Origin of the sequence: Ferruginibacter sp. HRS2-29, assembly GCF_024343615.1 — a bacterium.
GTDB lineage: Bacteria > Bacteroidota > Bacteroidia > Chitinophagales > Chitinophagaceae > Ferruginibacter.
This window is the reverse complement of the sequence record NZ_RJUB01000014.1, coordinates 1-52,972: the sequence shown is the minus strand read 5'-3', so window position 1 is coordinate 52,972 and position 52,972 is coordinate 1. Positions and strand designations below refer to the sequence as shown.

The window sequence follows — 52,972 nt, the reverse complement described above, 5'->3', positions numbered from 1 at the left end:
ACTGTGGGGATGATAGGGCTGCATTCTAACCAAACTGCCCGACAATATTTTTGGGGTGACTTATCAGTGACTCAATACGCTGGTGCGTCGCTTTCTTAAGATTTTTTTCACGGATCAATGCTTCTTTTTTGGTGGAGAATACTTCTACGTACACTAATTTCCAGGGAATCTTGTTTCGTGTATAAACTGATTCCCCGTTGTTATGTTGTATCAACCGCTGAGCCGGATTTTCAGTATACCCCTTATAAAAAGATTGGTCAACATCGCTGCGGAGTATATAAACGTAGTACATATTGCGAAGATGAAAAAAACAAAAAAGCCACCTCTTTTGAAGAGATGGCTTTTAGCGGACCGGACGGGACTCGAACCCGCGACCTCTGCCGTGACAGGGCAGCATTCTAACCAACTGAACTACCGATCCTTATCCCCTGAAATAGCTTTCTATTTTTTCGGGATTGCAAAGATAAGTATTTTTAGCTTTTTAAAACAAAACTTTTTAAAAAAATTTAGTTCAACTACTTTTACAAATTAACTTACACCCGATTAGCAGTAAAATTTTAATATGCCACAGTTAAAAAACCGACAGTTCCTTGATTTTGAAAAACCGATCAAAGACCTGTATGATCAGATCGAACAGCTCAAGTTAAGCCAGGAAAAAAATAAAAAGATCGATATGAGCAGCACCATCGAGGGGCTGGAAAAAACTATCATCGAAACCAAGCAACAACTCACAGAAACCCTCACCCCCTGGCAGCGTGTTCAGCTGAGCCGCCATCCCGACAGGCCATACACCCTTAAATATATTGAGAAAATGTGCACCAATTTCATTGAGCTGCACGGCGACCGCAATGTGAGGGATGATAAAGCCATGGTAGGCGGATTTGCACAGCTTGGCGATGAAACGGTCATGATCATCGGGCAGCAAAAAGGGAACAATACCAAAACAAGGCAGATGCGCAATTTTGGTATGGCCAACCCCGAAGGTTACAGGAAGGCGCTTCGCCTTATGAAACTCGCTGAAAAATTCAATAAACCGATCATCACACTGATCGATACCCCGGGAGCTTATCCCGGCCTGGAAGCGGAAGAACGTGGACAAGGCGAAGCTATCGCACGTAATATATATGAAATGATCAGCCTGAAAGTGCCCGTCATCTGTGTCATCATCGGCGAAGGTGCCAGCGGTGGCGCATTGGGCATAGGTGTTGGCGATAAAGTGGTGATGCTGGAAAATACATGGTATACCGTTATCTCTCCCGAAAGCTGCAGCAGCATCCTCTGGCGCACCTGGGATAAAAAAGAAACTGCCGCCGAACAACTGCGTCTGACCGGTACCGATATGTTGCAATTCGGGCTTGTAGACGATGTTATACCGGAGCCGATGGGTGGCGCACATTGGGACTACGACGGCGCTGCAAACATTTTGAAAAATTATCTTATCCCCGCCATACAGGAACTAAAACAAAAAACACCCGAACAAAGAGTAGAAGAAAGGATCAGCAAATTCGGCAAAATGGGCTTCTGGGATGAAGCCTAAGATCAATTACGAATGAAGAATGAAGAATGAAGAGTACGGGCTGTTACACTTTTAACTCATCACTTATAACTTATAACTAATTAGCATGTTAAAAATCGGGGTACTAGGTGTAGGGCATTTGGGCAAATTCCATTTGAACAACTGGAAAGAAATAGAAGATGTTACACTGGTGGGTTTTTTCGATCCCGATGACCATAATGCGATTCCTGTACAGGAAAAATATGGCCTTAAGAGATATCCCGATCCAGCATCACTGATGGATGAATGTGATGCTGTAGATATCGTAGCCCCTACCCCCCATCACTATAACCTTTGCTCACTGGCGCTCCGGAAAGGCAAACATGTTTTTGTAGAAAAGCCCCTGGCCAATACCATGGAAGAAGCCCGTGCATTGGTAAAGCTGGCGAAAGAATCCAACCTGAAATTCCAGGTCGGGCATGTGGAACGTTTCAATCCTGCTTTTCTTTCATTAAAAGAATTCAGCCTGGAGCCAATGTTCATCGAAGTACACAGGTTGGCGCAATTCAATCCACGTGGTACCGACGTAAGCGTGATCCTGGATCTGATGATCCACGATATAGACATCATACTTCACCTGGTGAAAAGTAATGTCAGCCATATTTCCGCCAACGGCGTATCCGTCATGAGCGATACTCCTGACATTGCCAACGTACGCATCGAATTCGATAATGGATGCGTTGCAAACCTTACCAGCAGCCGCATCTCCATGAAAAAAATGCGCAAGATGCGTTTGTTTCAGAAGGATGCTTACATCGGTATTGATTTCCTCGATAAAAAAACAGAGATCATCAAACTGAATACCCCCGGCGATAAAAATGTTTTCACCTTCGACATCGATACCAATAATGGTAAAAAAACGATTGCTATTTCCAGCCCCGCTATTGAAGATGGCAATGCGATCAAAATGGAATTACAGGGATTTAAAGATGCTATCACCAACAACACCGAAACACCTGTAACCGTGATGGATGGCTTCGAAGCGATGGATGTAGCGCATAAGATATTGGATAAAATAAACAGTGCCCAACGATAAAACAGTTTAGAGATTAGGGATTAGAGTTTAGGCAAAAAACTTTCTTAACTTGTACCACCCTAAACTCTAAACCCTAATCTCTAAACGAATTGAAGCAACCCAGGATAAATATCAGTTGGTACGTATTTGCGGATATCGTCATCTGCCTGCTCACCTGGCTTTGTTTTTATTATCTGCGTACCGTTATTTACGAATACCCTTTTTCAGTCCCTGCCGGATTTTATCTCGGACTTTTCCTTTACACACTTGGCTGGCTGAGCCTGAATTTCATAACAGGTACGTATACCGGTCTCTACCAGAAATCGAGGATCACAGAGCTTTTCAAAACATTTGTCCTTACCACTATAGGTTGCCTGGGGCTGCTTTTCTTTTTTATCCTGAAAAATCCCCAAACGGACAATACGAGGTATTATGTGGAATTTTTCTGCCTGCTGATCCCCATATTTTTTTCTACCGCGATCATCCGTATGATCATACTTACCTGCGTTCACAAACAATTATTACAAAAAAAAGTATTCTTCAATACACTGCTCATCGGGTCAGGGAAAAAGATGATCGAGCTGCATGATAACTTATTGGAGAAAGGCGACAGCGCCGGATATCGTATCGCTTCCATCATTGATATGAATAGCAGCGACGCTTCTCACTTCCGAAACATCAGCGTTCACAGGGATATCAGTCTGCTCACCGATATCATACAGGAAGAATATATTGAAGAAGTGATCATTGCTGTAGAAAAAAACGACCGCGAACTTATCACCAGAATACTCCAGCTGCTCAGCGATAAGGAAGTGAACATAAAAATAACACCCGATACATTCGACATCATCAGTGGCGCCATACAGACGAATAACGTGATGGGTGTGCCCCTGATAGATCTGCACTCCGGACTGTTACCAGCCTGGCAGCAAAATATCAAGCGCTTCACCGATCTCTTCATCTCATTGCTGGCAGTGGTTTTACTCACCCCGCTTTTTATTTATACCATCATACGGCTAAAACTTAGTTCCAAAGGGCCGCTTTTCTTTTTGCAGGAAAGGATCGGTTATAAAGGCAAGCCTTTTATCATGTACAAGCTCCGCTCGATGCATGTGAATGCTGAAAAAAACGGCCCGCAGCTTAGCAGCGATCAGGACGACCGCATCACACGCTGGGGCAAAGTGATGCGCAAATGGCGGCTCGACGAATTGCCACAACTCTGGAACATCATCAAAGGAGAAATGAGCCTGGTTGGCCCGAGGCCGGAACGAAAATTTTACATCGACCAGATGGTGGCGCTCCACCCTGAATATAACTATCTCTTCAAAGTGAAGCCAGGCCTCACGAGCTGGGGAATGGTAAAATTCGGCTACGCTTCCAACATCAGCGAAATGCTGCAACGGATGCCTTACGATCTGCTTTACGTTGAAAATGTTTCCCTGGGACTGGATTTCAAGATCATGATCTATACGATCAGTATCATTTTTGCCGGAAAAGGAAAATAAAAGATGTCAGTTGTTAGTTGCCAGATGTCAGGACGTTGCTGGCTAAACTTTGCTTAATCCTTCGCAACGATCGCTCACAACTGACAACGAACATCTGGCTACTATTTTCGGCTTTTATCATTATTTTTGAACAAACACATTCCTTGAAAAAAATACTGCTGCTTTTCATACAACTTTTCATTGCCTTTTGTGCTTTTTGTCAGTCGGAAGATTACTGGCAGCAAAGGGCTGATTATACCATCAAAGTATCGCTCAACGATACTGCTCATACACTGGATGGCCAGCTTCGGCTTAAATATTTTAATAATTCACCGGATACCCTGACTTTCATCTGGATCCACTTGTGGCCAAATGCTTATAAAAATGACAAAACCGCCTTCAGCGATCAGCGCCTGGAAAACGGCCAGACGGATTTTTATTTCAGTGATGAAGAAAAACGTGGTTATATCAACCGGCTGGCTTTTAAAGCAGACGGTATTTCTGCCGAAGCGGAAGACCATCCTGCACACCAGGATATCATAAAACTCATTTTACCGCATCCTCTTGCCCCAGGCAAATCCACCGAAATTGAAACTCCTTTTCATGTAAAGCTGCCCTATAATTTTTCGCGTAGCGGATATGTCGGGCAATCATTCATGGCAACTCAATGGTATCCCAAACCCGCCGTCTACGACCATAAAGGCTGGCACGAAATGCCTTACCTCGACCAGGGCGAATTTTACAGTGAGTTTGGAAACTTTGATGTGCAGGTAACCGTCCCCGTTAGTTATAAGGTTGCTGCCACAGGCAAAAAGATCAATGAAACTTCAGATGGCAATAAAAGCACTTTTCATTTCACCCAGGATAATGTGCATGATTTTGCCTGGTTTGCAGATAAAGATTTTATCGTGCTGCACGACACATTGCACCTTGCTACAAAAACAATTGATGTATACGCTTATTACCTGAAACAACATGAAGCGATGTGGAAGAATAGTCTGCAATTCATCAAAAACGCCATCACCACCAAAAGCGAATGGCTGGGTGAATACCCGTATGATATCGTGACCGTGGTGGATAATCCCGGTGATGCTACCGGCGGCGGTATGGAGTATCCGACCATCACCACGGTAGAAACACCGGAAAATGAGCGTATGCTTGATTTTGTGATCAATCATGAAGTAGGCCACAATTGGTTCTACGGAATACTGGCCAGCAACGAACGCCAGCATCCATGGATGGATGAGGGTATGAATACGTATTATGACCACCGGTATGAGCAGCAGCAGTACAGTAACAACAGCGTGTTGACAACGGACTCACGCTTTTTGCAAAAAATAATGCCCGATAACCTGGAGCAGAATATCTTCGAAACCGTTGCCCGGCTTAAAAAAGACCAGCCGATTGAAACCCCGTCCGCCTCCTTCAACATGATGAATTACGGAATAGTGGCTTATGAAAAAACAGGCCAATGGATGAAGTTGCTCGAAGAACAATTGGGCAAACCGTTATTCGACAGTTGCATGAAAACTTATTATCAACGCTGGAAATTCAAACATCCCTATCCTGAAGATTTTAAAAAACTTGTAGAAGAAGTAAGCGGCCGAAATATGGATGCGCAGTTTGCTTTACTTTCGCAAAAGGGCAGTTTATTGAAAAAACAGAAAAAAGATCTTCGCCTCACTCCTTTCTTCAGCCTGAAAGATACAGACAAGCATAACTATATCGGTGTTGCTCCGGCATTGGGTTACAACTTCTATGATAAATTCATGCCCGGTGCCATCATACATAATTATTCGATGCCATTGAGCAGGCTCCACTTTGTGGCTGTACCACTTTATGCCACGGGGTCTGCCTCCTTTAACGGGATCGGAAGAGTTGGTTACACAGTATTTACCGGCAACAAAGGCCAGCGGCTGGAACTGGCAGGATCAGTCGCCAGGTTTACCGGCGATACTTTCAAAGACTCTACGGGCAAGACTAACTACCAGCCCTACACGAAAATTGTGCCTTCACTGAGATATACATTTGCCAACAAGGATCCGCGTAGCCATGTTACAAAATATATCCAGTTCAAAACTTTCCTGATCAACGAAACCGGATTGTCTTTTACGCGGGACACCACCAATGATGTGGATGTGATCACTTACCCGAAACAGAAACGCTATGTAAATCAGTTGAAACTTGTATTTGAAAATAACAGGGTTTTGTATCCTTATAAAATAGAATTACAAACGGACCAGGGAGAAGGATTTGTACGTACAGGCCTTACTGCAGAATACTTTTTCAACTTCGCCAAAGGCGGCGGATTGAACCTGAGATTTTTTGCCGGCAAATTCTTTTACACGGGCGACAAAACATTTACCACTCAATTCAAAACGGATCGTTATCACCTGAACCTCACTGGTGCCAATGGTTCTGAAGATTACACCTACAGCAACTATTTCTATGGGCGCAACGAATTTGAAGGAATTTCCACGCAACAGATCATGATCCGCGATGGCGCTTTCAAAGTACGTACGGACTTGTTGAGCAGCAAGATCGGCAAAACCGATAACTGGTTATCGGCGCTCAACATCAATACCGATATTCCGAAACAGATCAACCCGCTGAGCATTTTACCTATAAAAATTCCGCTGAAAGTATTTGCCGATGTGGGCACCTATGCCGAAGCATGGAAAAAAAATGCGGGCACCGGTAAATTCCTGTATGATGCAGGCTTACAGATATCATTGTTCAGAAATACTGTAAATGTATATTTCCCGATCCTCTATAGCAAAGTGTTTGATGATTATTTCAAATCAACGATCACCGAAAAACGTTTTTCCAAAAACATCGCCTTCAGCATCGATATTCAAAATATCAACCTGAAAAGGTATTTCCCTCAAATAACTTTATAACCCGATGCCTGTTGAATTTGTACCATACGACCAGGTCGACAGGCAGCAATGGGATGATTGCATCGTGCACGCAACCAACGGGCTCATCTATGCCCGGGCATTTTACCTCGATGAAATTGCCGGCAACTGGGATGCGTTGGTGCTCGACGATTATCATGCAGTAATGCCGCTTGTAAGGAGAAAAAAGTGGGGAATAGAATATTTATACCAGCCATCTTTTGTTCAGCAGCTGGGGGTTTTTTACAAAGAAAATATAGATCCAGGCACGTTGGAATGCTTTATGGAAATGGCTTTTGAACGATTCAGCTATGCTGATATCACCATTAATTATGCGATGGCCGACCTGTTCCTTCCAGCCGGGGTAACTGTTGAGGAACGTACCAATTTCATTCTTCCATTGATGCTTCCGTATGAACAACTCTACCGGCAATATCATCCTAATTTCACCAAAAGCCTCAGACGGCTGCAGAAACTGGAACTCAGATATGCTTCTTCTGATGATATTGAAAATACGATCTCGTTGTATGAATCGTTATATGCGGAGAAGATTGAAAGTGTTACCGGTAAAGACATCACAGGTTTTAAAAATATCTGTAAACTATTGCTGGCCGCCAACAACCTGGTAATCCGTGAAGCCCGCAGTACGACAGATGAATTGCTGGCGGTGGCTTTGTTACTGAAAGACGAAAAGAGATTGTACAATATTATTTCGTGCATTACAGCAGCAGGAAAAAAAACTGAAGCCAATTATTTTTTGTATGATAAGATAATTGAAGAATTTGCAGGAAGTGGGTTGATACTGGATCTCGAAGGATCAGATATAAAAGGTGTGGCAGACTTCTATAAGAAATTCAACCCTTTGAATCAGCCCTATCTTCACCTGAAGCAAAACGATCTGCACCCCGTGCTGAAACTTTTCAAAAAATAATTCCGCTAAATATTTATCAGGCGTTCCGCGAATTCCATGTCCAGGGGCTGGGTGATCTTGATGTTCCTTTCTTCCCCTTCTACCAAAGTCACCTTGAGGCCAAAGGCTTCTACCACGGTAGCTTCATCGGTAAATTTATCTTTATAATCGATGTTGAAGAATGCGGGTAATAAGATCTTACTGTGGAAAGTTTGTGGTGTCTGCACCAGTTTTACCCTATCGCGTTCAATCGCTTCATTGCCATCATTGCTGAGGATCCGTACGCTGTCGCGGCAATCTGTAACCGGAATGGCTGAACCGAATTCTATAGCAGCATCGTAACACCTGTGAATGAGTTCGGTACTGAGCAGGCAACGCACAGCATCATGCACAAATACCATACTTTCTTCGGTGATCAGTTGCAGGCCATTTTGTACAGAGTGAAAACGTGTTCGTCCACCTATCGTTATCTGTATGCGGGTGTAATCAAAAAAAGCATCAATCACTTCCTGCCCCGCTGCCACGTGCTCTTCCGGCAATACCAATATGATCTGGATATCTTCGTATGCTTTCAGGAAAGCATCAATGGTATAATACAATACAGGCTTGCCTTTCAACAATAAAAACTGTTTGGGCACTTTACTGTTCATCCTTACGCCGCTGCCGCCGGCCACTATCACTGCATATTTTTTCATGTAAAACTTCTGTATTTAACCAATCAATTTTGCCGCAATTTACAACCAGATCACAACTACATAAAAAAATAAAATACCCTTTCAGCCTGAGTTTGCCGAAGGCTGACAGAAATGTATAAATCTCTGATCATTAATCTTTATAGATCGCGATCTGATTTTCGCCCGCACTGTTTTTCATCCCGCGGTACATGCCGGCGCTGTTGAATACCATGGCTGTATTGCCATGGGCATCCGTACCGATCATACCTCCTTCGCCGTCCATCGCCACCAGTTTTTTCATTACCACTTCATTCATCGCTTCCTGCAGGCTGAGGCCTTTGTATTCCATCAGGCAGCTCACATCATGTGCTGCTACGGCACAGATAAATGGCTCGCCATGCCCTGTGCAACTGATGGCGCAGGTTTTATTGTTGGCATACGTACCGGCCCCAATAACCGGGCTATCGCCAATGCGGCCGTATTTTTTATTGGTCATGCCACCGGTACTTGTTGCTGCCGCAATATTTCCCTGCTGATCGCAAGCCACGGCGCCTACCGTTCCGAATTTTTTATCTTTCATCAATTCTTCCAGTCCCTGGTGTGTATGATCGAGTGAATAATTATCGCTGTCACGCATTGCCTTCCATTGGTCGTAGCGGAATTGCGAAAAGAAAAATTCATCCGGCTCGAGTTTGATGCCTTGTTTTATCGCAAAATCATTCGCCCCTTTTCCGCTAAGGAACACGTGATTGCTGTTATTCATCACTTCAGTAGCCAGTTCTATCGGGTTGCGCACGTTGCGGATCCCCGCTACAGCACCGGCATTCATCGAATGGCCATCCATGATGGCGGCATCCATTTCCTGTACCCCTTTTTTGGTAAAGACCGATCCCCGGCCGGCATTAAAAAGAAGATTGTCTTCCAGTATCACAATAGCCGCTTTAACCGCATTAGTGGCCGAACCACCTTCTTCCAGTACAGCATACCCGGCATCCAGCGCATCCTGCAATCCCTGCAAATAAGCTTTTTCCAGTTCGGGTGTCATGTCTTCTTTCAGGATCGTTCCGGCTCCGCCGTGAATAACAAGAGAAAATGGTTGCATATGAATGATGATGTATTTTTTGTAGCTCCAAAATTATCCAATTTACCGGCAAATAGCTTCGAAGATTTTTACAGAAAGATTGAAGAAGCCCTAACGATAAGGGATATTCGTTTGATGACAACAAATATGCGCTTACTGGAATTCGGGCAGCAGGTCTTTGCTTTCAGGTTCTGTTTCAGCGGGTTCTTCGGGCAAGATGTAGATAAAATCGCTGAAATGATAAACGGGAAAAATAAGGATCAGCATCATCAGGTTGTATACCGCCAATGGATACAGAATAGCTAATTCCCTGTATTGCCTGAAGTCGGCACTGAAAAACCATATCAATATGGTGGCATATAAAGCTACGTTGAGATAAAAATTGAGATAATATGCCGACCTGTCTCTGATGAACCATGCGAACATCAACATCGCCAGCACCATGCTGAAGGCACCTTGCACTGAGCCGGCTTTTGTAATGTTGAGTAATAATAAAATCCCCATCAGCGTAAAATACGTGGCTGATATGCCCAGCGTTCCTTCAGCGGCGAATTCATCGATATTGCCGACCCTTTTTAAAGCATTATCTGTTTTTTCCTCCTGCAACAAAACGATCCATGTAATGATGCCGATTACGGGCAGCAACAGCAACCAATAAGATACTTTGGAAGTAATGCCATGACCGATGAAATATTCAATCAGAAATTTACGTAGCCACCATGCGGCCATCAGTGCCACGCCGATAGAAAATAGCGAATTAAAAATGGACATCGCCTCAAACAATGAAGTCATCTTAAAACTAAAGGAACGAAACGGACTTGAATAGCGGCTGATGATATATGCCAGTCCGAATACGAGCAGGTACACCAAAGTTTTCAACACCCAAAATACGATCGTAGCGGATAATTTTTTATAACTATTTCCGGGATTCAGCAAACGGATGTTCCATACCGGGGCTTTGCCATCGGCAAAATTCTGCAGTTCGCTGTAATAAATGTATTTCGTTATTCCAAAACACATCATCACCAGCATGCCCGCATATTTCGGAAAGCCTGAACCCAATAATTTTCTTAAAAGATCAAATGAACCCGCGTTGGAATAAAATATTACAGAAGTCCCCCTGAAGATGATCAGTGCTGCCAGGATGAGCCATATCCTTTTTGCCGGTAATTTTTTATCCAGGAAAAAGAAAAGATTTATCAGGATGAATAATACCTGCAGGCCGACATATAAAAAACCGGAAGCTGTATAGTCTTTACTGAAATCAATGAAATTATCCCATATCACTGCGCTGCCAATGGTGCCAATGATGGATGCGCCGATGCACCACCATGCCTTGGTCCATTTGTTGAATGCAAGAGCAAGCGGTACAAAAACGATGAAGATATTGATGATCTCGTCTACGATGTAACTGATTTGCAGGTTTTCCTTTTTCGCTGACGAAGGCAACAAAAGAAATATTTCCTGCAGCCCAAGTGCCGCAACGATCAATAGGAACACCAGTGGTATCCTGTCGAGGTAAGATTTATTATTTTCCATCAGCAGTCAGTGCGAAATCCTTTCGCGGGAAATAAATTAATGGTTGGCAAGAAGCTGTTTGCATTCCTGCAGCAATTTTTTTTTGTCGATTGCCACCGTACCTACTTCTTCACAGACAAGCCCTCCGGCGATGTTGGCCATTTCTGCCATCAGCAACGGGTCCTGTGTAGCGGCATATACCAGCGAAGCCACGGCTATCACTGTATCGCCGGCTCCACTCACATCGGCGATGCTGCGGATATGCGTAGGAATAAGCGCTTTTTTGGTTTCATTTTGGTAATAAACACCCCGTTCAGACAAGGTGATGAAAGAAATATGATGCTGCAATTGTTCGTATAAGGAACGATGGATCGTATCGAGCAATTCTTCAGAAAGTTCATCGCCGATGATATTCAGCCCTTCTTTTACTTCGTGCAGATTGGGTTTGAAAATATCCACATTTTTATACGCGAAGAAATTTTTCCGTTTCGGATCTACAGCTGTCAGTATCTTATTCGCCTTGCACAATGCTATCACTTTTTCAATCACGGTGGTGGTCAGCACACCTTTATTATAATCTTCCAGAATAACTATGTTGGGTAATTCAGCTTTGATATATGCTTCAAAACTTGCGATCAGTTTTTCCTCGTCTTCTGCAGATAACATATTCGTGATCTCCGCGTCGAGGCGCATCATATGCTGATTGCGGCTGATAATACGGATCTTATTGGTGGTAAGGCGTTCATGGCTTTTGACCAAAAAATCAGTGTTGATCTTATTCTCCTGCAGCAATTCGTTCAGCTGGTTTCCATCGCCATCATTTCCCAATACACTGATCACGCTTACATTTGCACCAAGCCCTGCTATATTCAATGCTACATTACCTGCACCGCCAATGCGCTGCTCACGCCTGGTAACTGCCACTACCGGTACCGGCGCCTCCGGCGAAATGCGGTCTACCTTGCCCCACCAGTACGTATCGAGCATAAGGTCTCCTATCACCGCCACTTTTATATCGGAGAAGGAATTGAAAAGTTTATCGAAATCTAAAGAAGCCATCTTTTTTTATTACACAAATTTTTAAAATACTGACGACCGACCACGGACCACAGACCTCGGCCGAAAGCTTATCGGCAACGGCGAATTTCACGAATTAATTTCAGTCTGTAAAATTTTGATAGCCAGTAATAACTTCGAAGAATTCACTATTCACTATTCACTTTCTTGTTTGCTACTGCAAGATAATAGATCGGTATTCCTATCAGCACGATGATCAGGCCCCATTTTGCATAAAACGGTTTGAAATAAATCAGCAGCCCGCAGAAAGTGATTGCCATTATAATATAAATAGCGGGCAAAACCGGGTAGCCAAAGGCTTTGTAAGGCCTTTCCGCATCCGGCATTTTTTTTCTTAAAATAAAAATACCAAGGATGGTAAGTGCATAAAACAATACCACCACAAAAGAGATCATATCCAGCAGGTCACCATATTTGCCGCTAAGGCAGAGCAGGGATGCCACGATACATTGTATCCACAGGGCGAATTCGGGAACATTATTTTTGTTGAGTGCTGATGCTTTCCGGAAAAACAACCCGTCTTTCGCCATGGTATTGTATACCCTCGCGCCGGAAAGTATCAATCCGTTGTTACAGCCAAACGTGGAGATCATGATCATGATGGCGATCACTTTGGCACCGATGTCGCCGAATATCTGGTTGCTGGCTGCTACGGCTACCCTATCCTGTGGGGCGGAAGCCACTTCGCTTAAAGGCAGTACACTGATGTACATGAAATTTGCTGAAACATAAATGACGGTCACGATAAGCGTGCCCAGGAAAAGACTAAGTCCGATATTGCGTTTGGGGTTCTTCACTTCGCCGGCAATGAAGGTTACGTTGTTCCAGGCATCGCTGCTAAAGATAGAACCTACCATCGCTGCGGCTATCGCCCCAAGAATAGCACTGCCAAATACTCCGCTCACTACCTGCCCTTCGGCGTTGCGGGAAGTCATTTTCCATGCATCCGTCCAGTTGGCATTCCAGATATCCGCTTTTGCCGCGAGCAGAAAACCGAAGACGATGAGGCCAAAAAGCGACAGCAGTTTTACGACCGTAAAACTGGTCTGTATCAGTTTACCTTCTTTTATTCCGCGGGTATTGATATAAGTGAGAAAAATGATCAATCCTATTGACACAAACTGCGCCGGATATATTTTAAATATACCGATCTCTCCGATCATGTTCTCGGGTTTCACATCCAGCACCGGTATGAACGTGCCTGCAAATTTGCTGAAAGCCACACCTACGGCGGCTATCGTAGCGGTCTGTATCACCGCGAAAAAACTCCATCCATAAAGAAAACCCGCCAGCGGATTGAATGCTTCCTTGAGGTAAACATATTGGCCGCCTGCTTTCGGGAACATCGAGCTTAACTCACCATAACTCAATGCGGCGGTAAGCGTCATGAACCCGGTGATGAGCCACACGAATATCAGCCAACCCGCGCTGCCTACATTGCGGGTGATGTCGGCGCTTACAATGAATATCCCGGATCCTATCATCGATCCCGCTACAATCATCGTTGCATCCAGCAGCCCCAGCGAAGGTTTGAAAGTTTGGTTTGTTTCAGTCATGAGCAGAGTTGTTTTTTATAAAAAGAGGAAAGTACTAAAAAATGTCCAAAAGGTCTAAAAATGAAAAACCTCCGGGGTTTTGAAAACCCCGGAGGTTTATACTGACCTCCTGAAACTTTTGAACGTTTAAACGTTTTTTAATCGTTATGGTTTCTTGCTCAGCTTTTCATTCATCCCTTTTATCACATCAGAAGTAATGTTGAGGGTAGAATCTTTATACACCATGTAATCCAGCCCGGTGCCGGAAGTGAGGATGTACATGTAATTCTTTTCCTTGTTATAATCATTCAGGAATTCTTTCAGCTTTTTCTGGATATCATCCATGAACTCGTAACTCTGCTGGCTCAACCTTTGTCCTGCAGATTGTTTCTTGGCTTCAATCTGCTGCTGCTGCTGGTATAGCTGCCCCTGGAATTTTTCCGCTTCTTCCTGTGTGATGGAGGCCCCCCTTTTCAGGAAATTGTCGCGCTGATTTTCCAGGCCTTTCATATCAACCTGCCATTGCCGCTCAATTTCTTTTTGCTCACCTTCCAATGCCTTCCTTTTATCTTTTATATAAGTGATCTTTTCATTCAATGAATCAAGCTCAACATAAGCGATCGGGGCACGGTTGGCAACCACGCCATTATCGCCCGCAGCGGCCGTTTTTACAGGAGTATTCTTTACAGAACTTTTTCCGCCAAACACATGGTAATACAGGAATGCCACAGCGGCCAGCAATACAATATTTAGTACAAGGGATAAATTCTTCATTCAATCAATATTTGTTAGGGCGGCAATATACTTACAAACCAATACTTAACCATATTTTTACGCCAACATTTAGGAAAGGCTTAACTACAGGCACTATAAACCTTTCATTTACCGACTGAAACCTCCGTTCAGCGGCATTCTGAGACAAATGCGGGCCCGTTTCTGGCTATTTTAATTATTTTTAAAAATGGCTGGTTTTATAAAAATGCCGGCAACTTACCATGGTAACCATCTTTCTTTTATTGCTTTGTTTTTTTATAATTATCTTCTTTTATATAAGGCTTCCCAAATTCGGTAAACTCGCCTCCGGCAAACGAAAAGAGCACATTCACGCTTCTCCCAATTTCAGGGAAGGGAAATTTCAAAATGTTCACGAAACGCCTGACCTGACGGATGGCGCCACTCTTTTTTCGGTACTTGGCGACCAGCTTTTTGCCAAAGACAAAAACAATTATCCCAAAAAGAAACTTCCCACGCAAAAAACAGTACTGCTTGACCTTTACCCGAAAGAAAACCTGCTGGTATGGTTCGGGCACTCTTCGTATTTCCTGCAGCTCGATGGAAAGAAATTTCTCGTAGATCCCGTGCTTAGTGGAAATGCTTCACCCATACCCGGTACAGTAAAGGCTTTCAAAGGAACTTCAATATACACGGCTGATGATATCCCGGAGATAGATTATCTTTTGCTTACACATGACCATTGGGATCACCTGGACTATGACACGTTGAAAAAAATTCAGCCACGGGTAAAAAAGATCGTCACCGGCCTGGGCACCGCGGCCCATCTTGAATACTGGGGTTTCGATACTGCGATCATAGAAGAAAAAGACTGGAACGAAACAGTCGCACCCGAAGAAGGTTTTACCATCCACACCGCAGCAGCCCGGCATTTTTCCGGCCGAACGTTCAGGCGCCAGCAATCCATATGGTTGTCATTTGTATTGCAGACTCCTTCCTTCAAAATTTTTCTCGGGGGCGATTCCGGCTACGATACCCATTTTAAAGAGATCGGTGAAAAATATGGCCCGTTCGATCTTGCCCTGCTCGAATGCGGACAATACAATTCTTCCTGGAAATTCATTCATATGCTGCCCGAGCAGGTGGCAGATGCGGCTATCGACCTCGGCGCCAACCGATTGATGCCAGTGCATTGGGGCAAATTTGCCCTGGCTTTCCATGCCTGGGATGAACCTGTAAAACGGGTTGTGAAAGCGGCCGAAGAAAAACAAATGCCACTCCTTATTCCGATGATCGGCGAAAAAATTTCGCTGGATAATATACCCGAGAGGATTTCCAGATGGTGGCTGATGGAATAAGAAACGAAAATTAAATGGCACAATACCAGCTTCCTCTATTCATGCATTCGTGGCAAAAAATAAGGACCTGAAGCACTCAAGCCCAGGTATTCTTTTTTATCTTTAAAATAAAAAAGTGCTATGCATGCAGGAAGCAGGTATTTATTAAAGGAAGTCATTTACTGGACAAGAAGGGATATTTATGTATTGATAGCATTATCGCTTTTTTATACGATTGTATACGAATGTATCGGGTTAAAATGGATAGCGATCCCCTGGGTACCGATTGCGCTGGTAGGTACCGCTGCTGCTTTCCTCATCGGCTTTCGCAATACCCAGACTTACAACCGCGTGTGGGAAGCCCGGCAGATCTGGGGTTCCATTATCAACAGCAGCCGCTCGTGGGCAATCCTGGTAAAGGATTTTACCGGAAATAACGCGAATGCTAAAGCGATACACACACAATTGTATTACCGCCATATCGCCTGGCTTACCGCACTTCGTTTTCAGCTGCGCGAATCGAGGGCATGGGAAAATATCCACACAAAAATTTCCAACAAAGAATTCTCCCGCCTTTACAAAGTGGATGAATGGACCACCAAAGTTGAAGATGCCCTGCAGCCATTTCTTTCCCCCGAAGAATTAACGTATGTGCTCAGTAAAAAGAACAGGGCCACTCATATCATCGGCCTGCAATCCGCACAGCTCAAAAGACTCCGGGATTCCGGCGAGCTCAGCGAACTCAACCACATCGAAATGGAAAATATGCTCGTGAACCTTTACGAGCAACAGGGAAAATGCGAACGCATCAAGAACTTTCCTTATCCACGTCAGTTTGCCACCAGCAACCAGATGTTCACAAGGTTATTTGTATTCCTCATTCCTTTGGGCACATTGAATGAATTTCAAAAGCTGACTACCGCCAACGGACATTGGATCATCTGGCTAACGATCCCGTTCAGCGCACTCATCAGCTGGGTATTCATGGCGATGGAAAAGATCGGCGAAAGTACAGAAAACCCGTTTGAAGGAGGCGCCAACGACGTGCCCATCAAAGCTTTGAGCAGGACTATAGAAATTGACCTTCGGGAAATGCTGGATGAAACGGATCTTCCGCCGGCACTCACACCGGTAAATAATATTTTAATGTAAAAACAGCTATCATGCAAATTGAAAAAGTATTTGAAAACAACGAACAGTGGATCGCGAAAAAATTATCCGTAGATCCGCATTATTTCGAAAACCTTTCCAAAGGCCAGAGCCCTGAAATATTATACATCGGCTGCTCCGACAGCCGTGTTACCGCCGAAGACCTGATGGGGCTTCAGCCCGGCGAAGCTTTTGTACACCGCAACATCGCCAACATGGTGATCAGCATCGACCTCAACATGATGTCGGTATTGAATTATGCCGTGCGCCATCTCAAAGTGAATCACGTGGTGGTTTGCGGTCACTATTTTTGCGGCGGCGTAAAAGCTGCGATGCAGGCGCAGGACTTAGGCATCCTCAACCCATGGCTACGCAATATCCGCGATGTATACAGGCTGCACAAAACGGAACTTAATACTATTACCGATGAAAACCAGCGCTACAACAGGCTTGTAGAACTCAATGTGCAGGAACAATGTATCAACCTCATCAAGACTGCCGCGGTGCAAAATGCTTACAAAGAAAGAGGATTGAAAGTGCATGGTTGGGTATTCGATATCCAGACAGGAAAACTGATAGACCTGAAGATTGATCTTGAAAAAGAATTAAAGGGCATCAGGGAGATCTATGATCTGGGATAATCAAGGAAGAATAAAAATTGAGAATTGAGAATGATGGAAGCGGGTAATAAAAACGCTGATTTCAAATGGATAAAAGGATTTCGCTGATTATTTCCTGCAGGCAGAAAACTAAAAATGCAGTTTTTAATATTCTGATCTTTATAAAAAATGAAAATATTTTTAACACCTGCATTTCAATTTTTGCGAAGCAAAGATAATCAGCGAAATCATTCCATCTTTTTAAAATCAGCAATCCTTTTCACCTTTTGGAAAGTCATTTGCACCGCAAGCATTCTTCATTTTTAATTCTTAATTTTTAATTATATTTTGTTTTCAAAATATGTTATGAGTACCCGCCGCTCCTTCCTCAAACAATCTGCCTTATTGATCGGCGGCTTTGCCGCAACACAATCTTTTGCCGGCGGTTTTCATTTAGGTAAAAAAACATCTGTCATCATTATCGGGGCCGGTTTTGCCGGACTTGCAGCTGCAAAAATGTTGCGCAGGAAAAATATCCCTTATGTGATACTGGAAGCCCGCAACCGCGTTGGCGGACGGGTATTTTCGTTTGAAGCCGATCCTGCAGAAAAGCTGGTGATAGAACTCGGAGCGGAATGGGTGGGCAAATCGCACGAACGCCTGATCAGCCTGTGCGACGAATACAAGCTGGAATTACAAAATAACCAGTTTGACACTCACCTGGTTTACAAAGGCCAATACCATGCAAAAGATGACTGGGGCTTCAGCGAACCCTGGAAGAAAAAATGGGAAACCCTGCTCAAAGAATACCCTCACCTCACACTGGCTGATAAAAAAGCATTGGATAAGTATGACTGGTGGCGCTATCTGGTAAACAATGGCTGCCAGGGAATGGATCTCGACATCAGGGAGTTGCTCGACAGTACCGACTTTGGTGAAAGCATCCGCCATGTATCCGCCTTTGCCGCCCTGTCGGAATATGCGGAAAGCAGTGAGAAAAACGAAATGGACTACAAGATAAAAGGTGGAAACGGGATGCTTGCGCAAAGGATCGCCGATGAGATCGGCAGGGAAAATATTCATCTCGAACATAAAGTAAAAACTATTCGCCAGGGTGCAAAAGTGGAAGTGATCTGCGACAATGGAAAAACATTCACAGCAGATAAACTGATCTGCACCACCCCTACTTTTGCCGCAATGAAGATCGACTGGCAACCACGGCTGCCGATTGATACCTTGAATGCGATGAAACAATTGCAGTATGCCCGCATCAACAAACATCCGGTGTTATTCAGTGAACGCTTCTGGAAAGATGAATCCTTCGATATGATCACCGATCTGCCGGCACATTATTTTTATCATGCCACCAAAAATCAATCTTCCAAAAAAGGAGTGCTGATCTCTTACACCATCGGGGACAAAGCTGCTGTGATAGCCAACCAGGGCGACGATTGGAATGGGCGTACGGTACTGGAAGCATTGCAACCAGGTTTTGGCGATGTAAAACCGCTGATGGAAAAACAATTCAATTACTACTGGGGGCAGGATGAATTCAGCATGGGTGCTTATGCCTTATATGGCGCCGGGCAATGGTATGGACTAAGACCTGCATTGCAGCGGCCATTCCTGCACACACATTTTGCAGGCGAACATCTCGCCGACTGGCAGGGGTTCATGGAAGGCGCCATCAATACCGGCGAAAACGCAGCAAACGCAGTTAATGGATAATTGTATAATGGATAATGCTGTAAAATCTTACGCTTTGATATACTACCATAATTTAAATAACATTCATTCCTGAAACATTATCCATTATACAATTATACATTATCCATTAATATAGGCTTACTTTTGCGAATAAATTTCAGCTAACGGATGCAGGTTTTTCGCAGATCGACTTTTCCTTTTTTCTCCAACAAACACCTATTCGTTTTTTGGATAATATGCTGCTGTCTGTCGGTCAATGTTTTTGCGCAGCAACACCGTGCACCCTGCCTCTCTTCCATTAATGCATTTCCCTACGATGAAGGATTTGAAAGTTCCGCAGGCGATTGGTTTACCGGTGGCCAAAACAGCGACTGGACCCTTGGCACACCTTCCAAAACAGTGATCAGCGCTGCCGGTCAGGGAACAAAATGCTGGGTGATCGGCGGACTAACCGGCAGCCAATACAATGGCGGCCAGCTTTCGTGGATACAAAGCCCCTGTTTCGACATCAGTTCCCTGGCAAACCCTGAAATATCTTTTAAAGTATTATGGGAATCCGAAAGGCGGTTTGATGGCGCCTCATTCGAATATTCGATTGACGGTGGCGCTACCTGGTTAATGCTTGGTTCCACTTCTTCCAACACAAATTGTAAAGGCACCAACTGGTTCAACAATGCCGCCATCATGTACCTTGGCAATGGGGCAGGATGGTCGGGCAATATTCAATCCACTTCCGGAAGCTGCCTTGGTGGCTCGGGCAGCAATGGCTGGGTAACTGCACGACATTCACTGATTGATCTGCTCGGCGAATCGAACGTTACATTCCGTTTCACTTTCGGATCGGGAACAACCTGCAATAATTTCCAGGGGTTTGCCTTCGATGCAGTTCATATCGGCGAAGCGCCGCCCAACAATGCAGATTACACCTACACCTGCAATGCTTCCACCAACCGTTCTGTAAGTTTTTCGCAGAATGCACGTTGCGCTGCCAGCACACTCTGGGATTTTGGCGATGTTACCTCCGGTGCAGCCAATAGTTCTACAGATGCAAATCCTACACATGTCTTTTCCGCAGCAGGAGAATATAAAGTACGCCTGACCACAACATTTGCCTCTGCCGGGCCACCTTCGATCACAGAGAAATTCATCCGGGTGCTCGATGCTTCAGCTTCAGTTGTCAACCCGCTAAAATGTTTCGGCAACTCCAATGGTTCTGTCACATCTGTTGCCAGTGGCAGCAACACCACTTACACTTATTCGTGGAATACTTCGCCGGTGATCACTACCGCCACGGCAGCCAATCTTGCCGCAGGCAGCTACACTGTGCAGGTTGGCTCTCCTAACAGTTGTCCCGCTACCGCAACGGTTGTATTACAGGAACCTCCGGCATTATCCGTGAGCACTACCGTTTTGCCAACTTTGTGTACCGGCAGTAACGGCTCCATCACTTCAACCGTATCAGGCGGCACCGCACCATATGGTTATTTGTGGAGCAACAATGCCACTACTTCTTCCATAAAAACCCTTCCCGCAGGAAATTATTCATTGAAAGTAACCGATCAGAACGGATGCAGCTTTACGACAGGCCAGCTGGCTGTGATGCAGGAACAACGCACCCTTTCGGTAAGCATCGGAAAAGATACCTTCATTTGCCCGGGTAATCGCCTCGTCTTATCTCCCGGAAATTTCCGGCAATACCGCTGGCAGGACAATTCCACCGCGTCAGCTTTCAATGTGCTGCAAACAGGAACTTATTCCGTAACCGTGACGGATGAAAATGGATGTACAGGAATGGCTTCTGTAAATGTTACGGTAGATTGTTCGGATGTATATTTCCCTTCAGGGTTTTCGCCAAATGGCGATAGCCGTAATGAACTCTTTGGCCCTGTAGGAAATGTAGCAGCTGTAAGAAATTACCGACTGACGGTGTATGACCGTTTTGGAAACCGGGCATTTTACAGCACCGATCCTTACCGCAAATGGAACGGGCGTTTCAACGGTGAAGGGTACAACAGCGGCAGCTTTGTGTGGATTGCTTCTTACACACTTAACGGTAAGCCATACACGAAAAAAGGAACGCTTATTCTGATACGATAAAATATTGTTTATTCACCCCGCTGGTTTTATTTTTTTTCATCATCCGCCTGACCTGCACGATCAAAAGCAGCAAGGCCAATATTATCAATCCGCACAACAACTGCGTTCCCGCTACAGGCAGTTTCAAAAACGGGATCATAAAAGAAGTGCCGTTCTTCTTCCCGTTTTCTACAGGCCCCGAAAAAAAGCATCGTTCATACACTGCATTTCCTGCAATGCGCAACGGAGTATTCTTTCTTCCGTAATACCGGAAATTGCAACTGCGGTATACCACGTTTTTCCCGCAGGATGTAATGAGCGTTTGCGTTCCGGCTGTTTCAGGATATTCAAAATCCACATTACAATTCGCTATTTCGCATGCTAAGTCCGAATTGATCATACCCCAGCTGCCCAGGCTTTCCGCATACACATGATTCACACTTGTAGAAAAATATCCATGCTGGTCGTTGTAAATAAAACGTACCACCCCACCGGCAATGTTCACATGATCTATATCCCAGTTACCGGCCATACGTTTACCACCATACAGGTCTGTTCCAAAAATAGTATGCGTTCCTCCCCAGCAATAGATATTCGAGATCACGTTCGCTTTCTCCTGGTCTTGTCCGCCGGAGATGCAAAGCTTGCAATTGCTGAATTGTATCTTATTGATGATCGTTATTTCCGCGTTTCGGGTAACGCCATTCGGCGAAGAACAGATACCCACCACAAAACCATTGATATTGACCTCTTCAATCTCTGTGCCCGTACTACCCGATTGGCGGGAATTACCATTGGTGCCATAATACTCCCCAAGCCCGGGATAATAATTCGCAGCATCCAATTCACTGCCTGCAATGTTTGTAAAAGGATCTATCACGATGGCTGCGTATGGAGAGTTACGGTTATCCCGACAAACACCGTCTTTGAAATCTTCAAAAGCGGTATTGTAAAATTTCATCTTATCGTTTTTATTCGGCGGCGTAAACTTCCCGTTGATCCTCATCTTCCGGATCTTGCAACCTTTGCCCCGATGGATCCCGAAAGCAAAACCATTGGTAAATGAAGGATTGATCTCCGTACCAAGATTTGAATCCCAGAAGGAAGATTCACCCAGTATTTCCAGCGTGCAATAACCACGGGCATTGTCCTTTCCAGGACCACGAAGGATCAGCGGTTTGGAGATCGTATATCTGCCTACCGGGATGAACACCGTGCGGATATTATTGCGGATGCAGGTGTTGATCGACTTTTGTATGGCCGCATGATCATCCGTACCGCTTCCTTTTGCGCCAAACCATTTTGCCGAAAAATAACCATTGACAGCCTGTGGATTGATGGTGAGTGTGGTATCAAAAATAAACTGCTGGTAACCGGCATCAATGATCCCTCCTTCAATTGTACCTTTGCCCGTAAGCCTGCAACCAGGCTCAAACCGCAATGTCTTTCCTGCAGGTATTTTCACTGTGCCATTTATCTCCATAGCAGATCTGCCGATCACAACCGTTGAAACATCTTGCCTGTTAAATTCCTGTTGCAGGATGATGGTAACGTCAGAAGAAGAACGGGGCATTCCGTCCAGTATACTAACCTGCGCTCCGCAATGCATTGCCGACGACAAAAACAGGATGCTGAAGATTTTTTTCATTGTATCGCTTTTGAGCTGATGTAATTTACTAAATATTGTATGCCGAAAATCCTGTTCGGCATGCAGCAGCTGACGCAAACAACATGCTTTGCAGATCAAATTGCCCATTTTGCAGAAAAGTCTTATCTCACGGCCGGTAAATTTCTTCTTTTGCTATACATTAAATCACGCACCATGTATAGTGTTCAAACCTCCGGGGTATTTCATCATTTTTCGGAAAATGATCCAGTCTTAAAAGACATTGCATTGCAGGTTCCATCCGGTTCTATATATGGTTTTCTTGGACCGAATGGTGCAGGCAAAACTACAACACTGCGCCTTTTGCTGGGACTGATAAAAAAACAGCAAGGTTCCATTTTGATTTTCGATAAACCGATAGAAAACCATCGCATGGAAATACTCAGGAATATCGGCTCACTCATTGAAATGCCATCGATGTATGGTCACCTGACCGCTTCCGAAAACCTACGCATCTGGCAGCAACTGTATCAATGTCCGTACAGCCGAATAGCCAAAGCCCTGGAAACCGTTGACCTTGCGAATACCGGAACTAAAAAAGTAAGCCAATTTTCACTAGGCATGAAACAACGGCTAGGCATAGCCGCAGCATTATTACACGAGCCTTCTTTGCTTATCCTGGATGAACCTACTAACGGACTTGACCCTTATGGCATGATGGAAATACGTGACCTGCTGAAAAAACTGAATTACGAACACGGCATCACTATTGTGATCAGCAGCCATCTCCTATCGGAAATTGAAAAACTGGTAACACATACCGGCATCATTAGCCATGGGCAAATGGTCTTCCAGGGAACGTTGGACAGCCTTGTAAGCAGGCAACTTTCTGCTTCAAAGCTGATACTTAACACAAGCAATAATTTACAGGCAACAGATGTGCTAAAGCTACTACAGCTGGATACAAGCATAGAAAATGGAATGCTCACGATACCTATTCCTGAAAAAGAAATGATCGCACAGCTAAACCGCGAGCTTGTAAAAGCCAACATAGATGTATATGAAATAAACCCTGTACAAAAAGACCTGGAAACGATCTTCATGGAACTAATCAATCAAACAACTCATGCATAATACTTTCACACCATGCCTTAAAGCCGAGTGGCTCAAGAAACGCCATAGCTTTTCTTCCTGGCTTGTCATCATTGGCGGCAGCTTCACCCCCCTGATCTACATGCTGGTATTTTTTATTTATCCGAAACAACTGGCTGACCTGCATCAATCCCCCGGATTCTGGAAAATGTTATTCCTGCGTTCGTGGGAAACCATGAGCCTGCTGTTATTGCCGATGGGTATCGTACTTGCGGTAAGCCTTATAACACAGCTTGAATTTAAAAATAACACCTGGAAACAATTACACACCGCCCCCGTTTCATTCAGCAGTATTTATTTTTCCAAACTTATGGTCATACTGGTAATGATGTTGCAATTATTCATTCTTTTCAACTTCACTACTTACCTCTCTGCCGTAATACCATCTATGTTAAGTAAGAAAGTTCCATTTCCCTTGTATGAGATGAACGTTTTCTATTTTTTAAAAGAGAACAGTATCTTTTTTATCACCTGCCTGCCAATGGTTGCATTCCAATACCTGATCAGTTTACAATTCAAAAACTTCCTGGTTCCAATCGGTGCAGGGCTAGCATTGGTAACAGCCGGCCTGATCGCTCACTCCTGGAAATACATATATATGATACCATCAACTTATACCGGCCTGCATTTTATGGAAGCCGCCACCAATAAGCCTTCCGGCCATAACATCATTGCACTGTCGTTGGGATATTTCCTGTTCTTCGTGGTTTTGGGATACGTGTTGTATATTGCTAAAAAAGAAAAAGGATGATTCGAAGACCAGATTATTCCTCCATATAAAACCCCTGTTTGAAAAAATCCATCATCATATTACTTCACATCGGCTATTGGGTGTTATATCTTCTGCTGATATATATCTTCGCGACATTCATCAGGCTCAATGCGCAGAAAGCTATCGGCAATAATTTCAATTTCATGTTGGAATTTTTTAAAGCGATGGGTTCTTTGGCGGTACTCCCGGCAGTCATCAGTTTTTATACCTTCTACAACACGCTGTTCAACAGGTTTCTTGCCAGGCGCAGAATTGGTACGTTGTGCATTGCCGCATTCATCACTATACTTGCATCCGGATTGGCTGGTGCACTCACCATCAATTTTGCCCAAGGCAAATTTCATATCCGCAGTTATGATATATGGCCGCTCCTGCAGATCATACTTTTCATGAGCGTGCTGGCGCTGATACATGGTATCATCGCTTTGGTGATGCGGGGCTTCACACATTGGTACAATGATATCCGTGTAAAAGAAGAACTCGAACAAAAAAATCTGCAATCGGAACTGGCGCTGGTAAAGTCTCAACTCAATCCGCATTTTTTGTTCAATACCATCAATAACATCGACGTACTCATAGAAAAAGATCAGCAGAAGGCATCCGAATACCTGAACAAGCTGTCCGATATCCTTCGTTTTTTATTATATGAAACCAGTGCTGAAACGGTGCCTTTGCAAAAGGAATTAGATTATATCAGCAAATACATCGACTTACAAAAGATCCGTTACAGTAATACCAATTTTGTACAATACAATGTACAAGGCAATCCTGGCAACCATCGCATCGCTACTATGCTTTTCATTCCGTTTATCGAAAATGCTTTCAAGCATTCAGTTCAACGTAAAAAAGAGGCCTCCATCAAAATCCGCATCAGCATTACCAACGACACCATTAGTTTTTTTTGTATCAATCATTTTACCGATATGCCTTTATTGGTGGAAGAAGCTGGTGGCCTGGGTAATGATCTCATACAAAAAAGGTTAAGCCTGCTTTATCCGCAAAAACACGAACTTAGTATAAGCAAGGAAACTGATTTATATAAAGTACAATTGACCATACAACCCGGATAGCTGTTTTCGGGTACAAATTACCGTTATGAAGATTAATTGCATTGTAATAGAAGATGAACCGCTTGCTATGGAACGCGTAACAGGGTACATCCGCAAACTTCCAGGCCTTACGTTATTGCAATCCTTCGATAATGCGCTGGACGCTTTCGTTTTTTTGAAGATAACACCTGTCGATCTCATATTCCTCGATATCAACCTGGGGGAACTTTCCGGCATACAATTTCTTCAGTCGATCCAATTTAACGGTGATGTTATCATTACTACTGCATACACCGATTTCGCTCTCATAGGATACGACCTGAATGTAACCGATTACCTGCTCAAACCCTTTACTTTCGAACGTTTCTTACAAGCTGTAGACAAAGTATCTTCTGACAAAAATTCAGCCCTTCAGCACGAACAGCGTGATTTCTTTTTCGTAAAAACAGAAAACCGATATGAACGCATCTCCTATGCAGAGGTATTATACATTGAAGGCATGCGTGACTACCGCAAAATCCACACCACACATAAAAAGATCATGACGTTGCAAACATTCGCCGAACTGGAAAAAGAACTTCCTCCCTCCGTCATCTGCCGTGTTCACAAATCCTATATGATCTCGATCAGTAAAATAGATTCATTGGAAAAAGATGAAATACATATCGGCAATATCATCCTCCCTGTATCCGAAAGCTACAAATCAACATTATATAAATTAATAGGCCGATAAATAATAATCGGGCTTAAAATTTGGTGTAGTATTTCACAAACATTAAATAAACCGGATATGAATAATCAACTTCAGTTTGACTTCGATGTAAACAAAGAGAACAACACTATCCATGTAAGAAGAGAATTTAACGCACCACCGCAAAAGGTCTGGGCTGCCTGGACCAAAAGCGAGCTGCTCGACCAATGGTGGGCACCTAAGCCATGGCGGGCCGAAACGAAATCCATGGACTTCACCGTAGGCGGCTACTGGCTGTATGCGATGGTAGGACCTAAAGGCGAAAAGCAATTCTGCAAAGTGGATTTTTTAACCATCGAACAGCAAAAAAGTTTCTCCACTACATCCGCCTTTGTCGATGAAAATGGCGTAGACCAGAAAACCTTACCGGCGGCAGAATGGAAGAACACTTTCAACAACAAAGGCAATGGTACATTGGTAGATATTATGATCAAATACGATACGCTGGAAGACCTGGAAACTATCATCAAGATGGGCTTCAAAGAAGGATTTACCATGGGATTGGGCAACCTGGATGAGTTGCTTGCATTGTAAAATTCAACCACAACCACAGGGCGACACAGCGAGCACAGCGTAAAGCAATACCAGATCCAACGCCTTATTCGGTGTGTCGCCCTGTGGTTGGGTAAATATATGGGCGGTTTTGAATTCGCACTATCTCCGCTTACATTGCAAATTCAAAACCTTCACATGAATAGACTTCTTTTCTTTTTCGTCATCCTTATATCCGCCTCCTTTTCTTTTGCACAAAAAAAAGAAAGGGTATATCTCTCCCCTTCCGACAGCAGCAGCAATAAATACATAGCGCTCATTCCCGACCAGGTTCCTATAAAAGCAGTGATGTTTTTCCTCGATGGGTTTGGCGCTTCACCGGCGGGAGTATTGATTGAATCGGATATGCCGGCATATGCGGCACAGCAGGGTATCCTCACCATATTGCCTGTATTGAAAACCGGTGCATTATATTTTGGAGTAGATACGGCTTCCCAGGCATCGCTCAAAGAACAGGTGGAATACATCTATAAAAAATACCAGCTCGAAGGCAAACCGTTTTACATCGGCGGATTCTCCATTGGCGGCAGTTGTGCGGTAAAATATGCAGAGCTTGCCGTGAAAAATAATTATCCCGTAAAACCAAAAGCGGTATTTGCCGTTGATCCTCCACTCGATTTCGAGCGCTTTCATGAAAATGCCAAACGGGTGGTTCGGCTTTCAACCGACGCACCCGTGAATGGTGAAGTGACGTATATGATCGATCGCATCGAAAAAGAAATGGGGGGCACCCCGCAGACGGCGTTGGAAAATTATTTCAATACATCACCTTATTCTTTCAACGACACTACTCAACGGGCAGTGAAGTTGCTGATCAACACTCCCATCACTTTCATCACCGAGCCCGATATTCACTGGTGGATGCAGAACCGCGGTTACGATTATTCGTACATCAACGTAAGCGATCTTGCCGCCATGATCAATGAGCTTCAACATCTCGGCAACAAAAACGCCCTTCTCCAAACCACGGTCAATAAAGGTTTCAGGAAACAGACCAACACCAGGCACCCACATTCGCTGAGCATAATTGATAAGGAAGCATTGATAAAGTGGTTGATGGCGCAATAGTGTACCGCAGATCAAAGAATAAGCTGTTCTTTTATAAAAAAATCTGAACAATTCTTCTATAACATGAACTTCTGCTACAATTTCTACTCCGCATGAGCCCAATTTAAATTAATTTTTAAAGTCAAGCCGCAACGGTTCCCTGATTGGTATCTAATACCAAACAACTTATTATGAAAAAGACATTACTCTATGTAATCCCGATATTGTTATGCTGCTTTTTACTGAATGCCTGTAAAAAGACCTTCCATGATCAGCAATATTTCCCTTTGCCTGTTGATACAACCCTTGTTGCGGAAAAGATCGTGCAAAGCGTAGTAGGTTTTGTAACCGACCAAAATGGAAGTGCTGTAAGCAATGCAAAAGTATATGCCGGTACAAAAACCACTACAACAGATGCCAGCGGCAGATTTCAGATAGATAATGTCTCCCTCTCGAAAGCCGCAGGGTTTATTAAAATAACCAACACAGGCTATTTTGATGGATACCGCACATTTGTTGGAATACCAGGCCAGCAAACTTTTGTAAGGGTTCAGCTGGTTCCTAAAAAGAATGTAGGTGATATTAGTGCGGTATCCGGTGGAGCTGTAACCACTACAGACGGAGCACAGATAACTTTACCTGCCAACGCCGTCGTGAATGCCGCTACCAATGCCGCTTATTCAGGTACCATCCACGTGGCAGCACATCTTTATAACCAAAATAATATTTCGCAATTCACCAGCATGATGCCCGGCGACCAACGTGGCATTGACAGTGATGCGAAAATGCGGATGCTGAAATCTTATGGCATGCTGGCCGTAGAACTCACGGGCGATGCAGGTGAACTACTGCAGATTGCCACAGGAAAAGAAGCCACTATCACAACACCGATCCCATCCGCACTGCTGGCCGACGCTCCTGCGAGCATTCCATTATGGTCGTTTGATGTAGCCAATGGATTGTGGAAACAGGAAAGTATCACTAACAAAAGCGGTAATACTTACACCGGTAATGTCACTCATTTTTCTTTCTGGGATGGAGCTTCAGGCGTTCCGGTAGTAAACCTGAAAGCCAAAATTGTAAACAACACACAACAGTCTATCGGCAATATTTATGTCTGCATCCGCAGGGCAGATGATCCTAATATAGGGGCTTCTTCTTTCACCAACAACGAAGGATATGTAAGCGGTGCAGTGCTCGCCAATACAGCTCTGGTAATGGAAGTTTACACTGTTTGCGGAGGCATCAACCTCGTGTATTCCCAAAACATCAACGCCACTACCAGCGATATAGACCTGGGAACTATCACTGCTAACCTTGGAGACATCGTAAAAATCACCGCCCGTGTGGTGGATTGCAATGGTGCTGCAGTCACTGATGGCTGGGTACTGCTGCGGATAGCCAATGTGACCTGGCATATGCCTGTTGTTAACGGTGACGTTGATTTTTCTACCACAGCATGTACCAATATGAATTCTTCATATGTTGCGGTCAACTGGGGCGGCAGTCAGCAAAGTGTAATACAAAATATCACGCTTGTTCCGGGCAACAATAACCTTGGCACCATCCAGGCTTGCGGAGTAAGCGCTACAGGGTTCCTCGATTATTCCATCGATAATGGCCCGACCATACATCTTACACAGGAAAGAGAAATACAGAAAATGATCGCGACTTTTGATGGTGTGTCGACCAACATCATTACAATAGACAGGGATGGCAACCCGCAACCAAACATGGCATTTGAATTCGGCGGCGGCTCAACGATCGGTTCATCACACCAGGCAAGTTTATTCGCTTCCCGTGGTTTCCCTTCCGGTAGGGCCAATACAAATAATCCGCCTTATTCACCTTTAGTTGTTACCATTACCGAATTCGGTGATTGGGGAGGTTTTGTAGCAGGCTCATTCAGCGGGCATGTACAGGATGAAACAGATCATACAGATCACCTGGTACAATGTAACTTCAGGGTAAGGAGACAATAATTCAAAAATATAACTGCACTAAATCATTTATACAAACCGTGTATTCTTAAGCAAGGGATTCAATGACAGAAGCTGAAATCATAAAAGGATGTGTTGATCGGAATGAGGTTTGCCAAAAACTTTTATTTGAGAGATATGCGGGCAAAATGCTTTCGCTCTGTCAACGATATTCCCGCGATCAGCAGGAAGCGGAAGATATTACCCAGGAAGGGTTTCTGAAGGTATATGATGCTATTCATCAGTTTAAATTTGAAGGAAGTTTTGAAGGCTGGGTAAAACGTGTATTTGTAAGTGTAGCCACGAGGTATGTCAGTAAAAGAAAAATAATTTTCAGTGATATCGAACACCCGGGTGCAGATGTTACTACAGTTGACCCTACCGTTGTTTCAAAACTTTCGGAAGACGATATCTACCGGCTGATCGGGCGTATGCCTGATGGATACCGGCTGGTATTCAACCTGAACGTGATAGAAGGATACAGCCATGAAGAGATCGGAAAGCTGCTGGGCATCCAGGCATCTACTTCCCGAACCCAGCTGACAAAGGCACGCAGGATGTTGCAGTCACTTATTTTAAAACAGTTTAATGTACTAAGTGTATGAATAGTCGTGATTTTGATGATATCATAAAAAACAAGGCGCTGCAACGCGAAGCGGAAGTGCCGGCAGATATGTGGGGAAATATTTCCAGTCGCAAAAAAAAGAAAAGACGAATCCCATTCTTTTGGTGGATGCTCCTGCTGATATTCATATCAGCAGGTAGTTGGTTTGTGGCAAATGTGTATCAAAGCTCAACAGCCCCGGTTAGCCCGACAGCCGGAGATCACAAACTCCCGGCAAAAAATTCACAACAGGCAAACGTTCCCACAGAAGAAGAAAAATATCACCCGGAAGAAAGTACCCCTACGCCTTCCGCTATACAACCAGGTGATGATAAAATTATCCCAGGACATGCCGTGGCAACCGATACTGCAACACAAACAGGACTGGCAGGCAATTCGGTTAAAATTGCGAAAGACAATATGAATAGTCATACCGATGGAGTTGTCAACAATCATGTTTTAAACCCGGCATCTATAACCCCAACTAAAAATAAACGAACAAAACCTGCATATAACAATGAGAGCGATGAAGCTGATATAACTGCTTCGCGGAAGCCGGCAATAAGAAGCAACCGGAAATTTAAAGCAACCATATCCAAGGGTGCAACAGACAGCCTGTCAACGGATATTACAGGTGAGGACGACATGGTAACGAATACTCCTGTCGTTGAAAAAAACATACTTACCAATAAACCGGGGCTCTCTTCGCAAAATTCTTCTTTTGATTCTTCAAAAGCAGTGAATGATATCAAGCCTTCTACAGATAGCAATAAAACGGTAACCATACAGGTTGCAACAGCATCAGCAAACAAACCTGACTCCAAAAGCAAAAAGCGACCACTAAAAATTGAAGTGGCTGTTAGCATGGTATTACCTACGCAACAATATCAACAACCGTTATTTATACAACGTATTATCGAACACCCCGGCTCACGTTCCGAATTCATTTCAGAAAGTATCCATTCAACCATCGAACCGGGTACAGGATTTTCTTTAAACCTGGTGAAACCATTGAATAAAAAATGGAGCATTGCCGGCGGCATCCAGTACCTCAAGTTGACAGAATTGCTGCAGCTATCGGGTACGGAATCTAATACAACCGGCACCACGGTAGTAAAAAGTAAAACCATCATCACGGGCAGAAATGCTTATTACAACCTCACGTTGCCTGTAATGGTGCGTTATTCTTTCATCAACAGGACGGCATGGGTGGCAGCTTTTACTACAGGAGTATATGTAGACATCCAGAGAAAATACCACAATGATATCCCGGGAGAATTTGCGAACTTTTATCCTTCGGGTTGGCAAACATCCTCTTCACAAAATAAAACGGGTGCCGATCTTTACACGGGCATACATTTTACGGGAGTGTTCTGGAAAAAATATGAATGGTTTGCCGAACCTGGTTTCCGGTATAACCTTCATCGGTATGATTTAAACACCATATCATTCAACAAGAAAATAAATAAACCGGGATTATCCGTTGGAGTGGCTTATAAACTGCGGTAAGGCGATGGGATCTTTCCGTGTATGGGGTAAAACGCTTTGAGTTGACTACTCCCACGAGTTGACAACTCATGGGAGTAGTCAACTCGTGTGCAAAATCCTTTTCTCCTGCATCTAACGTCCGTCACCAACTTATCAGATCATGAAACTGCTTATTCTCCTTTGCACCTGCGCAGCCAGCTTCACATCAACGCTGGCACACCCAGCCAGCCCCAACGCTTCAAAAGAAGCATTGCACCGGATCGATGCGGATACGATACCCAACATAAATTGCCTTGTATATAAAATCCCGCTGAATGCTATCCAGATCAGCGATCCGGAAACATACCTCAATTCGGAGATCATTAATTTTACGGTTCCCGGGCTCCCATCGTCTGGCTCCCCGGTAGAGTTGCGACTGCTGCTCGACCAGCATTTTCCTCCACACAAAATGATCAATCACGATACACTTACCAACGATGAAGTATATGCTGCTACAATATACAGATCATTACCAAAGGCTCGGTTGTCCATCAACGGACAGTTATTCAGTGGCACCCTCCGTCTTTACTGCAATTCATACTGGTACGATCTCGGCCGCCGCCCCTACCCTTCGCTTTCGCTGATCATCAATTCTTATCTCGATGGTGTATTGCAAAAATCATCTGCTGTGTATGACGTTGGCTCATTATGCAGCGATCTGGCAATGGAAAGACCTACCTGAACTGTGAACCACAGAGGAAAAGAGGACACGGAGTAACACAGAGTGTATGATTTTTTCTCTGTGTTACTCCGTGTCCTCTTTTCCTCTGTGGTTCAAAAAAAGCCCCGGAAAAAATCCAGGGCTTATCCATGTAAAAGTCTCTCCATAATTACAAGGTGATTTGTTGGGTTACCAAATGACCGGGCAAGTCTATTGCTATGAACGTGATCTTGTTACCGGTAATGTTTGTTACAGTTGCGGTAGTGGTGTACCTGTAATGTAACCCGTCTTCCATCAGCGTGGCGGCACCTGCTTCTATGAGCTGGCCATTGGCTTTCTCGATACGCACTTCTACGGATGCTACCTGGAAGTCGTCGGTTACCTGTGCGGAGATGAAGCTACCAGCCTGGGCGGTGTAGGCGCTGGCATCGATGGTGCCGATAGTGGGCGGTTTGAAGAAATCGGCGATGGCAAGGTTGAAGGCGCTCTGCCACGGATTTGCTTTCGCCTTGTAAGCCGCTTTCACGATCGGGTCGATGAGGATCGCTTTTGCATAGCGCACCGCATCTTTGAACGTGTAGCGGATCTGCAGTTGCTCTTCGGATGCCGGAACCGTTGACGGCGAAGGGCTGGAGATTACATAGGTTCTGCCATGATTGTGGCGAAAAACCAACTCCTGGATGCGGCCTGAAAGACCTTTTGTTACGAGGTTCTTAATGTGTTTCATAACATGAAATTTAATTGTGAGAAAAACTGTTGTCGCTTATGGGATTGCGGTGCAAAAGAAATTGCATAAAGCTGAGCGTTAAAAAGCATGGGCTTTGTGTGAGTGGTAAAATTGTTTAAGCGGAGTGGTTATAAAAAAGGATGAATGAATGTTGGAACATTAAGAATAGTATTGTTTTTGTGTTGTTTTGCGAAATGTTCCACGAGCGAAGGTTGAGCGAAGATACAGCGAAGGTTGAGCGAAGGATGGGTGGAGGCTTATCTCAGCTTTACAGTGAGTCGACGTTTTAAGCAGGAAAAATTCTACATAGTCAAAAAGTTTTATGAATATAATATTTAATTTATATTTTGGAATAGATTAAATTAAAATTATATTTGGAAATACCCTTACAGTAAAGCCGATTTATATATGAGAAAAATTATTGCTGATTCCAAGACATTTATTATAGCCCTTATAAGTTTAGTATTTGGAGGTATCTGGGCATACAAATCGAATTGGGATTGGGAACCCATAATTGTTATTTCTGTTTCTTTCTGTGAGATTATAGCTTTCCTTTTACTACGTCAAGATCCAATCGAAGAAGTAGAGGTTATAGGAACCACAACTAATATTAACGAACGAAATCAAAATGTAAATGTAAATGTAAATGTTGGAAATAATACTCCTTTGGGGCCAACTCCAATTGCACCTACAAAAAGTCCTACATCAATGAATGAAATAAACCACAACAGAGAAGTGGAAATAGAACACATGAAAACTCAAACTAAAATACTGTTTATTGATGATGACAAAAATTTCAATGTTGTTCGAATATTAAAAGATAGTGGGTGGAAACATACAAAAAGTATCACCGATGCTAAAAGCCTTGATATGCCAATAATTCAAGAATCTTTTATATTTTTTGTTGATATTAATGGTGTGGGAAAGTTGCTTAATCTTGACTCAGAGGGATTAGATTTAGCTTTAATGCTAAAGCAAAAATACCCTAATAAAAAGGTTGTAATATATTCTGCTAATAAAAATAATAATCCTTTTCATAAAGCTTGGGACGAATGCGATTTCAAATTAGAAAAAAACGCATTACCCTACCAATTTCAAAATTTAGTAGAGCAATATAGCCTCGATTTGTTTAAAAAATCAAGATGAGTACTTATTATTACGCAATCAAAACAGATGGGGACTATATTTTTGATAATTTCCCAAAGAATTTAAGGAATCTAGTAACCAACTACAGTGATTCGCAAAAAATTATTGAAGTAATTATTGATGATAAAGTTTTAAAGGCTAGGCTAGGATCAAAATCAAATTCGTATGGAACGTTATTTACCCTCACTACCGATGATAAATTTATTCGCAGATATAAATTATTTAAAGATCTTTTGGAAATGAGTATAATTTCCATTGAATCGCTTTCATCTTTTCAAAATGATTTAGTAGCACGTCACAATTCCGAAAATCAAGAGTTTATTCATAATGTAACTTCCCTAAATACCTATAGTATACAAGATTTATTTGCTTTAATACCACAGAAGATACTAACTGAGAATTTTACCAAACAAAATGATGTAGTTAAGCAAATCATAGCAGAAAAACCTAAAGTAGCTACAAAAACACTTTTAAAGCTAATTAAATACAGTTTAGCTACAAAAGTGGAGTTTTCTGTTTTTGAAAGAACTATGAAAATTCATTCGATTTCTCAGAAAATTGAATACTCCATAAGAATTTTAGTTTTATCAATCCTACAAATTTTTATGGAGGATTTTGAAGAGCGAGAAATCACTGTATATCTTGATGCGTGCGAAAAAAGAATAAGTGTAGATCATGACTCTTTATTTGTTTCATTATATTACATTTTTGATAACGCAATAAAATATTGCCACCCAAAAACAGATTTTAAAATTATTTTTAAAGAGGAACAAGACAGTTTTTCAATACTTTTTGTAATGATTTCGATAAGAATAGAACAAAATGAAATTGAAAAACTATTTACTAGAGGATATAGATCGGAGAATGTAAAACAATTAAATGCAGGAGGAAATGGTATTGGAATGTATAGAATACTAAAGACTTTAAAATTTAATGATGCTATTTTAGTTGTAACTCCTAGAATTAATTCTTATAAAAGAGAATTCAATGGACTTGTTTATGAGGGAAATGAATTTAAAATAAAATTTATGGGGCAACAAGACTGGTTCAAAACCAATTTCACATAAACTAATATTTCAACTAACAAAAATAGTTTTCATAAATCGAAATTTTTCACAACTCCACCGCCATCAACTCCCTCCCCAACTTATGCATCGCCGCTTCGATCTTCTTCACCTGCGCCTGGCGTGGCTTTTTTAAACCTGAGGCATAATGTTGAAATTGCTTTTGATTGATGCCGGTCATGCGCTCCAAAGCAGCGTTGGTAAATATCTTTTTGTAGTAGGTAAGAAAACTCTGTACATCAAACTTGAATACTATTTCATATTCAGCATTGAGAATTGAAGGCAGATTTTCCTTCTTATTATACTTTTTAAATAATGCAAGACCTTTTAATGCAGATTTTTTTGCTTCATCTGCGGTATCACCCACCCCATATATACCTTCACAATTTTCAGCATAGGCGCCATAAGCATCAATACTTTTTTCGATAATGATTGTTATTTTTCTGGCTCTCATAAAGTCGGTATTTGTTTTATAAAGGTAGCATTTCTACTACCTTTATAAAACATGATGTTTCAATACATTCTTCAACAATCCTTTAACGTACTACCTTGCACCACTGAGAATAAATGGTGCAGGCCTTGAGATACGAAGGGGCGAGTTTATCTCCATATCACCATGCCCTTCAGCTCTAATAATCAATAATCCTGTCATCGTAGTAACGGTAATCCTATCATGAGGATTAAACCCTAAATTCTGTAACCAGTTTCCTGATAACCTGATGTAGGGTACTGTTGTTTCGCTCCATTCATTGATTCTTGTCAACGTTGAAATTTTAATGCTACGCACATCGGGGCGCCTCGGTGTGTTTGCTTTCTTCTTTGTTGCACGCATAGAAATATAATTAGTTTGCCTGGAAGTGGTGCGTACAACAAAACATCTAGAATTTGTACAGGACTTTCACCTGCGCTCTCCCAGGCATATTTTAATAATAATGTTTGTTGATGTTCTGTTTTACGCAATTCAAAAGTAGTACGTGCGGTAAACCTTACCGAAAAAAAGCGATGGGATTTTCCTGCCTGGCAGAGGGGATTTTTCACAGGAATAAAAGAGAATTTCCTCACATCTAAAAAGCTTCTTTATACCATATTAACAGTTAGGTTTGTATTGTTATCATTAACTATCTATGCCATCTTCAGCCTATATAAATTTCCTTCACATTCGAATCGACGTTTTAAAACTTATCGAAACCCATAATTTTTATACGCAAAATAAGCCCGGCCGTAAAACTTTGGGGCATTTAACCCGTAGTGCGGTGGTAATGTTATGTGCTGCCTGGGAAAGGTACAATGAAGATCTTCTTTTAGAATCGGTAAATTATTTATCGGATTCTATTTCAGATATACATCAGCTAAATAAAATTATCAAAAAGACAATCAGCTCAAAAGTCAAAAATGATTTGAATGAAATTAAGCCAATAGAATTGGCAGGTACCGGATGGAAGGCTGTCTGGCTAAATTATGCTAAACTGGAAACAGAATTATTACATACTCCAAAATCAAACAGGCTTAAATTATTATTCCATACTTACCTGGGAATATCAGACTACACGAGTTTATGGCAACCTGACTGTACTGGTAAAATTGACGATTTCGTATCAGACAGAGGCGCGATTGCTCACAATGGCAATAAAGCGTCTTATATTACTATGACAAAACTGAGGCAATATCAGGATCTGATAATTGATAACGTTATTGAAATTGATTCACGAATGGGCGATGAATTAAGGAATATGTCCAGTCAACCGGCGCTCCCGTGGTCGAAAGACTATTATACAGAACTTGAAAAATATAAATAGATTTGTAAAAAAATAACATGGGAAAGTTTGTTATATCTCAACGGGCTAATGGGCAGTATTATTTCAGTTTAAAAGCTGATAATGGAGAAATTGTGCTTGCAAGTGAGGGCTACACCAGTAAAGTGGGGTGTTTAAGAGGTGTAGATGCTGTAAAAGTGAATGCCAGAGACGAATCTAAATTTGATCGCAAAAGTTCTACCAACGCAAAATATTACTTCAACCTTAAAGCAGCCAATGGACAAATAATCGGCACAAGTGAAATGTATCAAACTTCTGTGGGAAGGGATAATGGTATTGATGTTGTAAAACGTGTAGCACCAGTTGCTGTTGTCAACGACTTATCATCATAAAGAAGAACTGTATACTATAAAATTCAACGCAACTCTTAATATGTAAAAAGCCCCGCTATCTATCAGCGGGGCTTGTATTTTAATTCGTGTAATTAGTGTAATTCGCTCGAATTCGTGTAATCCAATTACTCCTCATCATCAAACGTCATCGCTTCCTTCGTCGTCATCAGCAATTCATATTCTTCCTTGCTTCCTACGATCATGTTTTCGAAGTCGCGGAGACCTGTACCTGCAGGGATATGGTGACCGGTAATTACGTTCTCTTTCAAACCTAACATCGGATCAGTTTTACCCTGGATGGCTGCAGATGACAACACTTTGGTAGTTTCCTGGAACGACGCAGCCGAGATCCAGCTTTGTGTACCAAGAGACGCCTTGGTGATACCGAGCAGCAACGGAGAAGAGGTGGCCGGACTTGCATCGCGGTATTCTACCAGCTTCTTATCGGCACGGCGAAGGATGGAATTCTCTTCACGTACATCACGCAGGGTAACGATCTGGCCGGCACGGAGTGTGGTGCTTTCGCCCGCTTCCGTAACAACTTTTTTATCATAGATATAATCGTTCTCTGCATTGAAGTCGATCCTGTCTTCCGTATCTCCTTCAAGGAATTTGGTATCCCCTGCATCTTCAATCGTTACTTTACGCATCATCTGGCGCACGATCACTTCAATGTGTTTGTCGTTGATCTTCACACCCTGTAAGCGATACACTTCCTGGATCTCGTTCACCACGTACTCCTGTACTGCAAACGGACCTTTGATAGAAAGGATATCTGCCGGCGCAGTCTGTCCATCAGACAATGCAGCACCTGCTTTCACGAAGTCACCATCCTGAACCAGGATCTGGCGGCTCAATGGAACGAGGTATTTGCGTACCACACCATCTTTCGCTTCCACGATGATCTCGCGGTTACCACGTTTGATAGCGCCGAAGCTAACCACACCATCGATCTCACAAACCACAGCAGGGTTGCTTGGGTTACGTGCTTCAAACAGCTCAGTTACACGTGGCAGACCACCCGTGATATCTTTCAGCTTGCTGAGGATACGTGGAATCTTCACCAGTACCTGGCCGCTCCTTACATCTTCGCCTTCTTCCACCACGATGTGTGAACCTACCGGTAAGTTATATGTTTTCTTTTCCTTGCCTTCTACAATGATTGCAGGAAGCTTGGTCTTATCTTTTGTTTCGATAACCACTTTTTCGCGGTGACCAGTCTGTTCGTCAGCTTCATCGCGGTATGTAACACCTTCGATCACTGCGTCGAACCCGATAGCACCATTCACTTCAGCAACGATAACGTTGTTGAACGGATCCCATGTACAGATCATATCACCTTTCGCTACTTTCTGCCCGTCTTTTACATGCAATACAGATCCGTAAGGGATATGCGTTGTGTTCAGCAAACGATCAGATTTTACGTCGATGTTCCTGATCTCACCGGTACGGCCGATAACCACCTGAACTTTTTTGCCATCGTTGTTTTCGGTAGCAACTGTACGCAATCCATCGAACTGCAATGTACCGTCGAACTTAGCATACAAAGAGCTTTCAACTGATGTAGAGCCAGCCACACCACCCACGTGGAACGTACGAAGTGTCAACTGTGTACCCGGTTCACCGATGGACTGTGCTGCAATGATACCTACAGCATCACCACGCTGGGCAAGGATGCCCGAAGCAAGGTTTTTACCATAACATTTCACACACACACCACGTTTGCTTTCGCAGGTCAATACGGAGCGGATCTCAACGGTGTCGATTCCTATCTGGTCAATTTTCTTAGCGGTATCTGAATCGATCTCTTCGCCTGCTGCGATGATGAGTTCTTCGGTTACAGGATGGAATACATCGTGTAAGGAAGTACGGCCTTCGATCCTGTCTGCCAATGGTTCGATGATATCTTCGTTGTCTTTCAACGCTGAAGTAGCGATACCGCGGAGGGTTCCACAATCTTCGTCGTTGATCACCACATCCTGCGCAACGTCTACCAGACGACGGGTAAGGTAACCCGCATCCGCCGTTTTCAACGCCGTATCCGCAAGACCCTTACGGGCACCATGGGTAGAGATGAAGTATTCCAATACACTCAAACCATCTTTGAAGTTTGCCAGGATCGGGTTCTCGATAATTTCAGATCCTGATGAACCTGATTTACGAGGTTTGGCCATCAGCCCCCTCATACCACCCAGCTGTTTGATCTGCTGTTTGGAACCACGGGCACCTGAATCAAGCATCATGTATACAGAGTTGAACCCTTGTTTATCTGTTGCCAGGTCGCGGATCAACGTTTCTGTTACTTTCGTATCTACACGGCTCCAGATATCGATGATCTGGTTGTAACGTTCGTTGTTGGTGATCAAACCATTGTTGTAGCTATCCCACACTTCCGAAACTTCTTCCTGTGCATTTGCTACCAGTTCTTCCTTGATCTCAGGAATGATCAGGTCATTGATGTTGAACGACAGACCACCACGGAACGCCATACGGTAACCGAGTGTTTTGATGTCATCCAGGAATTTAGCTGTGATCGGAACGGATGTCCATTTGATGATATCACCAATGATCTCACGAAGGTTTTTCTTCGTCAGCAATGCGTTGATGAAACCAACTTCTTTCGGTACGTGCTGGTTGAACAGCACGCGGCCTACGGTAGTTTCGATCAGTTTGTAGGTAAGTGTACCGTCGTTGTTACGCCAGTTGGCACGTACCCTTATGTTTGCATGAAGATCAATCGATTTTTCGTTATAAGCGATGATCACTTCTTCTGCAGAATAGAAAGCTTTGCCTTCACCTTTTACGATATCGTCGCCGATGGTCTTTTTACCTTTTGTAATGTAATAAAGACCGAGCACCATATCCTGTGACGGAAGGGTGATAGGGGTACCGTTCTGCGGGTTGAGGATGTTGTGCGAAGAAAGCATCAGCAACTGAGCTTCCAGGATCGCAGCATTGCTCAACGGAACGTGAACGGCCATCTGATCACCATCGAAATCGGCGTTGAACGCGGTTGTTACCAATGGGTGCAACTGGATCGCTTTACCTTCGATCAATTTCGGCTGGAAAGCCTGGATCGACAAACGGTGAAGTGTCGGGGCCCTGTTCAACATTACCGGGTGACCTTTCAATATATTTTCAAGAATATCCCAGATGATAGCTTCTTTTTTATCTACCAGCTTACGGGCACTCTTAACTGTTTTTACGATACCACGCTCGATGAGCTTGCGGATGATAAACGGCTTGAACAATTCTGCCGCCATATCTTTTGGCAAACCACACTCGTGCATTTTCAATTCAGGACCTACCACGATAACCGAACGACCGGAATAGTCAACACGTTTACCCAGCAAGTTCTGACGGAAACGACCTTGTTTACCTTTCAGTACATCACTCAACGATTTCAGCGCACGTCCACCTTCTGCTTTTACGGCATTTGATTTACGGCTGTTATCAAACAGTGAATCGATCGCTTCCTGCAGCATCCTTTTTTCGTTACGAAGGATCACTTCAGGCGCCTTGATTTCCAACAGCCTTTTCAGACGGTTGTTGCGGATGATCACACGACGGTACAGATCGTTCAGATCTGATGACGCGAAACGGCCACCATCCAATGGAACGAGTGGACGAAGTTCTGGCGGGATCACCGGGATGTATTGCATCACCATCCATTCCGGACGGTTGTTGATACGTGTATTTGCATCACGGAAGCTTTCCACCACGCTCAAACGCTTAAGGGCGTCTGCTTTACGCTGCTGGGAAGTTTCGTTAGCGGCTGCATTACGCAGGTCAAAGCTCAATTGGTCGAGGTCAAGCCTTTCCAACATGGCGTGAACTGCTTCTGCACCCATTTTTGCCACGAATTTTTCCGGATCTTCATCAGGAAGCATCTGGTTTTCTTTTGGCAAAGTATCCAGGATATCCAGGTATTCTTCTTCGGTAAGAAGATCACCGTAATTCTGGCCTTTATCGGCACGGATACCGGATTGTATCACCACGAAACGCTCGTAGTAAACGATGGTCTCAAGCTTTTTAGAGCTCATACCCAACAGGTAACCGATCTTGTTTGGAAGAGATTTGAAGTACCAGATGTGCACTACAGGCACCACCAGTTTGATGTGGCCCATACGCTCACGGCGTACTTTCTTTTCTGTAACTTCTACACCACAACGGTCGCACACGATCCCCTTGTAACGGATACGCTTGTACTTACCGCAGGCACATTCATAGTCCTTTACAGGGCCGAATATCCTTTCGCAGAACAAACCATCACGTTCTGGTTTGTACGTACGGTAGTTGATGGTTTCAGGCTTTAACACCTCACCATAGCTCTTTTCGAGAATGGTATCTGGCGAAGCCAAACCAATGGTGATCTGAGAAAACGTTGATTTTGGACGATTTTCTTTTTTGAATGCCATATTTATTATAATTGATAATTAATATTTTAAATAACTATAGGGAGATTATTCCTTTATAGCTTAATATTTTATTGTTTAAAGAGTACAAACTCCCTTGGCAAGGTCATCCCTGTAGCACCGGTGAATACTCCATACCCTTCAGAATGCCTTTGTTTCCATGTCATAATCGTGCCGGTTGGATCTAAAGTTATTGTGACGACTTTTGTTTCATTGGCTTGTAAATAATCATTGATAGCACCAGAAGCAGTTCGTGATGAAGAATTACAATCCAACCCTGACCCCATTTTTAACCCGATCGAAAAACTTCTTATTGTTATAGTATCTACATTTACCGGCATAAACCTATTTTGATAAACACTCTCAATAATAATATTCCCTTTTTTATACTCATGCCAACCGTATAGAACATCCTGCACACCTTGAAAATCAGTGTCAAAAGCCCGTATTGGCCTTAAATAAACTCGTATTGTGTCAATACCATTTGCGTAACGCCATTCACCAGCAAATTTTACAATATATTGGCAAGTATCAAACTTAACCTGAGCTTGTATCTTAAAAGCTCCAATAAAGAAAATCAATATAAATATTAAGGCCTTTTTCATGAGCTAATTACACGGTTTAATTATCACTGCATCAGAATTATCGATACTAAGCTTATTCCATTTGCCAAAATTTACACTTCCCGTACCATCTTGAGAGGCCCTGAATAAAGAAAGTCCTTCGCTTGCTCCTAAATCCCGAAGCATCTTTAAAAATTCCTTTTCTTGTTTTTCATCGTCTCCTGAACTTAATTTATAATTATAATCTCTTGTAAAACCCTTTTTATTCAACTGCATTTGTACAATCTTTAGAGCAAACTTCCTATATTCTGTAGTATTTGATACTTTTATTAAATAGGGCAACCCATTATGACTCGTTAATCCAAAAAACAAATTCGTACTATCCCTCGCAAATCCTCCCAAATAAATCTCTGCCATAAAAAGTATATCCTGTGGTGAAAAGATGTTATTTAATCCAGAGTAATGACTATGTAATAATCCGTCAATTTTCACCCCGCCCAAAATCGACCAACTAATCTCCGGTTCTGATGCATTTCCTTGTTGAGATGAATATAAATTACCTGTTCTGTTGGTAACCATTAGTCCCGTCTCGTAAGGATATGCAGTAATCGCCGGTTGTTTGAGATAGGCAAAATTAGCCTTAAAATATGCATCATTCTGCAAAGCCGTTATCCCTCCATCGCAAGGATTTTCTACAGGCGGGTCGTCATCAGGTATTGGAATCCAGCCCCCTCCACCTCCGCCTGGAGTACAAGGTTCATTCCCTCTATGAGCCACTCTCCCACCAGTAGGACCTCCACAATTTGGTGGTGTCCAACCTCCACCTCCGGTGCCACCACCTCCACTTCCACCAGTACCACCTCCACCACTACCCATTCCGTCATCCTCGTATTCTGTCCAACTAACGCTTTCGCACCAGGTATGCTGGTAATAAAAAGGGCAATTTGCCCCTGGCGCACATCCTGTCAACTGACCGTTATGCAGGGGAACCCATTGCGAATAACAAATAGTCATAGTGTACTCATATGCAATCAAAAGACCTGGTGTTGGTGAGCCGTCAATCGGCGCTATTCCAGTATTTAATGACACATATTTCACCGTCTTTCCATCATTTCTTTCAATAATAGTACTATCAGTCATTTGAAACAACGTGTCACCAAAAACGCGGTTATGTAGTGTCATCAATACAATAGCCAGATCCTTGCCTTCCATTCCGGTAGTGGCAGTATCTTCATATTGCCAATCCTGCAAGAATTTAAATGTTGTATCAGTACTGCCCATAGTAATCCTCAAAGTTGAATTAACCAATCTCTGAGAATCTCTTACAAATGGAATATACACTACCTCTGCAGAATCCTGAACATTGCCAGAACCGCCACGTCCACTTTTATTTTGCACAGGCATTTTCAATACCAATGCATCTTTCCAATAGGGGTATCCAATTTTTTCAATGATCTTACCTGTAAAATGATATTTTTCATTTTGAGCCTTTACAAAACCAGCTGCAGCATTTACAATAGAATTGGAAGAAACATGATCGTTGAAAAATCTAGACGAATTCTCAACAATCATATTATCTTCTTTTTCAAAATCTGTTTTCTTACATGCATTGAAAACGCACAGAAGTATAACGGATATAAATAAGCCAATTTTATAAGTTCTCATATTACAGCAGTAACTAAATCCTTTCTAATCTATTGCCTGTTTCTATTAATCAAACTTCAGATCCAGCCCCAAACCTCTCAATTCATGTACAAGTACATTGAATGATTCAGGAATACCGGCCCTTGGTATGTTGTCACCTTTCACGATTGCTTCGTATGTTTTCGCACGGCCGATGATATCATCCGATTTCAGCGTCAACAATTCCTGCAATATGTTGGATGCACCATATGCTTCCAGTGCCCAAACTTCCATTTCACCGAAACGCTGACCACCAAACTGCGCCTTACCACCCAGCGGCTGCTGAGTAATGAGCGAGTATGGCCCGATAGAACGTGCGTGCATCTTATCATCCACCATATGGTGCAATTTGATGATGTAGATGATACCCACGGTAGCTTTCTGATCGAAACGTTCGCCGGTTTCACCATCATACAGATAGCTATGACCGAACTTAGGCAAGCCTGCTTTTTCGATGTTCTCTGCGATCTCGTCTACAGAAGCACCATCGAAGATCGGTGTCGCAAAGCGAACGCCTAACTTCTCTCCTGCCCAGCCCAAAGCTGTTTCGTAGATCTGGCCGAGGTTCATACGGCTTGGTACCCCCAATGGATTCAATACGATATCCACCGGTGTTCCGTCTTCCAGGAACGGCATATCTTCCGCACGTACGATCTTCGCAACGATACCTTTGTTACCGTGACGCCCCGCCATCTTATCACCCACTTTCAGTTTACGCTTAACAGCCATGTAAACTTTCGCCAGTTTCAATACACCTGCAGGTAACTCATCACCGATAGAGATATTGAATTTCTCCCTCTTGTAACGGCCCAGTTCTTCGTTGAACTTGATGCTGTAGTTGTGCAACAATGTGTTGATCAGGTCATCGGTTTTCGCGTCGCCGCTCCAGCCCAATGGGTTTACATTCACGAAGTCGATGTTTGCCAGGTTCTTGGCAGTGAACTTCACACCTTTACCGATGATCACTTCACCGAAGTTGTTGTTAACACCCTGGCTGGTCTTGTCTTTCAACAAGGTCTGCAGTTTGTTCTGCAACATTTCCATCAAGGCAGCTTCATTGTCTTCGTGTGTTTTTTCTATCTTATCCAGCTGTGCTTTTTCACGAACTTTCGCATTCTTATCTTTCTTCGCACGTTGGAACAATTTCTTGTCGATCACCACACCTTCTGTTCCGCTCGGTGCTTTCAAAGAAGCATCTTTCGCGTCACCTGCTTTATCGCCGAAGATGGCACGCAGCAATTTTTCTTCCGGTGTAGGGTCAGATTCACCTTTTGGAGTGATCTTACCGATGATGATATCGCCTTCTTTGATAGTAGCACCGATGCGGATGATACCGTTCTGATCGAGGTCTTTGGTAGCCTCTTCAGAAACGTTCGGGATATCCGGCGTCAGTTCTTCTTCACCCAGTTTGGTATCACGAACTTCGGTTTCGAATTCGCTGATATGGATAGAAGTGAACCAATCATCTTTTACTACTTTTTCAGAGATCACGATCGCATCCTCGAAGTTGTACCCTTTCCATGGCATGAACGCCACTTTCAGGTTACGCCCCAGGGCGATTTCACCACCACGTGTTGCGTATCCTTCAGTAAGGAAGTCGCCTTCCTGAACTTTCTGGCCTTTCACCACTGCAGGGCGAAGGTTGATCGTTGTTTCCTGGTTGGTACGAACGAATTTGGTGATCTTGTATACAGTCAGGTCATCTTCAAAGCTAACCAGCTGTTGTGTTTCGTTACGTTTGTAACGAACGTGAATTTCAGTTGCATCTACATATTCTACCACACCGTCGCCATCTGCATGGATCTGGATACGTGCATCACGGGCAGCTTTTGCTTCGAGGCCTGTACCTACGATCGGAACTTCCGGACGTAACAATGGAACAGCCTGGCGTTGCATGTTTGATCCCATCAAGGCACGGTTGGCATCATCATGTTCAAGGAACGGAATCAATGAGGCGCTCAAACCAACGATCTGGTTAGGAGCAACGTCCATGTATTCCACTTCATCTTTCGGAAGGATCGGGAAATCGCCTGTCTGACGCGATTTGATCATATCTTCCACGAAGTTTCCTTTTTCATCTATATCGATATTCGCCTGTGCGATCTTGGCGGTATCTTCTTCTTCTGCAGAAAGGAACGTGATCTTCTTCATGTCCACTTTACCATCCGTCACCTTACGGTAAGGGGTTTCGATGAAGCCCATATCGTTGATCTTAGCGTGTACGCAAAGCGTAGAGATCAGACCAATGTTCGGACCTTCCGGGGTTTCGATCGTACAAAGACGGCCGTAGTGAGAGTAGTGAACGTCACGTACCTCGAAACCTGCCCTTTCACGACTCAGACCGCCGGGCCCGAGTGCGGAGATACGACGCTTATGCGTGATCTCACTCAAAGGATTGGTTTGATCGAGAAACTGAGACAACTGGCTGGTACCGAAGAAAGAGTTGATCACGGAAGATAAAGTCCTCGCGTTGATCAGATCCACCGGGGTAAATACCTCGTTATCACGAACGTTCATCCTTTCGCGGATGGTACGTGCCATACGGGCAAGACCAACACCGAACTGAGCGTACAACTGTTCGCCTACGGTACGTACACGACGGTTGCTCAGGTGATCGATATCATCCACCTCGCTCTTACCGTTGGTAAGCTGTACAAGGGTTTTGATGATGGCGATGATGTCATCTTTAGTCAATACTTTCTTTTCGATAGGGAAGTTCAGTCCAAGGCGGCGGTTGATCTTGTAACGGCCAACTTCACCCAGATCATAACGTTTATCGGAGAAGAATAATTTATCGATGATACCACGTGCAGTTTCGTCATCCGGGGCATCAGCACCACGCAATTGCTTGTAGATGTGCTGTACCGCTTCCAACTCACTGTTAGAGGTATCTTTATTTAATGTGTTGTAAATGATCGCATAGTCACCGCTCACTTCTTCTTTCTGTACGAATACAGATTTCACTTCCATTTCAAGGATCATGGCGATGTTAGAATCGTCGAGTACCACGTCCCTTTCGAGGATGATCTCGTTACGTTCGATTGAAACCACTTCACCGGTATCTTCATCCACAAAATCTTCCACCCATGTACGTAGTACGCGGGCGGCGAGGCGTTTGCCGATGTGTTTTTCCAGTGATTTCCTGTCGGCTTTTACTTCATCCGCCATGCCGAACAGTTCCAGGATATCCTTATCTGTTTCGAAGCCGATGGAGCGTAACAAAGTTGTTACAGGGAATTTCTTTTTACGATCGATGTATGCAAACATCACGTTGTTGATGTCTGTAGCAAATTCCATCCAGGCACCTTTGAACGGGATCACCCTTGCGGAGTAGATCTTGGTACCATTGGGGTGGATGGACTGGCCGAAGAACACACCAGGTGAACGGTGGAGCTGGCTAACTACTACCCTTTCCGCACCATTGATCACGAAAGTTCCGCGTGGTGTCATGTAGGGGATATTTCCGAGGAACACATCCTGAACGATCGTCTGGAAATCCACATGCTCTTCATCATTACAGCTCAAGCGCAGCTTGGCTTTCAATGGAACGGCATAGGTCAATCCCCTTTCGATACATTCGTCGATGGAGTAACGCGGAGGATCCACGAAATAGTCTAAGAATTCGAGCACGAAGATGTTACGGGTATCCGTGATAGGAAAATTTTCCTTGAATACGCGGAACAAACCTTCCACATTCCTTTTATCGGGTGTGGTTTCCAGCTGAAAGAAATCTTTAAATGACTGAATCTGGATTCCGAGCAAGTCGGGTGTTTCCGCCAGAAGTTCAACTTTACCGAAATTGATACGCTGTGCGGCCTGTGTTTTTGTTGCAGACATATTGTAATTAAAACGTTTTAGTGTGCAGAAGACCCTTTAGTTTTCCGGGTCGTTTACAACTAGTGCCACTAACCCGAAATTAAAGGAGGGCAAAGGTAGGGAATATTCTTTGAAATTAAACGGTGTTAAACTGAATTTTTTATGGATTGGTAAGATTTTTGCTAAAATGGGAAACTTTTAACGGACTGACAGAAAGACAAGTTTGGGATTAAGGATTAGGGTTTAGAGATTAGGGTTTAGGTTTAGCGACCTGCGGCCTGTTGAGAGGGTTTAGAAGTTTAGGGCAAGTTGGGAAGACTTGTGAGATTCTAAAAACTCCGAAGATTTGACTATTGACTATTCACCATTCACTACTTAAACCTTATTTCATTCCTGATCCTGCTCAGCGTTTCCGGCTTTATCCCGAGGTACGAAGCCTGGAATTTCAACGGGAACCTGTTGGAAATCTGCGGCATATGTACCTGCAGGTAGTCGAATTTCGTTTTGGCATCTTCTTTCATGATCGAAGAAAACGACTGCTGAAACTTCAGGTACATGGCCATTCCCCGGGAGATCGCGAGCGCCATATGGCTGTTTTCCAGCTGCATCTTTTCAAAATCCTCATAGGTAAGTTCCAGTATGGAGGAATCTTCGGTGGTCACCAGCGTGACATCCGGCACTGTACCGTTGAGCAGGCTTTCTATATGGGTATTAATAGTACCCTCGGTTGACAGCAGCAGCGTATGCTCCTCTTCCCCTTCTGTTTTGTAAGTACGGGTAGCGCCTTCGGCGATGAAAAAGAATTTTTTGGAGATCACATCCTTTGAAGAAAGTACCGTGTTCTTTTTATAATGGGCGTAGGTAAAATATTGCTCTATCGCGTGAAACTCGCGTACATCCTGCAATCCCAGAAACATGAAAAAATCTATGATACAGCTGTAAGCATAAGCTTTCTTATTGTGCTTCAGTGCCAATGTATGTTCTGATAACGGGTATTCCTGGTAAAAAAAATTCATGGGCTTACAATTAGGTGACAGGAAAAAGAACAGAGCAAAACAAAGTTAGGAAAGTTTTTGAAAATTGATATATATCAAGTCAATTAAGAATTAAAAATTAAGAATTAAGAATTTTCCAGGCGGTTACTTCTTAAAAGTATCTAACGACACTCATTAGAAAGTGCTTCCTTCTTAATTCTTAATTCTTAATTCTTAATTGACTCATGTAGTTGGAATAAAAAAGCCGTCCCTTTCAGAACGGCTTTCGAACATCATAAAAGTTCATCTTACCAGATGTGTGCCCTGTTTTCCGGAGCGATATATAATTTATCTCCTTCTTTAATACCGAATGCGGCGTAAAAAGGATCAAAGTTGGCAGCCGGGCCGTTTACGCGGAACATTTCCGGGGAATGCGGATCAACGTTGATACGGGAACGCATGGTTTCATCCCTGTTTTTCAGTCGCCATACCTGCGCATAACCAAGGAAGAAACGCTGGTCGGGCGTAAATCCGTCGATTTTCACCGTATCCTGTCCCTGTTTGGTCATTTTGAAGGCATCGTATGCAATTGCCAGCCCACCGATATCAGCAAGGTTTTCGCCGAGGGTGAGTTCACCGTTTACATGCAGGCTATCCAATACCGTGTAAGCGCTATATTGTTTAACTACCCCACCTGTTTTAGCTTTGAATTTTTCATTATCGATGGCTGTCCACCAATTCTTCATGTTTCCTTTTTCGTCGTATTGCGAACCCTGGTCGTCGAAACCATGGGTCATTTCGTGGCCGATCACCATACCGATGGCGCCATAGTTGACAGCGTCATCCGCGTTCACATCAAAGAAAGGAAATTGCAGGATACCTGCCGGGAACACGATCTCGTTGTTGGTCGGGTTGTAATAAGCATTTACCGTAGGTGCGCTCATACCCCAGTCTGTTTTATCTACCGGTTTGCCGATCTTGGAAGTTTCTTCTTTTTTCAGATGTGCGCCCACACTTTTTACGTTAGCGAAAAAGTTTGCCTTGTCGATGGTTACGTCATCGTAGTTTTTCCATTTGGTCGGGTACCCTATCTTTTTCAGGAAAGTATTGAGTTTGGTAACAGCACGTTGTTTGGTACTGTCGCCCATCCAGTCTAATTTTTTGATGCGTGCTTCAAATGCTTTCTGGAGGTTGTTCACCAGTTCATCCATGCGTGCTTTTGCTGCTTCGGTAAAATATTTTTTTACATAAAGCTGCCCAAGCAGGTCGCCCATGCCGCCATCAACACGGTTCACCATTTTCTTCCAGCGGTCGCTGTCTTTTTTCTGTCCACTGAATGTTTTATTGAAAGTAAAATCCGCGTCCGCGAAATCTTTGCTCAGGTAACCCGAGTTGCTGGAAATGTAATCGAATTTTAGTTTTGTTTTCCAGGTATCGATGGGAAGCGTAGCGAGCATTTTACTGAGTGCTTCATAATAACCCGGCTGGCCAACATTTACGCTGTCTACCTTCACACCAATTTTGGAAAGGATATTCGCCCAGCCAACATTGGTGGCTTTCTTTTCAAGATCGGCGATAGCCAGTTTATTATAGTTTGCCTGCGGATTGCGCAATTCCACCGGTGTACGGTGAGCTTTCGCCATCTCTGTTTCGAGTGCAAGGATGGTGACCGCGTTTTTTGCTGCTGTTGCAGTATCCGCACCGGTAAGTGTAAACACTTTGCTGATGTATTGCAGCAGTGCGGTACGGGCAGCTTTGGAAGCGCTGTCGGTACGGGTATAATAACCTTTTTCCGGAAGTGAAAGCCCGGTCTGGTAGAAGATCATGATGTTCTGTGCGCTGTTCTTTTCATCTGCATCCACATAATAACCGATCAAAGATGTTTCGCCCGCAGCATTCGATTCGGCTACGAGGTTCATCAGTTCCTTATAATCTTTTATGGCGTCAATTTTCGCCAGCATCGGTTTCAATGGTTCGGCGCCGAGTTTATCGATGGCTACGGTATCCATTCCGCTTGCATAATAATCGCCCAGTTTTTGTTCGGTGCTTCCTTTGGCCGCTTTTGCTTTTTCTGCATCTTCCAATATGCCTCTCAGTTTTTTCAGATTGTCTTCATACAATGTATAAAAACTGCCGAGGCCGGTCTGATCATCGGGTATCACGCTTGTTTTCATCCATGCGCCGTTGGCATACATGAAGAAGTTATCGCCTGGTTTTACGGTAGAATCCATTCCGGATCTGTCGAAGAAACTGGTGCGGGTTTCTGCTGCATCTGTTTTTTTTTCATTATTGCAGGACGCCATTCCAACGAGGCATGCAGCTGCTATGGCAAGAGAAAAGTGTTTCATACACGATTGTTTGGTTTAGGTCTGTAAAAGTAGGGAAGTAAATAAGGAATTAGAAATAAGAAATATAAAAAATAAGGAAGTGAAAGGATGAACGGCATTCGGCATCATCCGGTACTGAATTCTGACAGTTTACGAACGGCTTCTTATTCCTTCCTTGATATTTGTTATTTATCATTAAACGAAAAGCCCTCCGATCACTCGGAGGGCTTTCAACATTATTGAACTTAGAATTAAGCTACTTCAACTTCAGCACCAGCTTCAGTCAATTTAGTTTTCAATTCTTCAGCTGTTGCTTTATCAACACCTTCTTTAACTGGTTTTGGAGCACCATCAACTAAGTCTTTCGCTTCTTTCAAGCCAAGGCCAGTCAATTCTTTTACGATCTTAACAACCGCAAGTTTGTTTGCACCACCTGATTTCAGGATAACATCGAAAGAAGTTTTTTCTTCTGCTGCTGCAGGGCCATCGCCACCACCGCTAACTACCACTGCTGCTGCAGCTGGTTCGATACCGTATTCAGTTTTCAAAAATTCAGCCAGTTCCTGTACGTCTTTTACAGTCAGGTTAACCAGGCTTTCTGCTAATGCTTTTACGTCTGCCATTTTGTTTACATTTTTCCCGCCTTCATTGTTTACACTCCGGCGGAGTTTAAAAAAATTTGTTTACTGCCTTTATGGTACCATCCGGCGCAGGTGTTATAATTTATAAAAATTATGCTTGTGCTTCAGGAGCTGCGTCATCCGCTGCTGCTGCAGGTGCATCAGTTGCCGGAGCTTCTGCTGCTGGTGCTTCAGTAGCCGGAGCTGCTTCAGCTGCCGGTGCTGCTTCTTCAGGAGCCACCGCATTTTCCCTGTTTTGCAAAGCGCCCAATACACGCTGGATCGGAGATTGCAACAAGCCGATCACTTCACCGATCAATTCATTCTTGGTCTTGATCTGGGTAAGTGCTTTCAGCTGGTTGTCGCCAACGAATATATCGCCATTGATGAATGCTGCTTTCAGTACAGGTTTTTCGTTGTTGTTTTCTTTACGGAAACCAGTGAG

General features: G+C 43.5%; 42 protein-coding genes, 1 tRNA gene and 1 pseudogene. 24 read left to right on the top strand and 20 right to left on the bottom strand.

Annotated elements, in window-relative coordinates; translation table 11 throughout:
* Positions 1-25 precede the first annotated feature (25 nt).
* On the bottom strand, positions 26-292 hold the full coding sequence (locus EGI32_RS06995; protein ID WP_255154670.1) for a GIY-YIG nuclease family protein: 267 nt from the start codon (positions 290-292) through the stop codon (positions 26-28).
* A 55-nt stretch (positions 293-347) separates the two neighbouring features.
* Positions 348-421, bottom strand: a tRNA-Asp gene (locus EGI32_RS06990).
* Positions 422-562: 141 nt separating this feature from the next.
* Here EGI32_RS06990 and EGI32_RS06985 point away from each other — a divergent pair.
* From EGI32_RS06985 to EGI32_RS06965, 5 genes are all read left to right on the top strand, one after another.
* Positions 563-1,537, top strand: a complete 975-nt coding sequence (locus EGI32_RS06985; protein ID WP_255154669.1) for an acetyl-CoA carboxylase carboxyltransferase subunit alpha — start codon at positions 563-565, stop codon at positions 1,535-1,537.
* A gap of 85 nt (positions 1,538-1,622) precedes the next feature.
* A complete protein-coding gene (locus EGI32_RS06980) occupies positions 1,623-2,591 on the top strand; it encodes a Gfo/Idh/MocA family protein (RefSeq protein ID WP_255154668.1) in 969 nt (322 codons plus the stop codon).
* An 89-nt stretch (positions 2,592-2,680) separates the two neighbouring features.
* Positions 2,681-4,075 (top strand): sugar transferase, encoded by a 1,395-nt coding sequence (locus tag EGI32_RS06975; protein ID WP_255154667.1) that lies wholly within the window; start codon positions 2,681-2,683, stop codon positions 4,073-4,075.
* A gap of 143 nt (positions 4,076-4,218) precedes the next feature.
* Positions 4,219-6,954, top strand: coding sequence for a M1 family metallopeptidase (locus EGI32_RS06970; RefSeq protein WP_255154666.1), 2,736 nt, complete (start codon positions 4,219-4,221; stop codon positions 6,952-6,954).
* A 4-nt stretch (positions 6,955-6,958) separates the two neighbouring features.
* Positions 6,959-7,882: a GNAT family N-acetyltransferase gene (locus EGI32_RS06965; RefSeq protein WP_255154665.1), complete on the top strand. Its 924-nt coding sequence runs from the start codon at positions 6,959-6,961 to the stop codon at positions 7,880-7,882.
* 5 nt (positions 7,883-7,887) lie between these two features.
* Here the strand turns inward: EGI32_RS06965 and EGI32_RS06960 are convergent, their stop codons facing one another.
* The 6 genes from EGI32_RS06960 to EGI32_RS06935 all read right to left on the bottom strand — a co-directional run bounded on the left by EGI32_RS06960 (position 7,888) and on the right by EGI32_RS06935 (position 14,520).
* Positions 7,888-8,556: a 2-C-methyl-D-erythritol 4-phosphate cytidylyltransferase gene (locus EGI32_RS06960; RefSeq protein ID WP_255154664.1), complete on the bottom strand. Its 669-nt coding sequence runs from the start codon at positions 8,554-8,556 to the stop codon at positions 7,888-7,890.
* Positions 8,557-8,686: 130 nt separating this feature from the next.
* Positions 8,687-9,637, bottom strand: coding sequence for an isoaspartyl peptidase/L-asparaginase family protein (locus EGI32_RS06955; protein ID WP_255154663.1), 951 nt, complete (start codon positions 9,635-9,637; stop codon positions 8,687-8,689).
* A gap of 132 nt (positions 9,638-9,769) precedes the next feature.
* Positions 9,770-11,155 (bottom strand): hypothetical protein, encoded by a 1,386-nt coding sequence (locus EGI32_RS06950; RefSeq protein ID WP_255154662.1) that lies wholly within the window; start codon positions 11,153-11,155, stop codon positions 9,770-9,772.
* A gap of 36 nt (positions 11,156-11,191) precedes the next feature.
* Positions 11,192-12,193 carry a bifunctional heptose 7-phosphate kinase/heptose 1-phosphate adenyltransferase gene (locus EGI32_RS06945; protein WP_255154661.1) on the bottom strand — a complete coding sequence of 334 codons (1,002 nt, stop codon included), beginning with the start codon at positions 12,191-12,193 and terminating at the stop codon, positions 11,192-11,194.
* 146 nt (positions 12,194-12,339) lie between these two features.
* Positions 12,340-13,767: an APC family permease gene (locus tag EGI32_RS06940; protein WP_255154660.1), complete on the bottom strand. Its 1,428-nt coding sequence runs from the start codon at positions 13,765-13,767 to the stop codon at positions 12,340-12,342.
* 144 nt (positions 13,768-13,911) lie between these two features.
* On the bottom strand, positions 13,912-14,520 hold the full coding sequence (locus EGI32_RS06935) for an OmpH family outer membrane protein (RefSeq protein ID WP_255154659.1): 609 nt from the start codon (positions 14,518-14,520) through the stop codon (positions 13,912-13,914).
* A 221-nt stretch (positions 14,521-14,741) separates the two neighbouring features.
* Between EGI32_RS06935 and EGI32_RS06930 the strand changes: the two genes are divergently transcribed.
* The 5 genes from EGI32_RS06930 to EGI32_RS06910 all read left to right on the top strand — a co-directional run bounded on the left by EGI32_RS06930 (position 14,742) and on the right by EGI32_RS06910 (position 21,367).
* The gene (locus EGI32_RS06930) at positions 14,742-15,836 is read left to right on the top strand and encodes an MBL fold metallo-hydrolase (RefSeq protein WP_255154658.1); all 1,095 of its coding nucleotides are present in this window, start codon (positions 14,742-14,744) and stop codon (positions 15,834-15,836) included.
* Positions 15,837-15,956: 120 nt separating this feature from the next.
* Positions 15,957-16,967 (top strand): bestrophin family protein, encoded by a 1,011-nt coding sequence (locus EGI32_RS06925; RefSeq protein WP_255154657.1) that lies wholly within the window; start codon positions 15,957-15,959, stop codon positions 16,965-16,967.
* An 11-nt stretch (positions 16,968-16,978) separates the two neighbouring features.
* Positions 16,979-17,605, top strand: coding sequence for a carbonic anhydrase (locus tag EGI32_RS06920; RefSeq protein ID WP_255154656.1), 627 nt, complete (start codon positions 16,979-16,981; stop codon positions 17,603-17,605).
* Positions 17,606-17,929: 324 nt separating this feature from the next.
* Positions 17,930-19,291, top strand: coding sequence for an NAD(P)/FAD-dependent oxidoreductase (locus EGI32_RS06915; protein WP_255154655.1), 1,362 nt, complete (start codon positions 17,930-17,932; stop codon positions 19,289-19,291).
* A gap of 147 nt (positions 19,292-19,438) precedes the next feature.
* Entirely contained in the window at positions 19,439-21,367 is a 1,929-nt protein-coding gene (locus tag EGI32_RS06910; RefSeq protein WP_255154654.1) for a gliding motility-associated C-terminal domain-containing protein, read from the top strand.
* Here EGI32_RS06910 and EGI32_RS06905 read toward each other — a convergent pair.
* A complete protein-coding gene (locus tag EGI32_RS06905; protein ID WP_255154653.1) occupies positions 21,351-22,994 on the bottom strand; it encodes a glycoside hydrolase family 55 protein in 1,644 nt (547 codons plus the stop codon). The genes EGI32_RS06910 and EGI32_RS06905 overlap by 17 nt on opposite strands.
* A gap of 174 nt (positions 22,995-23,168) precedes the next feature.
* Between EGI32_RS06905 and EGI32_RS06900 the strand changes: the two genes are divergently transcribed.
* The 10 genes from EGI32_RS06900 to EGI32_RS06855 all read left to right on the top strand — a co-directional run bounded on the left by EGI32_RS06900 (position 23,169) and on the right by EGI32_RS06855 (position 33,067).
* The gene (locus EGI32_RS06900) at positions 23,169-24,086 is read left to right on the top strand and encodes an ABC transporter ATP-binding protein (RefSeq protein ID WP_255154652.1); all 918 of its coding nucleotides are present in this window, start codon (positions 23,169-23,171) and stop codon (positions 24,084-24,086) included.
* Complete coding sequence (locus EGI32_RS06895) at positions 24,079-24,855, top strand: ABC transporter permease (RefSeq protein ID WP_255154651.1); 777 nt, start codon at positions 24,079-24,081, stop codon at positions 24,853-24,855. Before EGI32_RS06900 ends, EGI32_RS06895 begins: the two co-directional genes overlap by 8 nt.
* A 38-nt stretch (positions 24,856-24,893) precedes the next feature.
* On the top strand, positions 24,894-25,946 hold the full coding sequence (locus EGI32_RS06890) for a sensor histidine kinase (RefSeq protein WP_255154650.1): 1,053 nt from the start codon (positions 24,894-24,896) through the stop codon (positions 25,944-25,946).
* 25 nt (positions 25,947-25,971) lie between these two features.
* Positions 25,972-26,658, top strand: a complete 687-nt coding sequence (locus EGI32_RS06885; RefSeq protein ID WP_255154649.1) for a LytTR family DNA-binding domain-containing protein — start codon at positions 25,972-25,974, stop codon at positions 26,656-26,658.
* 57 nt (positions 26,659-26,715) lie between these two features.
* A complete protein-coding gene (locus EGI32_RS06880) occupies positions 26,716-27,210 on the top strand; it encodes an SRPBCC domain-containing protein (protein ID WP_255154648.1) in 495 nt (164 codons plus the stop codon).
* Positions 27,211-27,366: 156 nt separating this feature from the next.
* Entirely contained in the window at positions 27,367-28,296 is a 930-nt protein-coding gene (locus EGI32_RS06875) for a hypothetical protein (protein ID WP_255154647.1), read from the top strand.
* A 170-nt stretch (positions 28,297-28,466) separates the two neighbouring features.
* Positions 28,467-30,257, top strand: a complete 1,791-nt coding sequence (locus tag EGI32_RS06870) for a carboxypeptidase-like regulatory domain-containing protein (protein WP_255154646.1) — start codon at positions 28,467-28,469, stop codon at positions 30,255-30,257.
* 62 nt (positions 30,258-30,319) lie between these two features.
* A complete protein-coding gene (locus EGI32_RS06865) occupies positions 30,320-30,859 on the top strand; it encodes an RNA polymerase sigma factor (protein WP_255154645.1) in 540 nt (179 codons plus the stop codon).
* Entirely contained in the window at positions 30,856-32,367 is a 1,512-nt protein-coding gene (locus tag EGI32_RS06860) for a hypothetical protein (protein ID WP_255154644.1), read from the top strand. The genes EGI32_RS06865 and EGI32_RS06860 overlap by 4 nt, the downstream gene beginning before the upstream one ends.
* Positions 32,368-32,506: 139 nt before the next feature.
* Positions 32,507-33,067, top strand: coding sequence for a hypothetical protein (locus EGI32_RS06855; RefSeq protein ID WP_255154643.1), 561 nt, complete (start codon positions 32,507-32,509; stop codon positions 33,065-33,067).
* Positions 33,068-33,215: 148 nt separating this feature from the next.
* Here the strand turns inward: EGI32_RS06855 and EGI32_RS06850 are convergent, their stop codons facing one another.
* Positions 33,216-33,773, bottom strand: coding sequence for a hypothetical protein (locus EGI32_RS06850; RefSeq protein WP_255154642.1), 558 nt, complete (start codon positions 33,771-33,773; stop codon positions 33,216-33,218).
* Positions 33,774-34,181: 408 nt separating this feature from the next.
* On the opposite strand from EGI32_RS06850, the gene EGI32_RS06845 reads away from it, so the two are divergent.
* Complete coding sequence (locus EGI32_RS06845) at positions 34,182-34,919, top strand: hypothetical protein (RefSeq protein WP_255154641.1); 738 nt, start codon at positions 34,182-34,184, stop codon at positions 34,917-34,919.
* Positions 34,916-35,986, top strand: coding sequence for an ATP-binding protein (locus tag EGI32_RS06840; RefSeq protein WP_255154640.1), 1,071 nt, complete (start codon positions 34,916-34,918; stop codon positions 35,984-35,986). Before EGI32_RS06845 ends, EGI32_RS06840 begins: the two co-directional genes overlap by 4 nt.
* Before the next feature lie 46 nt (positions 35,987-36,032).
* Here the strand turns inward: EGI32_RS06840 and EGI32_RS06835 are convergent, their stop codons facing one another.
* Together EGI32_RS06835 and EGI32_RS21290 are read right to left on the bottom strand one after the other, a co-directional pair.
* Entirely contained in the window at positions 36,033-36,437 is a 405-nt protein-coding gene (locus tag EGI32_RS06835) for a hypothetical protein (protein WP_255154639.1), read from the bottom strand.
* Positions 36,438-36,527: 90 nt separating this feature from the next.
* Complete coding sequence (locus EGI32_RS21290) at positions 36,528-36,815, bottom strand: SymE family type I addiction module toxin (RefSeq protein WP_369681634.1); 288 nt, start codon at positions 36,813-36,815, stop codon at positions 36,528-36,530.
* Positions 36,816-37,107: 292 nt separating this feature from the next.
* Here EGI32_RS21290 and EGI32_RS06830 point away from each other — a divergent pair, with 292 nt between their 5' ends.
* Together EGI32_RS06830 and EGI32_RS06825 are read left to right on the top strand one after the other, a co-directional pair.
* The gene (locus tag EGI32_RS06830; protein ID WP_255154638.1) at positions 37,108-37,779 is read left to right on the top strand and encodes a HEPN domain-containing protein; all 672 of its coding nucleotides are present in this window, start codon (positions 37,108-37,110) and stop codon (positions 37,777-37,779) included.
* Between the two features lie 17 nt (positions 37,780-37,796).
* Positions 37,797-38,129 (top strand): YegP family protein, encoded by a 333-nt coding sequence (locus EGI32_RS06825; RefSeq protein ID WP_255154637.1) that lies wholly within the window; start codon positions 37,797-37,799, stop codon positions 38,127-38,129.
* 125 nt (positions 38,130-38,254) lie between these two features.
* On the opposite strand, the gene rpoC is transcribed toward EGI32_RS06825, so the two are convergent.
* The 8 genes and pseudogenes from rpoC to EGI32_RS06785 form a co-directional block, all read right to left on the bottom strand.
* Entirely contained in the window at positions 38,255-42,547 is a 4,293-nt protein-coding gene (rpoC, locus tag EGI32_RS06820; protein WP_255154636.1) for a DNA-directed RNA polymerase subunit beta', read from the bottom strand.
* A 68-nt stretch (positions 42,548-42,615) separates the two neighbouring features.
* Positions 42,616-43,149 carry a DUF6705 family protein gene (locus tag EGI32_RS06815; protein WP_255154635.1) on the bottom strand — a complete coding sequence of 178 codons (534 nt, stop codon included), beginning with the start codon at positions 43,147-43,149 and terminating at the stop codon, positions 42,616-42,618.
* A 3-nt stretch (positions 43,150-43,152) separates the two neighbouring features.
* Positions 43,153-44,772 carry a hypothetical protein gene (locus tag EGI32_RS06810; RefSeq protein WP_255154634.1) on the bottom strand — a complete coding sequence of 540 codons (1,620 nt, stop codon included), beginning with the start codon at positions 44,770-44,772 and terminating at the stop codon, positions 43,153-43,155.
* A gap of 45 nt (positions 44,773-44,817) precedes the next feature.
* A complete protein-coding gene (rpoB, locus tag EGI32_RS06805) occupies positions 44,818-48,627 on the bottom strand; it encodes a DNA-directed RNA polymerase subunit beta (RefSeq protein WP_255154633.1) in 3,810 nt (1,269 codons plus the stop codon).
* 350 nt (positions 48,628-48,977) lie between these two features.
* Positions 48,978-49,622, bottom strand: coding sequence for a Crp/Fnr family transcriptional regulator (locus EGI32_RS06800; RefSeq protein WP_255154632.1), 645 nt, complete (start codon positions 49,620-49,622; stop codon positions 48,978-48,980).
* Positions 49,623-49,888: 266 nt separating this feature from the next.
* Positions 49,889-51,928 (bottom strand): M13 family metallopeptidase, encoded by a 2,040-nt coding sequence (locus EGI32_RS06795; RefSeq protein WP_255154631.1) that lies wholly within the window; start codon positions 51,926-51,928, stop codon positions 49,889-49,891.
* Between the two features lie 230 nt (positions 51,929-52,158).
* Positions 52,159-52,530, bottom strand: a complete 372-nt coding sequence (rplL, locus tag EGI32_RS06790) for a 50S ribosomal protein L7/L12 (protein ID WP_255154630.1) — start codon at positions 52,528-52,530, stop codon at positions 52,159-52,161.
* A 109-nt stretch (positions 52,531-52,639) separates the two neighbouring features.
* Positions 52,640-52,972, bottom strand: a pseudogene (locus EGI32_RS06785) (hypothetical protein); the annotation flags it as partial.

Bases quoted from the DNA above. Each gene is read 5' to 3' on its own strand.
- EGI32_RS06940 (WP_255154660.1), bottom strand. From the start codon at position 13,767: ATGACTGAAACAAACCAAACTTTCAAACCTTCGCTGGGGCTGCTGGAT.
- EGI32_RS06845 (WP_255154641.1), top strand. From the start codon at position 34,182: ATGAGAAAAATTATTGCTGATTCCAAGACATTTATTATAGCCCTTATA.
- EGI32_RS06920 (WP_255154656.1), top strand. From the start codon at position 16,979: ATGCAAATTGAAAAAGTATTTGAAAACAACGAACAGTGGATCGCGAAA.
- EGI32_RS06960 (WP_255154664.1), bottom strand. From the start codon at position 8,556: ATGAAAAAATATGCAGTGATAGTGGCCGGCGGCAGCGGCGTAAGGATG.
- rpoB (WP_255154633.1), bottom strand. From the start codon at position 48,627: ATGTCTGCAACAAAAACACAGGCCGCACAGCGTATCAATTTCGGTAAA.
- EGI32_RS06825 (WP_255154637.1), top strand. From the start codon at position 37,797: ATGGGAAAGTTTGTTATATCTCAACGGGCTAATGGGCAGTATTATTTC.
- EGI32_RS06965 (WP_255154665.1), top strand. From the start codon at position 6,959: ATGCCTGTTGAATTTGTACCATACGACCAGGTCGACAGGCAGCAATGG.
- rplL (WP_255154630.1), bottom strand. From the start codon at position 52,530: ATGGCAGACGTAAAAGCATTAGCAGAAAGCCTGGTTAACCTGACTGTA.
- EGI32_RS06980 (WP_255154668.1), top strand. From the start codon at position 1,623: ATGTTAAAAATCGGGGTACTAGGTGTAGGGCATTTGGGCAAATTCCAT.
- EGI32_RS06850 (WP_255154642.1), bottom strand. From the start codon at position 33,773: ATGAAACACATTAAGAACCTCGTAACAAAAGGTCTTTCAGGCCGCATC.
- EGI32_RS06875 (WP_255154647.1), top strand. From the start codon at position 27,367: ATGAATAGACTTCTTTTCTTTTTCGTCATCCTTATATCCGCCTCCTTT.
- EGI32_RS06950 (WP_255154662.1), bottom strand. From the start codon at position 11,155: ATGGAAAATAATAAATCTTACCTCGACAGGATACCACTGGTGTTCCTA.
- EGI32_RS06910 (WP_255154654.1), top strand. From the start codon at position 19,439: ATGCAGGTTTTTCGCAGATCGACTTTTCCTTTTTTCTCCAACAAACAC.
- EGI32_RS06860 (WP_255154644.1), top strand. From the start codon at position 30,856: ATGAATAGTCGTGATTTTGATGATATCATAAAAAACAAGGCGCTGCAA.
- EGI32_RS06815 (WP_255154635.1), bottom strand. From the start codon at position 43,149: ATGAAAAAGGCCTTAATATTTATATTGATTTTCTTTATTGGAGCTTTT.
- EGI32_RS06935 (WP_255154659.1), bottom strand. From the start codon at position 14,520: ATGAAGAATTTATCCCTTGTACTAAATATTGTATTGCTGGCCGCTGTG.
- EGI32_RS06945 (WP_255154661.1), bottom strand. From the start codon at position 12,193: ATGGCTTCTTTAGATTTCGATAAACTTTTCAATTCCTTCTCCGATATA.
- EGI32_RS06895 (WP_255154651.1), top strand. From the start codon at position 24,079: ATGCATAATACTTTCACACCATGCCTTAAAGCCGAGTGGCTCAAGAAA.
- EGI32_RS21290 (WP_369681634.1), bottom strand. From the start codon at position 36,815: ATGCGTGCAACAAAGAAGAAAGCAAACACACCGAGGCGCCCCGATGTG.
- rpoC (WP_255154636.1), bottom strand. From the start codon at position 42,547: ATGGCATTCAAAAAAGAAAATCGTCCAAAATCAACGTTTTCTCAGATC.
- EGI32_RS06865 (WP_255154645.1), top strand. From the start codon at position 30,320: ATGACAGAAGCTGAAATCATAAAAGGATGTGTTGATCGGAATGAGGTT.
- EGI32_RS06915 (WP_255154655.1), top strand. From the start codon at position 17,930: ATGAGTACCCGCCGCTCCTTCCTCAAACAATCTGCCTTATTGATCGGC.
- EGI32_RS06925 (WP_255154657.1), top strand. From the start codon at position 15,957: ATGCATGCAGGAAGCAGGTATTTATTAAAGGAAGTCATTTACTGGACA.
- EGI32_RS06800 (WP_255154632.1), bottom strand. From the start codon at position 49,622: ATGAATTTTTTTTACCAGGAATACCCGTTATCAGAACATACATTGGCA.
- EGI32_RS06840 (WP_255154640.1), top strand. From the start codon at position 34,916: ATGAGTACTTATTATTACGCAATCAAAACAGATGGGGACTATATTTTT.
- EGI32_RS06955 (WP_255154663.1), bottom strand. From the start codon at position 9,637: ATGCAACCATTTTCTCTTGTTATTCACGGCGGAGCCGGAACGATCCTG.
- EGI32_RS06810 (WP_255154634.1), bottom strand. From the start codon at position 44,772: ATGAGAACTTATAAAATTGGCTTATTTATATCCGTTATACTTCTGTGC.
- EGI32_RS06885 (WP_255154649.1), top strand. From the start codon at position 25,972: ATGAAGATTAATTGCATTGTAATAGAAGATGAACCGCTTGCTATGGAA.
- EGI32_RS06870 (WP_255154646.1), top strand. From the start codon at position 28,467: ATGAAAAAGACATTACTCTATGTAATCCCGATATTGTTATGCTGCTTT.
- EGI32_RS06855 (WP_255154643.1), top strand. From the start codon at position 32,507: ATGAAACTGCTTATTCTCCTTTGCACCTGCGCAGCCAGCTTCACATCA.
- EGI32_RS06835 (WP_255154639.1), bottom strand. From the start codon at position 36,437: ATGAGAGCCAGAAAAATAACAATCATTATCGAAAAAAGTATTGATGCT.
- EGI32_RS06985 (WP_255154669.1), top strand. From the start codon at position 563: ATGCCACAGTTAAAAAACCGACAGTTCCTTGATTTTGAAAAACCGATC.
- EGI32_RS06995 (WP_255154670.1), bottom strand. From the start codon at position 292: ATGTACTACGTTTATATACTCCGCAGCGATGTTGACCAATCTTTTTAT.
- EGI32_RS06900 (WP_255154652.1), top strand. From the start codon at position 23,169: ATGTATAGTGTTCAAACCTCCGGGGTATTTCATCATTTTTCGGAAAAT.
- EGI32_RS06795 (WP_255154631.1), bottom strand. From the start codon at position 51,928: ATGAAACACTTTTCTCTTGCCATAGCAGCTGCATGCCTCGTTGGAATG.
- EGI32_RS06830 (WP_255154638.1), top strand. From the start codon at position 37,108: ATGCCATCTTCAGCCTATATAAATTTCCTTCACATTCGAATCGACGTT.
- EGI32_RS06930 (WP_255154658.1), top strand. From the start codon at position 14,742: ATGGTAACCATCTTTCTTTTATTGCTTTGTTTTTTTATAATTATCTTC.
- EGI32_RS06905 (WP_255154653.1), bottom strand. From the start codon at position 22,994: ATGAAAAAAATCTTCAGCATCCTGTTTTTGTCGTCGGCAATGCATTGC.
- EGI32_RS06880 (WP_255154648.1), top strand. From the start codon at position 26,716: ATGAATAATCAACTTCAGTTTGACTTCGATGTAAACAAAGAGAACAAC.